The organism is Fibrobacter sp. UWT2 (assembly GCF_900142545.1).
GTDB lineage: Bacteria > Fibrobacterota > Fibrobacteria > Fibrobacterales > Fibrobacteraceae > Fibrobacter.
Genome location: NZ_FRBF01000011.1, coordinates 1 through 57,671, shown reverse-complemented (window position 1 = coordinate 57,671; position 57,671 = coordinate 1). Strand labels below are relative to the sequence as shown.

At 50.1% G+C, this 57,671-nt stretch carries 43 protein-coding genes, 1 rRNA gene and 1 pseudogene (1 of these 45 running past the window's edge); 22 read left to right on the top strand and 23 right to left on the bottom strand.

Annotated features, from left to right (window positions below; all coding sequences use genetic code 11):
* From glgA to BUA40_RS09045, 9 genes are all read right to left on the bottom strand, one after another.
* Nucleotides 1-1,166: the 5' portion of a glycogen synthase gene (gene glgA / locus BUA40_RS09085; protein WP_072800329.1), read on the bottom strand. Its footprint begins 64 nt before the window's first position; 1,166 of the gene's 1,230 nt are visible here — the first part of the coding sequence; its start codon is at nt 1,164-1,166; its stop codon lies off the left edge, out of view.
* Nucleotides 1,167-1,318: 152 nt separating this feature from the next.
* A complete protein-coding gene (locus BUA40_RS09080; protein WP_072800328.1) occupies nt 1,319-2,698 on the bottom strand; it encodes a poly(ethylene terephthalate) hydrolase family protein in 1,380 nt (459 codons plus the stop codon).
* 311 nt (nt 2,699-3,009) lie between these two features.
* The gene (gene folE / locus BUA40_RS09075; RefSeq protein WP_072800327.1) at nt 3,010-3,579 is read right to left on the bottom strand and encodes a GTP cyclohydrolase I FolE; all 570 of its coding nucleotides are present in this window, start codon (nt 3,577-3,579) and stop codon (nt 3,010-3,012) included.
* A 19-nt stretch (nt 3,580-3,598) separates the two neighbouring features.
* Nucleotides 3,599-5,710: an InlB B-repeat-containing protein gene (locus tag BUA40_RS09070; RefSeq protein ID WP_255369265.1), complete on the bottom strand. Its 2,112-nt coding sequence runs from the start codon at nt 5,708-5,710 to the stop codon at nt 3,599-3,601.
* A 140-nt stretch (nt 5,711-5,850) separates the two neighbouring features.
* Complete coding sequence (locus tag BUA40_RS09065) at nt 5,851-8,325, bottom strand: InlB B-repeat-containing protein (protein WP_072800325.1); 2,475 nt, start codon at nt 8,323-8,325, stop codon at nt 5,851-5,853.
* A gap of 105 nt (nt 8,326-8,430) precedes the next feature.
* Nucleotides 8,431-9,021 carry a nitroreductase family protein gene (locus BUA40_RS09060; RefSeq protein WP_072800368.1) on the bottom strand — a complete coding sequence of 197 codons (591 nt, stop codon included), beginning with the start codon at nt 9,019-9,021 and terminating at the stop codon, nt 8,431-8,433.
* Between the two features lie 27 nt (nt 9,022-9,048).
* On the bottom strand, nt 9,049-11,838 hold the full coding sequence (locus BUA40_RS09055) for a hypothetical protein (RefSeq protein ID WP_072800324.1): 2,790 nt from the start codon (nt 11,836-11,838) through the stop codon (nt 9,049-9,051).
* 133 nt (nt 11,839-11,971) lie between these two features.
* The gene (argA, locus tag BUA40_RS09050; RefSeq protein WP_072800323.1) at nt 11,972-13,330 is read right to left on the bottom strand and encodes an amino-acid N-acetyltransferase; all 1,359 of its coding nucleotides are present in this window, start codon (nt 13,328-13,330) and stop codon (nt 11,972-11,974) included.
* 98 nt (nt 13,331-13,428) lie between these two features.
* Nucleotides 13,429-13,821 (bottom strand): NADH-quinone oxidoreductase subunit A, encoded by a 393-nt coding sequence (locus BUA40_RS09045; RefSeq protein ID WP_072800367.1) that lies wholly within the window; start codon nt 13,819-13,821, stop codon nt 13,429-13,431.
* A gap of 68 nt (nt 13,822-13,889) precedes the next feature.
* Here BUA40_RS09045 and BUA40_RS09040 point away from each other — a divergent pair, with 68 nt between their 5' ends.
* Complete coding sequence (locus tag BUA40_RS09040) at nt 13,890-14,825, top strand: FISUMP domain-containing protein (RefSeq protein WP_083585348.1); 936 nt, start codon at nt 13,890-13,892, stop codon at nt 14,823-14,825.
* Nucleotides 14,826-14,897: 72 nt separating this feature from the next.
* Here BUA40_RS09040 and BUA40_RS09035 read toward each other — a convergent pair whose 3' ends face one another.
* Nucleotides 14,898-15,212, bottom strand: a complete 315-nt coding sequence (locus BUA40_RS09035) for a hypothetical protein (protein WP_072800321.1) — start codon at nt 15,210-15,212, stop codon at nt 14,898-14,900.
* Nucleotides 15,213-15,255: 43 nt separating this feature from the next.
* Nucleotides 15,256-16,152 carry a hypothetical protein gene (locus tag BUA40_RS09030; RefSeq protein ID WP_143149751.1) on the bottom strand — a complete coding sequence of 299 codons (897 nt, stop codon included), beginning with the start codon at nt 16,150-16,152 and terminating at the stop codon, nt 15,256-15,258.
* Between the two features lie 70 nt (nt 16,153-16,222).
* On the opposite strand from BUA40_RS09030, the gene uvrC reads away from it, so the two are divergent.
* The gene (gene uvrC, locus BUA40_RS09025) at nt 16,223-18,082 is read left to right on the top strand and encodes an excinuclease ABC subunit UvrC (protein WP_072800319.1); all 1,860 of its coding nucleotides are present in this window, start codon (nt 16,223-16,225) and stop codon (nt 18,080-18,082) included.
* Nucleotides 18,083-18,411: 329 nt separating this feature from the next.
* On the opposite strand, the gene BUA40_RS09020 is transcribed toward uvrC, so the two are convergent.
* Both BUA40_RS09020 and BUA40_RS09015 read right to left on the bottom strand, forming a co-directional pair.
* The gene (locus tag BUA40_RS09020; protein WP_072800318.1) at nt 18,412-19,176 is read right to left on the bottom strand and encodes a hypothetical protein; all 765 of its coding nucleotides are present in this window, start codon (nt 19,174-19,176) and stop codon (nt 18,412-18,414) included.
* Nucleotides 19,177-19,268: 92 nt separating this feature from the next.
* Nucleotides 19,269-21,188: a glycoside hydrolase family 30 protein gene (locus BUA40_RS09015; RefSeq protein WP_255369263.1), complete on the bottom strand. Its 1,920-nt coding sequence runs from the start codon at nt 21,186-21,188 to the stop codon at nt 19,269-19,271.
* A gap of 129 nt (nt 21,189-21,317) precedes the next feature.
* Here BUA40_RS09015 and BUA40_RS09010 point away from each other — a divergent pair, with 129 nt between their 5' ends.
* Both BUA40_RS09010 and BUA40_RS09005 read left to right on the top strand, forming a co-directional pair.
* The gene (locus BUA40_RS09010; RefSeq protein WP_072800317.1) at nt 21,318-21,785 is read left to right on the top strand and encodes a hypothetical protein; all 468 of its coding nucleotides are present in this window, start codon (nt 21,318-21,320) and stop codon (nt 21,783-21,785) included.
* On the top strand, nt 21,763-22,185 hold the full coding sequence (locus tag BUA40_RS09005; RefSeq protein WP_072800316.1) for a TaqI-like C-terminal specificity domain-containing protein: 423 nt from the start codon (nt 21,763-21,765) through the stop codon (nt 22,183-22,185). Before BUA40_RS09010 ends, BUA40_RS09005 begins: the two co-directional genes overlap by 23 nt.
* 192 nt (nt 22,186-22,377) lie before the next feature.
* Here the strand turns inward: BUA40_RS09005 and BUA40_RS09000 are convergent, their stop codons facing one another.
* From BUA40_RS09000 to BUA40_RS08985, 4 genes are all read right to left on the bottom strand, one after another.
* Entirely contained in the window at nt 22,378-23,037 is a 660-nt protein-coding gene (locus BUA40_RS09000) for a hypothetical protein (protein WP_072800315.1), read from the bottom strand.
* A 16-nt stretch (nt 23,038-23,053) separates the two neighbouring features.
* Nucleotides 23,054-23,725 (bottom strand): hypothetical protein, encoded by a 672-nt coding sequence (locus BUA40_RS08995; protein ID WP_072800314.1) that lies wholly within the window; start codon nt 23,723-23,725, stop codon nt 23,054-23,056.
* Nucleotides 23,726-23,851: 126 nt separating this feature from the next.
* Nucleotides 23,852-24,634: a DNA alkylation repair protein gene (locus tag BUA40_RS08990; protein WP_072800313.1), complete on the bottom strand. Its 783-nt coding sequence runs from the start codon at nt 24,632-24,634 to the stop codon at nt 23,852-23,854.
* Nucleotides 24,635-24,889: 255 nt separating this feature from the next.
* Entirely contained in the window at nt 24,890-26,530 is a 1,641-nt protein-coding gene (locus BUA40_RS08985) for an acetolactate synthase large subunit (protein ID WP_072800312.1), read from the bottom strand.
* A 197-nt stretch (nt 26,531-26,727) separates the two neighbouring features.
* On the opposite strand from BUA40_RS08985, the gene BUA40_RS08980 reads away from it, so the two are divergent.
* Genes BUA40_RS08980 through BUA40_RS08965 form a run of 4 tightly spaced genes read left to right on the top strand, consistent with a single transcriptional unit; the run spans nt 26,728 to nt 32,490 of the window.
* Nucleotides 26,728-29,130 (top strand): circularly permuted type 2 ATP-grasp protein, encoded by a 2,403-nt coding sequence (locus tag BUA40_RS08980; RefSeq protein WP_072800311.1) that lies wholly within the window; start codon nt 26,728-26,730, stop codon nt 29,128-29,130.
* A gap of 1 nt (nt 29,131) precedes the next feature.
* Nucleotides 29,132-30,013 carry a transglutaminase family protein gene (locus BUA40_RS08975; RefSeq protein WP_072800310.1) on the top strand — a complete coding sequence of 294 codons (882 nt, stop codon included), beginning with the start codon at nt 29,132-29,134 and terminating at the stop codon, nt 30,011-30,013.
* A 32-nt stretch (nt 30,014-30,045) separates the two neighbouring features.
* Complete coding sequence (locus tag BUA40_RS08970) at nt 30,046-31,536, top strand: circularly permuted type 2 ATP-grasp protein (RefSeq protein ID WP_072800309.1); 1,491 nt, start codon at nt 30,046-30,048, stop codon at nt 31,534-31,536.
* Between the two features lie 24 nt (nt 31,537-31,560).
* Nucleotides 31,561-32,490 (top strand): alpha-E domain-containing protein, encoded by a 930-nt coding sequence (locus tag BUA40_RS08965; RefSeq protein WP_072800308.1) that lies wholly within the window; start codon nt 31,561-31,563, stop codon nt 32,488-32,490.
* 19 nt (nt 32,491-32,509) lie between these two features.
* Here BUA40_RS08965 and atzF read toward each other — a convergent pair whose 3' ends face one another.
* A complete protein-coding gene (gene atzF / locus BUA40_RS08960) occupies nt 32,510-34,276 on the bottom strand; it encodes an allophanate hydrolase (protein WP_072800307.1) in 1,767 nt (588 codons plus the stop codon).
* An 11-nt stretch (nt 34,277-34,287) separates the two neighbouring features.
* Nucleotides 34,288-35,286, bottom strand: coding sequence for an ROK family transcriptional regulator (locus BUA40_RS08955; protein ID WP_072800306.1), 999 nt, complete (start codon nt 35,284-35,286; stop codon nt 34,288-34,290).
* A gap of 285 nt (nt 35,287-35,571) precedes the next feature.
* Between BUA40_RS08955 and BUA40_RS08950 the strand changes: the two genes are divergently transcribed.
* The 8 genes and pseudogenes from BUA40_RS08950 (at nt 35,572) to uca (ending at nt 44,967) form a co-directional block, all read left to right on the top strand.
* The gene (locus BUA40_RS08950; protein ID WP_072800305.1) at nt 35,572-36,555 is read left to right on the top strand and encodes an ABC transporter substrate-binding protein; all 984 of its coding nucleotides are present in this window, start codon (nt 35,572-35,574) and stop codon (nt 36,553-36,555) included.
* Between the two features lie 21 nt (nt 36,556-36,576).
* A pseudogene (locus tag BUA40_RS08945) lies at nt 36,577-37,521 on the top strand (ABC transporter permease subunit); the annotation flags it as partial.
* A gap of 106 nt (nt 37,522-37,627) precedes the next feature.
* Entirely contained in the window at nt 37,628-38,476 is an 849-nt protein-coding gene (locus BUA40_RS08940; protein WP_072800303.1) for an ABC transporter ATP-binding protein, read from the top strand.
* Nucleotides 38,477-38,491: 15 nt separating this feature from the next.
* Nucleotides 38,492-39,208 (top strand): urea amidolyase associated protein UAAP1, encoded by a 717-nt coding sequence (locus tag BUA40_RS08935; RefSeq protein ID WP_072800302.1) that lies wholly within the window; start codon nt 38,492-38,494, stop codon nt 39,206-39,208.
* Between the two features lie 10 nt (nt 39,209-39,218).
* A complete protein-coding gene (locus BUA40_RS08930; RefSeq protein WP_072800301.1) occupies nt 39,219-39,872 on the top strand; it encodes an urea amidolyase associated protein UAAP2 in 654 nt (217 codons plus the stop codon).
* A complete protein-coding gene (locus BUA40_RS08925) occupies nt 39,869-40,510 on the top strand; it encodes a DUF1989 domain-containing protein (RefSeq protein WP_072800300.1) in 642 nt (213 codons plus the stop codon). The genes BUA40_RS08930 and BUA40_RS08925 overlap by 4 nt, the downstream gene beginning before the upstream one ends.
* Nucleotides 40,511-40,528: 18 nt before the next feature.
* Nucleotides 40,529-41,362, top strand: a complete 834-nt coding sequence (locus BUA40_RS08920) for an alpha/beta hydrolase (RefSeq protein ID WP_072800299.1) — start codon at nt 40,529-40,531, stop codon at nt 41,360-41,362.
* 11 nt (nt 41,363-41,373) lie between these two features.
* Entirely contained in the window at nt 41,374-44,967 is a 3,594-nt protein-coding gene (gene uca, locus BUA40_RS08915; protein ID WP_072800298.1) for an urea carboxylase, read from the top strand.
* Here the strand turns inward: uca and BUA40_RS08910 are convergent.
* Entirely contained in the window at nt 44,964-45,881 is a 918-nt protein-coding gene (locus BUA40_RS08910) for a bile acid:sodium symporter family protein (RefSeq protein ID WP_143149750.1), read from the bottom strand. The genes uca and BUA40_RS08910 overlap by 4 nt on opposite strands.
* Before the next feature lie 67 nt (nt 45,882-45,948).
* Here BUA40_RS08910 and BUA40_RS08905 point away from each other — a divergent pair, with 67 nt between their 5' ends.
* The 3 genes from BUA40_RS08905 to BUA40_RS08895 are packed head-to-tail and all read left to right on the top strand — an operon-like array spanning nt 45,949 to nt 48,658.
* On the top strand, nt 45,949-47,337 hold the full coding sequence (locus BUA40_RS08905) for a TrkH family potassium uptake protein (protein ID WP_072800296.1): 1,389 nt from the start codon (nt 45,949-45,951) through the stop codon (nt 47,335-47,337).
* Between the two features lie 9 nt (nt 47,338-47,346).
* Nucleotides 47,347-47,988, top strand: a complete 642-nt coding sequence (locus BUA40_RS08900) for an FISUMP domain-containing protein (RefSeq protein WP_072800295.1) — start codon at nt 47,347-47,349, stop codon at nt 47,986-47,988.
* 13 nt (nt 47,989-48,001) lie between these two features.
* Nucleotides 48,002-48,658 carry a potassium channel family protein gene (locus BUA40_RS08895; protein ID WP_072800294.1) on the top strand — a complete coding sequence of 219 codons (657 nt, stop codon included), beginning with the start codon at nt 48,002-48,004 and terminating at the stop codon, nt 48,656-48,658.
* Between the two features lie 75 nt (nt 48,659-48,733).
* On the opposite strand, the gene BUA40_RS08890 is transcribed toward BUA40_RS08895, so the two are convergent.
* Nucleotides 48,734-49,321 (bottom strand): hypothetical protein, encoded by a 588-nt coding sequence (locus tag BUA40_RS08890; protein WP_072800293.1) that lies wholly within the window; start codon nt 49,319-49,321, stop codon nt 48,734-48,736.
* A gap of 104 nt (nt 49,322-49,425) precedes the next feature.
* Between BUA40_RS08890 and aroC the strand changes: the two genes are divergently transcribed.
* The 3 genes from aroC to BUA40_RS08875 all read left to right on the top strand — a co-directional run bounded on the left by aroC (nt 49,426) and on the right by BUA40_RS08875 (nt 52,995).
* Nucleotides 49,426-50,508 (top strand): chorismate synthase, encoded by a 1,083-nt coding sequence (gene aroC, locus BUA40_RS08885; protein WP_072800292.1) that lies wholly within the window; start codon nt 49,426-49,428, stop codon nt 50,506-50,508.
* Between the two features lie 56 nt (nt 50,509-50,564).
* Nucleotides 50,565-51,464 carry a tetraacyldisaccharide 4'-kinase gene (locus BUA40_RS08880; RefSeq protein WP_072800291.1) on the top strand — a complete coding sequence of 300 codons (900 nt, stop codon included), beginning with the start codon at nt 50,565-50,567 and terminating at the stop codon, nt 51,462-51,464.
* 64 nt (nt 51,465-51,528) lie between these two features.
* Nucleotides 51,529-52,995, top strand: coding sequence for a hypothetical protein (locus BUA40_RS08875; RefSeq protein WP_072800290.1), 1,467 nt, complete (start codon nt 51,529-51,531; stop codon nt 52,993-52,995).
* A gap of 28 nt (nt 52,996-53,023) precedes the next feature.
* Here the strand turns inward: BUA40_RS08875 and BUA40_RS08870 are convergent, their stop codons facing one another.
* Both BUA40_RS08870 and rrf read right to left on the bottom strand, forming a co-directional pair.
* Entirely contained in the window at nt 53,024-57,298 is a 4,275-nt protein-coding gene (locus BUA40_RS08870) for a fibro-slime domain-containing protein (RefSeq protein ID WP_072800289.1), read from the bottom strand.
* A gap of 283 nt (nt 57,299-57,581) precedes the next feature.
* A 5S ribosomal RNA gene (gene rrf, locus BUA40_RS08865) occupies nt 57,582-57,671 on the bottom strand; the annotation flags it as partial.

Genomic DNA, 57,671 nt, shown 5'->3' with positions numbered 1-57,671 from the left:
GCAATAGACTTCCAGCTGAACACGTCAATCGCGCGCTTGCGGCTGACTTCGCCCATCTTCTTTGCCAGTTCCGGGTTTTCAAGAATCTTGTTGAGCTTGTTCGCGAAATCGGTCTGGAATGCCTTCGGGTCAGCCGGTTCAAAATCCGTTTCGGATACATGTTTCAACGGAACCAGGAATCCGGTTTCGCCGTCCACGATGATTTCGGGAATGCCACCCACCGCAGAGCCCACCACCGGAGTACCGCAGCTCATAGCTTCAAGGTTGATGATACCGAACGGTTCATAGAGCGAGGGCGTTGCAAATACGGTCGCATGGCTGTAAAGCACGCGGAGTTCTTCGTGCGGAACCGCTTCCTGAATCCAGACCACACCGTCGCGCGTCTTCTGTACCTCTTCGATGAGAGCCTTGCATTCGTCGGCAAGTTCAATGGTATCGGGTGCGCCCGCGCAGAGCACCACCTGGGCACCCTTGTCGATTTGCGGAATCGCCTGGATCAGCTGGCTAATGCCCTTCTGGCGCGTAATGCGACCCACGAACAGCACAAACGGACGTTTCGGGTCGACGCCCCACTTAACGAGGATTTTTTCGTCGAAAGTCGGCGCATAAAAGTCCGGATCGATACCGTTGTAAATCACCTTCACGCGATCTTCGGGAACTCCGTAGAGTTTCATCACGTCGCGCTTCATGCCCTGGCTCACGGCAATCACGCCGTCGGCAGCTTCGTAAGCGGTACGTTCAATCCAGCAGCTCATGGCATAGCCACCATCACCCAACTGTTCGGCCTTCCACGGACGGTGCGGTTCGAGCGAATGCGTCGTAAGAATCAACGGGCACTGCAAAAGGCGGCTAGCGAGAACGCCGCCAAAGTGGCTGTACCACGTATGACAGTGAATGACATCGATATTGTCGAGCGCGGCCGCCCACTGGAGGTTAATGTCGAGCGGCTTGAAAATCTTTTGGAAACGATCATCGTGCGGGTTCAAACCTAACTTGCGAGAAAAACCCAAAGCACGGATATTATCCTTGTCTTCGTCTTGCACGCCAAAGCAACGTGCTTCCACATGGCAAAGCTTTGCAAGTTCCTGCGTAAGGAACTTTACGTGAATACCTGCACCGCCATAAATTTCCGGCGGGAACTCATTCGTCAAAATTGCTGCGTTCATAATCTAGTAGACGGTAGGAAGTTAGAAGTAGACAGTGGTTAGTAGTTCGTTTTCACCAATAATTATAAAAAAAGCCAAGGCAATAGCAAGGTGTTTCTATAAAAAACACCCCGCCCATTCGGACGGGATGTAAGGAGTGAGTGTGGAGTTTCTTAGAAGTTCTTGCACTGGCCTTTCCACTTGCCCGGCTGGCCAAGGATAGCGCCATTAATGTACTTGCCAGAAGAACCCACAAAATCATCTTTGCGGAATGTTTCGCCACCGAGGTGCCAACGCATCCAAGCAACGGTCGCTGCCATGCCGCCCCACGGACCGGAACCATGGCCCCAGCCGCATTCGCCGTTCTGGCATTCATTGCCCTGACCACCAGTCATCTTGAGGAGGCAAGCCGGAATCCTGACGTTATTGTTGTTGTAGTCACCTTCGGCGTTCGGGCGTTCCATACCGCCTTCACCGTAGACGATTGCAGCAGTCTTTCCGGCAGGGACATTCGCTAGTTCAGCATGGTTGAATGCACCGCTGTTGTTGAGGACAGCCGTAATCACGCGCTTGTCGTTGATAAGCATCTTTTCGGACTGGAGACCGCCCATGGAGTGGCCGCTTGCGCCCACCTTCGTCATATCGAGTTTGCCGTACAGCACATCGCCCTGGGTGGTATTCTTCTTGGCGAGCCAGTCGAGTGCGGGGATACCGCGGTTCGTACCATCCGGAGATTCGCTGGTAGCCACCACCACGAAACCGTGAGAGGCGAGACGGCGAATGATACCTTCGTAATCGTTGGGGCTAGAGCCGCCACCCGGGCCCCACAAGATAACACCATGCTTCTTGGTATTGGAAAGCTGCTTCGGGTAGCAAAGGACGCCACCGCCGTTGTCGGCCGTATTCTTGATATATTCGACTTCCAGGTAGTTCTTTTCTTCTTCCTTGCCATCAACGAGGAAGATGCCGTCATCGGCCTTCTCTTCGCTAGAAGAAGACACAACCTGTTCGCTAGAAGAACTGGCGGGCTTTACGGCTTCGCTGGAGCTGGACTTGGGGGAATCCACGGCAGAGCTAGAAGTCGGAACGGGATCGGAACCAGCGGCAGAGCTGCTAGAGATTGCAGGAGGATTCGTTGCCGTCGTATCGACAGGCTGCTGTTCACCGCCAGGTCCAACCACAGGTTCGGTAACCTGGGCAGTCGTGTCTGCGGGCTGAACAGTCTGCGAAGGATCTGCAGGCTGAGTGGGGTCAGTCACGCCCTGACTCGGATCTGTCGGAGTCGCATTCGGGTCTGCCGGATCCACAGGAGTAACGGTCCCCTGCTGTGCAGGGTCAGTCACCGTCTGTGAGGGATCGGTCGGAAAGGTAGGATCTGTGGGATTTGCCGGATTGTCCGGATTTGCAGGATTCTGCTGTTCCTGGTACTGTTGCTGGGCTTCAGCAACGGCGTTATTGACTTGATCCGCAGCATCGCCGCAGTTGACCAAAGCAAAGGCAGCGCCTGCAACCACCAGGCCCTTTGCCAAATTCTTGAAATATCTCGATTTCATTGTGACTCCTTTTATACCTTTCCCTTAACACCATTCTAAAGATACCTTGAAAAACAAGCGAAAAAAACAGTCCGAAACGAGTTTCCATGGACAATAAGTCCATAGTCAAAAGGAGCCAAAAATGGCGAAATTAGCTCAAAAAGCAAGATTTTTGCATTCTAATTTGTATGTAATTTATCCATAATGGATAAGGTTATTCTTACACATGCCGGGCTGCCCCATTTAGCTTATTTTGAAAAAAAATAAAAGCCCCCGACCGGAGCGGGGGACTAAAACCAGAAAAATATTAACACGTTTTTTTTAAAGAACGTTTACCTAGGAGCGTAAATCCTGGACATGAATTCGGCGCGGGTCTTTTCGTCCGTCTTGAATCGGCCCAAAAGCTGCGTGGTCACCATAGTGGCACCCGGTTTCTTGACGCCGCGCATCGTCATGCACATGTGAGACGCTTCCAAAACGACCGCGACTCCCTTCGGGTTCAGCTCATTCTGGATGAGTTCCGCAATCTGGCGCGTCATGCGTTCCTGAATCTGCGGGAAACGAGCGTAGAATTCCACCACGCGCGGAATCTTGGAGAGACCAACGACGCAATCGCCCGGAATGTAGGCCACGTGAGCCTTGCCCGTGAACGGCAGAAAATGGTGTTCGCACATACTGGCAAATTCGATATCCGGCACAATGATCATTTCATCGTACTTCTCGTGAAAGCGAGTCTTGAGGATATCTTCGGCGCGGGTTTCGCCCGAAAGGCCCGTCATGAGTTCAGCATACATCTTGGCGACACGCTTGGGCGTATCGATAAGACCTTCGCGGTTCGGGTTTTCGTCCATACCTTCCAGAATCATCCGGAAGCCGTCTTCCATTTTCTTAAAATCCATCATGGGGCCAAAGATAGCAAAATTAGCGAATCGTGACTGCGCGGGTTTCGTTTCCATAACGGATTAGGAAGCGTCCCGCATCCATAAAGTCCATCAACATCATGGATTCCGTTCTTTCGCGACGCAACAGGCGCCCCTGTAGGTCATACACGAAAAGCATCTTGCCCGGAGCGAGTCCAAACAGGCTAACGCTCTTTCCACCTACCACGGCGCGCCATTCACCCTTGACAGCACCAGGCTGAACAGGCATGGTATCGCCGGTAATGGCGAAGTTATCTATATAGCCGTATTCCTGCACATAAGACTTGTTGACCTTGACATTCACGATGTTCTTGTAGTTGCTTACATTGCAGAACATTCCTGCGAACATGTGTTCGTCGCCGCAGCTGCTATTCGCAAGAAGACCCGTAACGGAATGACCATTTCCCGAGAAATTGCCTTCGTAATCCCAGATGGCATCCCACACGAAATAAGTCGTCGAATCGTTTAGATTCAGCACGGAATCCGTCAGCACATTTTCATTGATAACGATGTCGGTATCAAGCGAGGCGCATGCCTTCGCATCGCGATCGACACTGTCCAACGTACCATTGACAAGGCCTGCGAACCAGTAGAGTTCTTCCTTATTTTTCAGGTGATAGCACCCTGCCGTATCCTGTTCGGGCTTTTGCGGAGCCGGAGTCCATTCCGCAAACAATTCGATGCTGTTCTTTTCAGTCAGCTGCAGCACCGAATAATAGCCTAGCCTACTCGATGTCCAGCGATTGAATTTTGCACCTTCGCGAACAGGTTCCTTAAATTCAAATCCCACTGCGGCAGCGTTGAAAGCAGTCATATTTTCCAGATTGTTTTCGCCACCATTCATATGGTAGGTAATCGTATATTCCGTCGTATTCCACTTGGCATACACCGTCAAGTCTTCGGTGTTGCCGGCAGGGATTTCCGTAATTTCTTCTTCCAAAAGGGAGTCCGCATACCAACCCGCAAATTCAAAGCCGGACCAGTAAGCTTTTCCTAACTCATACGCAGAAGAATCTGCAGACCACTTGACCACATGGGGCTTGTAGTAACTCACGCCGTTATAGAATTGGCCTCCGTTCATTTCGACATCGACAACAAAGTAGCTCTTCCATTTTGCGTAGAGAGTCCAGTCGCCATAATGTTCCGTCTTGATCGTGTCAATCTTTTGCGTAAAGTCTTCATCCAGGTACCAGCCCTCAAATTCGTCATTTTCTTTTTGAGGGTCTGCAAGCACAATAGCGGAATCTCCCTTGACGTATCCCGACGGGTTCAATTCGCTATTTTCGCCGCCGTTCAGCACATAATGAATTTCGAACTGAACGCTATCGGCAGCAGGAGCCGTATTTGCGACTGTAGAACGCAAACCTTGAACAGAGACATCGGCATAGACATTCGTCATCTGGACAAGGCCAACGACTTTGCCCACGATTCCGCCGGCATCACCGCCCGAAAAATAGGAATCCGTAACGCCCAAGTTTCTAACGACCGTGACGTTCTTTCCCCACACATCGTTTTCGTCACCAAGCGTTACAAACAAGCCGTCGTTGCCGCGCAAGCCAGAAATCTTGAAACCGTTACCTTCAAAAGTTCCCTTGAACTTCAAGGGAATCCACCACACATAATCTTCTCTAGACAAATTACCGGTAGAATCCAGAAGATTTTCGTTCACCACGATATCGTTCTGGAGCGAGATGCAGCCTTCGAATTTATAATCGTCTTTCTTGGAGAACGCCGTAGAATCCGCAACAGAAACGGTAGCGATACCGTAAAGTTCTTCGGCGGTATAAATCAGGTAGCAGCCGCGTTCATCTTGTTGCGGCGTCTGCGGCACAAGGCCCCAGCGTGCATACACGCTAAAACTGCCCAAGTAGTTTGCAAGCACGAACATGGAGTAATCTTGATACTCGCCATAATACATGTTGGGCGGAACGTCCACCCCTTCAGCAAATTCAATATACCAGCCTAAAAAGGAATACCCTTCGCGCGTCGGTTCTTTTAAATCGAAACGGCCCGCCGCCTCGTCGTAGCTTTCGGGATTTTCAGGATGGTTCACGCCGCCATTCAGATTATAATTAATCGTGTAGGCGTTAGCCGACACCGCGGCTAACAGCATTAAGTACCCTAACACTGCGTAAACTGAGCGAAACATTTTTTCTCTTCATCACTCAAAGTGACAAACTGAATATATATCAAAAAAATCCAGATTCTCACGGAACCTGGATTTTCCTTGGACATTAAACGTAATTTTACAAATTAGCGGACCGATATTGTTTTCATTTGTTTACCATAGCGAATCAAGTACCGCCCCGCCATAGGAATATCGATTTCCATCGAAGACTGCGTTGTCATACGGCAGATAACACGGCCCTGCACATCCATTACAAGAAGCGTACGCCCAGGCATGAGTCCAGACAAAGTAACGCTATTGCCGCGAACAGAGGCTTGCCAATCGCTTTTTGCCTCAACATTCGAAAGGACCATACGGTTTCCTGTAATGGAAAATGACTTTATAAAACCAACGTCACGAAGGTACGAATCCTTAATCAAAATATCAACAACCTGATTATAAGACCTTACGAAATAGAACATTCCGCCATACGTTTCAAAATCAGAATAACGATTGTGCATCAGCAATCCTGAAATAGAATGCCCGTTCCCGTTAAAACTGCCATCAAAATATTCAATGGGTTGCCACACAAAATAATCCTTTCCGGCAAGGTCCAGAACATCATCCTTCGCTATACTGTCATTGACGACAATGTCTGCTTCTAGTGATGCACACGCTTCTGCATTGCGTTCAGCACCTTCTAGCCGCCCATTGACCATTTCAGCAAACCAGTACAATTCTTCCCTTGTGCCAATGAGATAACAGCCTTTCGAATTCTGTTTGGGCTTCTGCGGCTTAGGGAACCATTCCGCATACAAATCAATATTTTGCATCCTGGAAATTTTTTCTGCTACACCGCCCAGTTCACCATAAGTCCAACGGTAAAAATCTGCACCCTCACGGGTCGGCGCCTTGAACTTAAAACCGTCATCTTCTCCTGTAAAAGTACTCGGATTGTCCGGATGATTTGTACCGCCATTCAAGTGATACGTTATCGTATATGTCTTCGGGCTCCATTTGGCGTACACCGTAACATCCTCGGTATTCCCGGCAGGAATTTCCGTAATCTTTTTCGTGAAAAGCGAATCCGCATACCAGCCGTCAAATTCAAATCCGGATTCCCGACTAGCCGTACCTAGCACAAATGCAGCAGAATCTGCCGACCACCTGAATTCCAAAGGTAAATAGAAGGAGCGCCCGTTGTAAGTTTGGCCTTTATTCATTTCGAAATGAATGACAAAGAAGCTTTTCCACTTTGCATAAAGTTTCCAATCGCCATAATATTGCGTCTTTATGGTATCGATTTTTTGGACAAAGTTGCTATCCAGGAACCAACCCTCGAACACATCGTTTTCTTTTTGCGGGGCACTCAACACAATGGCAGAATCGCCCTTGATATAACTAGCCGGATTTTGCTCACTGTTTACACCGCCATACAAGACATAATCAATCGAGAACGCGTTTTCTTTAAAGACAGGGTACGCCGCCGTGTCACCATTATCGATACACTTGGAGTTTTCCACCTCAAATATGATACTGCTTGTAGAGCAGGCATTGCCCTTTTTTGCCACAATGCAGTCTGTAGAAGTCCCTTTCACTTGGCCCGCGAAAGAGACATTCCTTAAAACGGCGACATCCATTTCGCCAACAATGCCGCCCGCATAAGCGCCTTCAACAAGCCCTAAACTGTAGGAATTTTCAATGAAAGCGGCACGCGAATAATCAGCGGCACTTTTACCGGCGTACTGTGGGGCATTCAAGGCCGGCCTCATAGCCGTCACACATTCATCTGGAGCCAAGAATACACTACCGATCAGGCCACCGGCATAATCTTCCGCATGGACCGACACGTCCGTATATACATTATTCATTTGAACCGGCCCGCCAATTGTCGCCGCGATACCGCCGACAACTTTACCAGAAAAGTAGGAATCCGTAACGCCCAAATTCTTGACCAAAGTAGGCGTTATGTATCCACCATAAACATTTCCGAGTTCCATAAAAAGGCCGTAGTTTCCGCGCAGGCCCGAAATTTTGAAACCGTTGCCTTCGAACGTCCCCTTGAAAAGAACCGGAATCCAGTACACAAATTCTTCCAAAGACAGATTCTTGTCTTTATCAAGCAAGTTCTTGTTAACGACAATATCATTCATGAGAGAAATACAACCTTCAAATCGATACTCGGGACTGTATTCATAATCCTGTTTAGAAACCGAAGCAATACCATACAATTCCCTGGCGGTTCGAATCAAGTAACAGCCACGTTCATCTTGCTGCGGAATTTCAGGAACAAGACCCCACCTTGCTTCTACCGTAAAATTTTCAATATCACTCGCGAGCCAGCTTCTTGAGAGATTCCTGAAGCGAGCAAAATTGTCCCCCTTATAATAGCTGGAGTCCCTGCCGCTTGCAGACACAAGATACCACCCTAAGAAGGCATAGCCTTCCTTTGAAGGTGCTTTCAGAATAAGCTTTGTCGTATCACGTTCGTAACTCGCCGGATTGTCCGGATGGTTAACGCCACCCATCAAGTTGTACGTGATTGTGTAGGCCTGTGCCGAAATTGCGGCGACAAGCACAAACGCCAAAAGGCTAAAACCCCTGAAAAATGAGTATAACATATCTCCTCCTTATATCTCATACAAAATATATATCCAAAAAAAGCCGGACGTTACAGGACATCCGGTTTTTCCGTTGACAAAATGTCACAATCTACGCAGAAAGCGCTATAAAAACTCCACCAGGTTCCCGGTGCGCGGAGATTCCTTGCGGTTCGGGAGGCCCGATTCGGTGTCGGCATAGCCGATGGCTACCGAGGCGTACACACGTTCGCTTTCTTTAAGGCCGAGCGAGCGCAGGTATTCGAGCAGGGTCGGGTCTTCGTTCAGCCACTTGAGCTGATTGATATAGCAACTGCCAAGATCGAGTTCATTTGCAGCAAGCATCATGTTTTCGACGGCACAAGCGACATCGGCCATGTTGTTGCCGTATTCCTTTTGGCTCGCCACCACAATCAACGCTGGCGCATTGTAGTTGAACACGTAATTGCCCTTCTGCGACAGGCGAATGGAATTCTGCAGGCTCTTGTACAGATCTTCGCGGAGTTCCATCGCAGCAAAAGCGGATTGCACCAATTCCACAAGTTTCTTGAGTACATCCGGATTGCTAATCACGAAGAAATGATTGCTCTGACAGTTACCACCCGTAGGGGCATAACGGCCCGCCTCGACGATTTTTTCAAGTTTTTCACGTTCCACGGATTTTGCCAGGAACTTGCGGGTACTGCGTCTAGTCAAAATAGCTTCGAGAGTATTCATCATCAAACCTCGTTTCAAAAATACAAATCATTCATCCATGACACACATCACCTGCGCCATCGGGTACAAATCCTTGGGGCATTCTACAATGCGACGGGACATTTCGTTCATCGTCACGGTCCTCATCGACGATTCGTAGCAGTATTGGGTGTCGGAATTTTTCTCGGTGCTGGTCCAGAACAAATCAGAGTGGATTATATTAGACGCACTGCAGCCAACCACCCTATCGGTCCTAAAATACCAGCTTAAGGGAGAGTCGTTACGGAAACTCGTCGAAGTCGTTGGGAATTTGAACTTCTGCATAAACTCCGTCGAATCGGGAATATGGAAACCTGTGGGGCAGAACGTCTTGGCCTTATCGTAATCCATGAAAGTATTTTCGTCGTAGAAAATCACGGAAAGGCTATCCTCATGGACTTTTAAGTTAATGTCGCCACATTTACAATCCTTGGTGATTCGCGTTTTCCAGTCAACATAAAAATCATCGAAGGAAGCACTCTTGTTTTCAATGGATTTCAACAACAGCGAATCCGTTCCACGTTCACTATGCAAATAGATTTTCCCATTGTACGAATAGGCGCCATACCCTTTACCATCAAATTCCATATGGCTCAGAATCAAGTTGTAGTAATTTGTCAAGTACGATTTCTTGACAATATTGAATCGGTATTCAACACCATCTGCCGTCACCGTATAAATAGAATCCGTTAGACTACTGCCCGCAAGCTTTTTCCTGTCCAAAGAAGGCGGCAAAGTGTACGGGCTCGTTCCCACATTAATGACATCCCATTCATAAATGCTGTCCCTAGTCGTGCAGCCCACAAAAGATCTTGAATACTCGTCCCAATGAAGAACCTTATTGGATATGGAATCGCAGCGGCCCAAACTATCGCGATACTGGAGAGGCAATTTTTCCTGAGGTTGCATCATGTGCCAGACGCGATTGGTATCGCATCTATAGTAATCATAGCCGTAATGCTTAATGACGCCGAACAACGAATCACCACAAAGCAAGCCGTCTTTTTCAGGGGGCGCAAGTGTATCCTTTTTGACCTCTCGCCATTTACCCCTGCTGCATTCATAATAAGCGCCATCGTAAATAACTTTCTTGTTCTTGATTGCACTCGTGCACCATTCCAAATCAGCTACCGGCGGAATAATTTCTTCTTCCTTCATCTTGCGCCAAGTACCGGTCAATCCGCATTCCTGCACTGCAAAACCATCCATACCCTTGCATTCTTTCGGCGCTTCACAAACAAAATAGTCTTCACCAAATTTCAGGACCTGATTGTCATTTTCGGAAACACAAGTGGAATCATAATAAACCGGCGCCAAAATTTCTACCCAATCATTGCCCCAGAAATCTCCATCCTTGCTACAGGCATAATAAACACCCAAATGCTCACCCTTTTCTTTGTTATGGCACTCACCCAAATAATAAACCAGGGAATCGACTTCAGTCCAATTATAGAGCCTACACTGGACATATACATCTCCCAATTTTTGCACACTGCCATCAGAGACATAATCGTCGCACTTGCCGAATTTAGACGTTGCCTTGGCATCAAGAACCTTTGCATACATCGTATCGTTTTTCAGGAACACCCTTTTTACATACTTGTCGCTCCAGGAGCAAACACCATCGCTTTCACATTCGCATACGAACAAGGAATCATTGACATAAAGAGGCTGCCCCACGTTTTTGTATCTAGAGCACTCGCCGTATTGATGGTTGAACAGGGAATCATGTTCAGTAATGACCTCCCATATGTGGGAATTGTTTCTACAAACATAAAGAGTGTCATTGCGCTGTATCATTCGATCTGCATAATGCCCGCACAGACCAAGGGCATCCTCCCGGTTCGACAGCAATCGCCACAAAAGCATACTGGAGCGGCCATCCCCAATCCATTCCCTATAAAGGGACCTTCCATAAAAGGAACTCGATTTCGTTTGAATCGTTACAGTAGAATCCTTTACCAATAAGTCGTACGCCTTCCCGATAAAGGCGCTATCTATAGACGCAAATCCAAGGGAAGAATCCCTCGACACTCCTTGAGCAAGATAATACGTCGAATCCACAAGAATTTCAAATGTCGAAAGCAGCGCATCGGCTGCCTTCACAATCATCGAAGAATCAACGCGACCCTTCTGGGCAAAGGTTTCGCGGAACTTTTTGAAATCACTGTAGAAAACGCTATCCGAAACTTCATGACGGCAATAGACGTAGGGAGTCACATCCCCAAAATAATTGGCGTATCCCCCCAACCGATTGTTGAATTCGCGCCAGTTAACATCGCTTAAATCCATACCAAAAACTTTCCCCAGCTCTTCCAACGCCGTTTTTTGCGCCTTGTCAAAATCGTAATCCTCTTCGTCCATCAGAGTCTTAATACGGTCTGCTGCCAATGCAAGATACAAGTTCTGTATAAAACCACTATTGGATTCGGCCAAGCGCCCATACTGTCCGAATTCCATTTTCTTGTCACCTTGGGCAGGAAACACCGTCACGATTTTCACATAAGGCGATTCATAGTCGGTGGAAGCGGCCGAGAATTCATAGCCGTACCAGGAAGAATTCACCGGAACCTCAAAGGAATCTATAGGAGACAAGTCGTATCTCAGCCTGACAATACGAACTTTCTCCGCCGTCATGGAAGGCAAGTATTGAATAGAGCCTTTTAACGCCGCAGGCGAATAGGTATAACCGGTTTCATCAATACGGCGAACCACTTCCTCACTGCTTACATCGTCAGAACAAGCCGCAAGCCACAGCAACACAAAAAACAACACTACTATTTTACGAAAAAGAAGCATAAGCTCTCCATTCCTAAGCAATGGCTAGAATTTACATAAATTAACGAAAAAAAGAACTATTTAGCAGCAAATCACTGACAAATCGCCAAATTCGCTAGACAACCGACAAAGCCCCGCAGGTTTTTGCCTGCGGTTACTTGTCAAGCGGAAGCATCAAGATACGGGAATGCCGTTTCTTGTTGTAATGATCACGCTTGGTAGGCGGCAATTCGTCCACCGTGCCATCGACAAATCCAAAATGGTAGAACCAGTCGAGAGCCTGCGTAGTCAACAAGAACAGAGTCTTGTAACCCTTCATGCGGCCCACCGAAATCAAGTGACGTACAATGGCATCGCCAATGCCCGACTTGCGGTAGTTCGCGGCCACCGCAATGCCTGCCACTTCGGCCATTCCGTTTTCGAATTCGTGCAAGGCGCCACAACCGTGAATGCTGTTATCGATGCTATAGACAACATAATCACGCAGTTTTTCGGAAATGCTTTCCTGCGTACGCGGGACCAGGTAACCCTTGTCGATGTAGTCCTGCATAATCCGCAGGATATCCGGGATGTCTTCCACGTTGGCGGGCCTGATACTGGAGTACTGGTTGGCGTACACCATGGTACCGTCACCGCGGGCGCTGAACACTTCTTGCAACACGCTACCCTGGAATTCACCGCTCAAGAGGTGAACACGGTTCGCGCCCGCCTCGCAAGCGTGAATGGCGTTCATCAGGTAATCCATCTGCGCAAAGTCGAGCTGGTCGGAATTGAGTTCCAACAGTTCCTTCGCCTGGTCCACGTCCATAGCCGAAATCACGCCCGATTCCGTAGGTTCCAGGTACTTGGTGTTCTTGCCTGTTACCAGGCCTTCGAGCTTGATACCGTTCTGGTTACCGATAAAGAACAGCTTGCCCACCTTCATGTACTTGCAAAGTTCGGTTGCCAATTCGGTAGAACTGATATTGTAGGCGTGCCCGAGCTTGTTCCAGCCAATCGGCGGAATAATCGGCACGAACTTTTCATCCAAAAGCTGTTCCAGAATGTCGCGCTGGATACGTTCGATACGGCCGGTGCGCATGTAGTCCACACCGTCGATCACACCCATGCTCCGGGCGAGCACCCAGTTGCCCTGAATACCCCTAAGACCGCTTGCCGTCAAATGGCTCATAATATGCTGGGCAACACCCAGAGAAGCCTGCTCAATGTGGGGCAGGGCTTCTTCGCTAGTCAAGCGCACGCCGGCATGGAACGTAGATTCCAGTTCCCACGCCTTGAGCTGAGCATCGATACTGTTGCGCGTACCCGGCACAATGATAATGCGGATACCCGACTTGTGCAAAATGGCGATATCGCGCATCAGCACCGGGAACAAGGGGTGACTCATCAGGTCATCCTCGATTTTCAGCACAAACAGCTGGCCCTTGAAGCGTTCCATATAGCCGAACACTTCGCGAATAAAACCGGCAACTTCAAAATGTTGCGAATTAAAGTCAGGCGTAGGGTTGTTCATATTCAATAAAGTAGAAAAATGTTTTGTTCCACAAAAACAAACGCGATCCCTAGGGACCGCGTTCGTTTAGTTGAGATAGAATATTCTTTTCCCGAATCCTAGTCTTGGATTCGAGTCCAGTTGAGGATTCCCTTCTTGACCAGGTAGATATAGCCTGCTTCAAGAATCACGAGGAATCCAAGCAACACGAACAGCAAGTCCCAGCCCCCCTTGAGGAACTGAACGGTCCAGGGGTAGAGGAACGCCACTTCCAGGTCAAAGACCAGGAACAACATGGCAACCATGTAATACTTTACAGGATATCGCTCGCCCGATGTACCGGAAACGTGTGCGACACCGCATTCATAAGACGTACCTTTGATAGACGTTCCCTTGATCTTACCCGGATGCAGGAACCAGTTCGCCACCAGAAGTGCGGTAGGAACAACGAGTGCAAGGACCACGAGAATGGTCATGGCAAAAGTGGTATCAAAGATTTCAACGTTCGTCATAGTGACACCAAACATAGTAAATTTCTTTTTTCTAGTTAAGTCGAAAAATGTAAACTATATTTAGAGGCATGAAAAAGATCACTACATTTTTGGGATGTGTGGGTGTGGTGTGCTTATTCTGGGGGTGTTCCTCTGACAGTGACTTGCTGTCTCCGGGGGCTACGCTTGCAGATGAACCCGCAATTACTCCGGCAAATGATACCCCGGCAACTCTTTCTTCTTCCTCTGTACAGACCCCAACTAGTTCTGATGCTGGAACTGTCGCTCCCGACGGAACCAATCCTAATCCGGGAAAGCCTGCCGAGGTCAAGCACGATACAGTGACCAAGACAGTCGTTATCCAGCAAGATCCTAATCTTGGAGATATCCCTACTCCGAACTATCGCCAAGATGAAGTGTTCTGCTGGACCGATGAATGCAGGGCCAAGTATGCAGGAATGACCTCTAACCCAGAAATCCAGTCCTCTTCGTCGATCAGCATTGATATTAGTATGTCGCAAGAAGCCCAGGTTCCGCCCACCAAGAGCGGCAACACCTTGACCGACAACCGCGACAACAACACCTATCCGCTAGAAACGATTGACGGCACCACGTGGATGTCTGAGAACCTCCGGTACAGGACCGAGGTCGGCAGCTACTGTCAAAACTCCGAAGGTGACGACGTATGCACCAAGAACAAAAGCGTGTATTACACCTACGCCGTTGCACAGAGAGTCTGCCCCATGGGCTGGCGTCTGCCGACCCAGGCTGAAGTTGAAGCGGCCGCCACAAGCAAGCCCGACAGCTGGTGGACCATCGGCGGTAGATTCAAGATCAGCGACGACGGCGGCGAAGTGACATTCGGCCTCGATGACGGACAGGGCTACATCTGGATTATCCAAAGCGGAAACTACACTTCTTGGAGAATCAAGTCCTATTCTGGCGACAGTGTCGAAAAGGATTTCCAGTCTAGTGAAGGTCCTCGCGCCTACAACGTACGCTGCGTCGAAGGCACACTCGAATAAAACGAAACCTTTAACAAACGAAAAACCCGGGCGAAAAGCTCGGGTTTTCTTTTGTTCGTAAACTTTGGATTTTTAAAGCTGACCGACACTGTCCATTCCTTCGTCTAGCAAGAGCGTAAGGTTCTGGACTTCCTTTTCCATCTGATCGTAATATATTTTCGCGCGCCCCAGCTGCTTGCGGAGTTCCATGATTTCGGAAGTAAGCTCCACGGCAAGCAAGGCCATGCGCTTACGGTTATCCATCTGGAACTTCGCCGAGCGTTCAAATCGCTGGTTAATGCTTTCCACGATTTCATTCAATTCCGCATCCGGCAAGTCGGTGCGAATCTGAATGGATTCCTGGGCAACGGAAATAGTTACCGATTTCAAAGGTTCGATACTAGCCATTATTTTATCCCTACGCCGAATGGATCATCGTCCATCAGCATCCTTATCCGAAAAAATTTGTCTGCGAGCCCTCCTGCTTGCTCGCGAACAGATCATTGTCGTTTTCGTCGGCCCCATGAACTTCAACCGTCGGAACATCGTCTTCGGACTCCTGTTCCTGAGAAACAGATTCGTCCATCTGAGGTTCAGCGGCTTCTGCATTTTCTGCAGTGACATCTTCAAATACGAGATCTTCGTCAGAACTAGCCGGTTCTGCAGCTTCTTCAGCCACTTCTTCCGTTTCAGCCGTTTCTGTTTCAGCGTCTTCGGAACCTTCTACAACCGGTTCGATGGAGGGAGAATCGTTCAGTTCAATGTCGGTTCCCAGTTCGTTTTCAATAGTTGCTACCAGCTGGTTGAACTTTTCCTGTGCTTCGGCGATTTCTTCGTTCTGAGCCTGCAACTGTTCGTTCAAGCTTTCGACCAAGGCGTTCTTTTCGGAAAGTTGATCCATAAGCTTTGCAATCGTCGCATCCTTTTCGGCCACCTGGGCATTGAGGGCGCTCACAGTTTCAGCTCTTTCGTTGATTTGGCCACTCAGCAATTCCTGATTGCTTGTAAGTTCGCGAACCTTGGATTCCAGGCTTTCGATGCAGCCATCTTTTTCGACCAGCTGCTGACCAAGAACCACCGTCTTTTCGTTCAGGGCCTCCATTTGAGTGGTCTGTCGGTTCAGCATATCCTGCTGAGCATCCGCCTGGTTGGCGCGGGCATCGAGGGCCGCCTTGCAGTCGGCAAGGTCATGCTTGGCAGATTCGAGCAACAGGGTCTTGTCCTGTACCATTGCCTGGGCCTGCGACAGTTCGCGCTTGATTTTAGCATTTTCTTCTTTGAGGGTACGGACCATTCCCAATACACCCTCAATTTTCTGAGATAAAACACTCATTTTTTCTAAATTCATTTTTGCTCCGTCTAATGAGTTTTAGAACTTTAACAATATTAAGATAACTAAATTTTTTCATAAAAGCCAAATGATTTCTGTAAATGAACATATACAGCGGCGACTGACGGAATTGCCGGACCGGCCGGGCGTTTACATCATGAAGAACGCCCAGGGGAAAATCATTTACATCGGAAAGGCTAAAGTCCTAAAGAACCGCGTGCGCAGCTACTTCGACGGCTCCGAGCACAACGGGCACCGCGCGGCAACGCTCATGCTCCCCTACATTCGCGACATCGAATGGATCATTACCGAGAGCGAGCAAGAGGCTCTCATCCTAGAGGCTAACCTGATTCGCAAGCACACGCCCAAGTACAACGTGCTCCTGAAAGACGACAAGCACTTTCCGTACCTGGCGTTCTCGGTCAAGGAACCTTTCCCGAGGCTTTCGCTTTCGCGTTCCGTCAAGAAGGACGGCCGCCAGTATTACGGCCCATACATGAGCTCGCGCTACATCGACAAGCTAATCGACATTTCGGCGAGGCTGTTCAAGATTCGCGAATGCTCCATGGAACTGCCCGCCAAGCACCCCGTGCGCCCCTGCCTCAACTACCACATCGGGCGCTGCAGTGCGCCGTGTGCGGGGCTCATTACGCAAGAGGAATACGCCAAGGATGTCGCTAATGCAAGACTTATGCTCGAAGGCAAGCGCGACGACCTGATTGACCTTTGGCAGCGCGAAATGGAAGAAGCGAGCGAGAGACTCGATTTTGAAACCGCCATGAAAAAGCGCGACGCCATTCAAGCGTTGCAAGCCTCCGGCACGCACCAGAAGACCGATACCAGCGACCCGAACTTGTCGCTGGACGTGGTGACGCTCCGTCGTAACGGCGACATGGCCGCGGCCGTGATTTTGGAATACCGCAAAGGCGTGCTCATGGGGCGCAGACATTACCGGCTCGAATGCAAACTCGAAGACGACGAGACGGAAATTTTCAGGCAGATGGTGCTCCCGTGGTACATGGAGGCACCCCTGATCCCTGCCGAAATCGCAACCGACATTGTGCTCCCGGAAGACCGCAAGGAACTCGAAGCAGCGCTCAGCAAACAGGCAGGGAGAAAGGTCACTTTCAGCACGCCCCAGCGCGGCGAAAAACTCGGATTCTTGAAACTTGCAGGCGCCAACGCCGACATGATACTTGTGGAAATGCGCGCCGAAGTGCAGAAGTACAGCGAAATCGACCAGAGCGTATTCGAACTGCAGAAAGTCCTCGGGCTTAAAAAGACGCCGTTCCGCATCGAATGCGTGGATATATCCCACCTTTCGGGCACAAACACGGTGGCAAGCCTTGTGGCCTTCAAGAACGGGCGCCCCGATAAAGCCAACTACCGCAAGTTTATCATCAAGACGGTCGAAGGCGTCGATGACTTCGCCAGTATGCGCGAAGTGATGACTCGCCGCATTCGCAGGCTTGAAAACGAAGGCGTTCCCATGCCCGACTTGTGGGTATGCGACGGCGGTAAAGGCCAAGTAGACGCCACGATGCAGATTCTGAAAGAGCTCGGCCACGACCAGGATTTACCACTCATCGGCCTCGCCAAGCGCCTCGAAGAAATCGTGTTCCCCGACGACCGCAAGAGCATCGTGCTGCACCGTACCAGCCCCGCGCTAAAGCTTTTGCAGAACGCCCGCGACGAGGCGCACCGATTCGCCATCACCTACCAGCGCAGCAAGCGTAAAAAGGACTTGGAAGTCGAATGGCTCAAGATGCCAGGTGTCGGCCACGAAACCCGCGTCAAGATTTTGAGCAAGTACAGGAGCGCCGAAGCATTCATGGCAGCCCCCATCGAAGACATCGAAATCCTGCTAGGCAAGGTCCGCGGCAACAACTTACGCGACCAAGTCGCTAAATACTGTGCAGAATTTATCACTCCCGATACTGAAGGCTGAATATTCCAAAATGGAGTAGGGCTCGTTTGTATAAAAACGACCTTTATGAACTAATTTCGCCAAGCAAGGATAAGAATTATTTACTTATCGTTTATTTTAAAAGGACAAAAAAATATTTTTCGTTTTTCCACTTGCTTTTGATGCTCAAGTTGGGTATATTATGGCTAAGGCATCCCACGGATTAACGCCCGATCTAACAGTATTTTTAAAGCTCGTCGCTCTTGGTGTTCAGTTTAGGCGCGCATCGACGCGAAAAACAAAGCCCCGAGGCACTGCTATCATTTTTAGATGAGTAGCTTCGAGTGTTCCACCGTGAGGAATGCCTTTTTTTATGCTTTCGGCTTGACGCAGGCGCGAATCAGCATGAGCTGTGCCGGCACATACAACCACCAAATGATATTGTTTGCAATTTCGGCAACCGACTGCAAAGCACTGTGGTCATCACCCGTGACCATCGAAAGTCCGACACACACATCGCCAAAGAAGAAGGCAATCATGCCCCAACGGATCAGTTTTGCATTCATAGTCGGGAAATAACCTTTGCGTGGCGCCAGAATACCGACGACCACCGAGGTAATGACAAACACGCCATAAACCACGACAACGGCCACGGTGAGGCTCAAGGTGCCCGTAGCAATCAGGGCGATGCCTGCGATAACAGCCACGGCCAACAACCAGTAAATCTTGGGGAGGCTCTTGTCTGCTTCGGACTTGCGGGAATGTCTGTAAATCAAGATGGTCTGGAACACCATGAAGAAGGTGATACCGAGAACGGTGCTGAGGGTTCCCGCATCGGCAACGGTTGCCTTGAGCAGACTGAAGCTGTAGTCAGCCAATAGCGAGAGCACGAACGCCGCACGCAGCAGCTTGCCATCTCGGCTAGAGAAGGCGCTCGGTGCCGCCACAAAGGCAAGCACCGTGAGCATGGTCGTCATGACCGACTTGGTGTAGAGCTGCAGGGTGCCCGCATCAGAGAGGCACTGGCTTACGGCGCCGCAGGAATAAAAGTCAAACCAATCCTTGCCTGTGGTAATGAGGAGGAACAGGGCGAGGACAGAAAAAGCGATTTTTTGAGCTGTTGTTTGTAAAAGCATAAATAAAGGATAGCAAAATTTACGCTTTTTATAAGAAAGCTCTTCGTTTTTTGCAAAATAATGACGTAATACCACTTGATAATGGCGTAATACTATTTGATTCGGACCTGCTGCAAGCGAAATCCCTGACGGACAAGGTACATTCCCGGAGCAAGTTTGAGCGATTTGCCCAAGAATCGTCCCTGCATGTCAAAGACCTGAATCGGTTCGTTCGGCCCAATTTCGAAGCTGGCAAGATTGCGGTTCCTGATTGCCGTCGTCGAATCTTCCTGAGTCGTATCCGGTTCTACGAACGGATTTTCCGGGTCATCGACCACCACCTTGATGGTTACGGAGGCTTCGCAGCCCGAAGCATTCGTGTGGACCGCCTTGTAGTAGCCGCTCGATTTTCCGTCAAGATTCTTGAAGCGGATTTCGCGATCAGTCGAAGCGAATCCGTTCGGGCCACTCCAAACCCAGCGGCCACCTTCCCACGGATGCGGGCCAATCACCAGCGAGTCGCCCTTATTCACTTGAACATCGGTCGTCTCGTTCCAGCCGCCGTCATGCACCTTCACGTACGGGATAATTGTATCCGGCTTACAGACGCCACCTTCGGCGCCGTCAATGACCATCGTCGTAATCGTCTGAGCAGGCGCCGTCATCGAAAGCGTCTTACCCGACACCGCGATATCGGACTGCGCCTTCAAACTGCCCGGCAATTCAAACCGCACCACCTTCGCACTTGCGCCGATTTTATCAAACCCGCGCAAGTCGAATTCATACTTCACGTCGCTCGTGCCGCTGTTGCGAACCACGAGCACCAAGGCGCCATCTTCGCGCAGCGCCGCGAGCGTGTTGCCGTTATCGCTGTCGATAATACGCGAACCCGGGCGGATGTAGCGGCTGAAAGCCGCATGCATATAGTAGCGCGCGTTCGGGCTGAAAGTCTGCTTGCTGTGGTTCAGCGCGAGACTACGCCAGTTTTCCGCCGGATCGCCAATCTGCCAATCCACCCAGGCGCTTGCCTTCATGTCGCGCAGGTCCGCAAGAATCACGCCCGCCATCCAGAGCGCAATATTCTCGTCGCCGCTCTTGTGAAGCGGGCCCGTTTCGGATTGCCACACGCGTTTGTTCTTGGCGAACGCCGCATTAAACAGCTTCGCGCGATTCTCGCCGCCAGAATAGCTGTGCGTATTCACCTGAAACATGTAAGAGAGCGCCTCGCTGCTGTAACCGTTGAACTGGTTCAGGGCATCACCGATGTTCGTCTCGTCGGCAGCACTCACCGAGGTTTCGGGGAACAGGCCCTTCGCAACGAGCGCCTTGCCGAGTTCCACAATCATCTTCGACTGATTACTCTTGAAGCCGCAACCTTCCTGGTCACCGTTCGCCTTCCACCAGCCGGCACTCGGCTCGTTAAATGGTTCCACCGTGCGGAACGTGATTCCCCATTCCTTTTTAAAGTGGAGCGCCACTTCGGAAAGGTAGTCGGCAAAATCGTCGAAGTAGTCTTCTTTCAAGTTGTCGGCGCCATTGTTGCCGCCCGAAACGCAGCCGCTCTTGGTCATCCACCACGGCGGCGAATTGCTGAACGCCTCGAAAATCGGGTCCTTCACGCGCTTCGCAAGTTCAAACGCAATGTTACGCTGGTACGGGTCCGCCGTCCAGTCAAAATCGCCACCTTCGGTAGTCTTGTAACCGGGCACCGCCGCGGCGCCATCACCCTTCGTGAGGTGATTATGCCCCGGCTGGTCGCCGCCGCCAATATTGTAACGGAAAATCGTGTAGCCAAGACCCGTATCAGGATCCGCGATCGCACCAATCAACTTGCTACGATTCGCCTCGCTCCAGGCGCCCGCCTTCACGGCCCACCAACAAAGACTGGAACCCCAACCTTCGAAAACCTGGTAGCGCTTGCCCGGGTCTACAACGACCTTAGTTTGTGCATGTGCAGGGACAAATAAACCTGCTAAACAGAACGCGGCAAGGGCCACGCACGAGACTTTAAAATCTTTACCAATACCCATCATACCCCTAAATATACCCCCAAAATGACTAAATGTCAAATGTGGACTTTTCGGGGTGTTTTTCAAAAAATAGTCGTAAACGCGACATCTTTTGTCGCAGTAAGCATATATATTTAAACGTAGAGGTATTTTATGGCAGATATTACCCGCGCAGACCGTGTATTACAATTATTTGCGCTTCTGATTTCGAATCCGAGCAGGAGCTATTCCGTCAGTGACTTGATGGAGGCGCTGGAGATTCCCGAAAACGAGCGCCGCAACGTGCAGCGCGATATGCAAACGCTGACTTCTGCCAATGGGGGCGCCTATATCCGCGTATTAAGCGACCAACGCGCTTTCCGCTATCAATCAGCTGTTAAATCAGCAGACAATCTGTTGTTCCCGAATTTTGAAAACACGATGCTGCATTTCGTGTTCCTGCAGCGCATTGCGAACATGTACCCCGCCGCAAGCGAGACCGTCACGGATTTGCTCGAAAAAATCCAAAAGAGCCTGCCCGCAAACGAAAAGAAGGCCGTGGAACAGCTCGCACAAGATTTAAATTCACGAATCCTTTTTGCGGGAACCCCGCCTACTTTTGAAGAAGATTCTGACCTATGATACAGAAAATTTATATCATAATACTAAATGTTATACCATACTATTTGATGAAAAACATTGTGTAAACACAAAAGCATATTTAGCTTTATTGAATTCAAAGTTGCTTTGGTTTTTTCTTTCGCAAACGGGTTATGTTTTACGAGGAGGTTTTTTCTGCTTTAAAACAAAATACCTTCAACCATTTCCTATTGCAAAACTAGATGAATCAAAAGCCACAAAACTATCATCATTAGCTAATCAACAGCTTTCTACACATAAGCAATTATCAACCACAAAATCTGACGCAGACAAAAAACTTATTGAAAAGCGCATAGAAATTCTTGATTCGCAGATAAATGCGATTGTTTATGATTTATACGGATTGACAGAAGAAGAAATAAAAATTGTTGAAAGCTGTTAACCAAATCCGTAATCGCATTCTGCGTTAGGGACAGTTACCCGAAGGGACGAGACTTGCGTAAGCAAGGCTCGGTGAGTGCGCCGTTAGCGGCGTACGAGTATGGCCCGACCCGGCTAGATCCTTCGACTCCGTTGCACTCCGCTCAGGATGACACATCGATTTGGCCGGGGAACGCCCAAAGGCATTTTCTCACTACGGTTCCAATTTGTTGTAATTCGGGATGGGTAAATCGTAGGGCAGAATGCGGCCATCATCGTCACCTTGGACTTCGTTGTTGAACGCTCCGATGACGCTCATCCAGTTGTTCGTGCACTTGTCGCTAAAGATGCTCCTGCATTTTGTTTTCAGGAACTTCATGAGCATCTTTTTCTCGTTGTCGTCCAGGAACCAGACGGATTTGTTGTACGAGGAGCCCAGTTCGTATTTGGGTTCCAGAAAGGAGATGCGTGCGCACTTGGTCGCGAGTCCTCGTTTCCAATGGTTGTACAGCGTGAAATACGGCTTTTTGCCAGGGCCTATGTCGATGACGGCGCGAAGGTCTATATTCAGGCTCTTGCTCCAAGCGCCGTTACAGGACATCATGTTGAATTCCGAAAGCTGCAATTTGCCATCGGGCGAATAGACGTTGATTTGCCTATCGGATTCATAATCCAGATCGTTGTCGACGGGCAGGTACATGATGGAAAAGCTATAGACCGGGCAATAGAAATCTCCGCCCTTGACGTAATCCCGCAGAACTTTTTTGGCGGTGCGTAGCGACGTGAAAATTCCCAGGTCGTGATCGACAGTGTCGTAGCCTAACCCATTCGGCAGAATCGTTGCCGCCAGCTGATAAATGTATCGTCTTCTCATAGAACCTCGCTTTTGTTTAAAATCTCAATGTGTAGCACACTTCGAATTGTTCCGGTTTCATACGGACAATGTCGTGGAAGGTGTAGAGGCTTGATTCGCTGTCGTAGAGGAGCGAGTCGAGTTCCCAGGAGACGCCGTCTTTGACGAACTTGTCGACGAATTGCATTTGTTTCCAAGCGGGAACGAGGTAGACCTTGTGGCGTTCGGAATAGTGTTCGTTCGTGTTGGAGCAGGTATTGATGGAGCCCCAATTGGCATACCAAAAAAGCAAATCGCTGATGTATTCGTGTTCGCCAGGAATGTCCCAGTCGTTTGCAGGGCAGATTTCCGATTCAAGTTCGTATTCCCTATACCACTTGTGTTTTTGCGCGTTGAGTGCGGCAATGTCTTTCTTTGTCGCCTCGAAGGTGCGGGCAATACTTCGATGTAATTCCCTGAAACGCTGGTCGAGCGCAATGAACTTTTTCATATTCGCGTAGGTCCAGCGGAATTCCTTGTTCAGTTTTTCGTGGCGGTCATTCAGAAATTCAATGTGAATCTTGGTTTCGAAAAGATCGCGTTCAAGCCTGCTTTGGGGCACTTCCTTTTTCCACTTTTCAACACAGTCGCGCTTGCGGCCGTTATCGAAGTCGCGGTAGAAATTCTGGAGAATATCCCACCGCGGCGAGCGTGAAAGAATCCTAGTCATTATGGCTCTCGTTTGAAAATTTTAGTGAATTTCGTTATTCACTAAAAATACATAACGACTGCGACAAATAATGTCGTGTTTAAGAGCACAAAAATTCAGCTATTCCAAATTTTATTTATGGGATTTTTATTTCAACCCGCGAAGGATTTCTTTTTGCTCCTGCGTGATGCGGTAGCTTTCGCAGGCTTTTTGGATGGATTTTGCGTGAATCCAGGGCGAAAGTTTACGGCCTTTGATGTAGGGGAATGTTGCGTCCCATTGCTTGGCGAGGGCGGTCGCCATGTACCAAGCGATTACCATTTGCACGTAGTAGCGGTCAGTGGGGCGGGCGGCATTCACCGAAGTCTGCGCAGCCCCAGTCGAATCGTCGTCGAAAAGATTTTCATCGATAGCGGCAACGAGTTTCAAATGTTCTTTGCTGAAGCGTTCATCCAGGAAAAAGTTCATGAGCATGTTCACGCCGAATCGCACCGTGTAAGGTTTGCTTGACTTCAACCATTCGCAAATCTTGGCGTAAAAGCGAGCCTCATCCTTGAGCAAAACTTTGGGCGATTTGCCGTCGCATACAGCCCAGTTATCTATGTAGGGCAAGAACTGCTCGATACGGCGCATGCATTCGTCAAAGTCCTTGATGCGTTCCACCGCAAAAAGGTGCACCTGATTTTCTTCGAAATACTTGTGCGGGAGCTTGTCTAAAAAGTTCGCGACATCCTTCGGCATGATTTTTGAGCCCTTCGCTGCCCCCTTCACCGCCGAATCCACAAACTCCTTCGCAATTTTTCGCATTGTGGGCACGCGCACGCCGATAATCGATTTCTTGTCGATGTTCGGCAACAGCGACGCATGAAAGTCGCGGTACTTCAAATCCTGTTCAGCCAACAGGCGCTTGACAAGTTCGGCATGAGTCATACCCAATAAAATAATAAAAAGAACCGTCGGTATCGCTACCGGCGGTTCTTGTTTTTGAGGTGAGGAGGTTTACTATGAGTTCTTTTTCTGTGATTCACTCTCATCGACATTACTGCATGGTTTCAGATGGCGGTACACAGCAGGATGTCCCGAAACGCAGTCGACGGAAAGAGCACGAGAAGATTCGGATACGGTTACACCAAACAAATCCGATTGTCCCGTGAAAAGGCTATCAATGTATCCCATATCTTTCTCCTAGATTTTCAAATTTTTCAGATACTCAGAAAGTTCCATGTTCGCCGAATAGTCCACCGGACATTCGATAATGCAGGGAACATCCTGTGCAAAGGCCTCGCGCAAGGTTCCCGGCAAGTCTTCCGTGCGTTCGATGCGGTAGCCCTTCAGGTGCATGGATTCTGCATACTTGACATAATCCGGATTCGTGAATTCGACCGCATAGCTATCGCCGTAGCGTTCTTCCTGTTTCCACTTGATGAGGCCGTAACTGCCATCGGTAAAGATTAGCGTCACGAACGGAATGTGCTCTCGATAAGCAGTCTCCAATTCCTGACTGTTCATCATAAAGCCGCCGTCACCCGTGACCGCAAGGATTTTCTTGTCCGGATTCAAAAGCTTTGCCGCAAGGGCGCCCGGCACCGCAATCCCCATGGTTGCAAAACCATTCGAGATAATACAGGTATTCGGATGGTAGCAGTTGTACTGCCGCGCGATCCACATTTTGTGCGCCCCCACATCCGAGAGCAAGATATCATCTTCGCCCATAACCTGCCGAATGTCGTGGAGCACCTTCTGGGGTTTCGGCGGAAAACTGTTGTCCCAATCGTAGCGGGAATGGTCAGCCACCATCATCTCGCGAATGCGTAGCGCCCATTCCGGAGCCTTGGTGTTGGGGCAAAGCCCGCACAGTTCATTCAGCGATGCAGAAATATCGCCAATGACTTCTACATCAGGCTGATAAAACTTGTTCACATGGTTCGGCGATTCGTCGATATGAATAATTTTCTTGTCGCCTTCGGGGTTCCACTTTACGGGGGCGTATTCAACGACATCGTAACCTACTGCAATCACAAGATCCGCATGTTCCATCACATAGTTCTGGTAATCCTTCTGCGGGATACCGATACACCGCATCGAATACGGGTTGTCGCAAGGGATCACGCCTTTCGCCATCATGGTCGTCACCACGGGAATCTTCGCCGAAGACGCGAACGATGTCAACGCCTTTGATGCATTATTTCGCACGGCGGAATGCCCCGCCAATATCACGGGCCGCTCGGCATTCGCAAAAACCTTTGCAGCAGCCTGAATCGCGTCGCGGCTTGCGTATTCCGTATTTTCACGATGGTGCTTTAGCGGAGTCTGAGCAACTTCGCCAACCACATCCATCGCGGCAATATTGCACGGCAAGTCGATGAGGCATGCCCCCGGCTTTTCCATTTCAGCATACTTGAACGCGATGCGCACAATTTCGTTCACCGTATCCGGACGCACCACCTGTTTGCTGCGCTTGGTAATCGGCGTAAACATGTTCACTAAATCCAAATACTGGTGGCTTGTCAGGTGCATACGCTCCGTTCCCACCTGCCCCGTAATCGCAATCAGCGGAGCACCGTCGGAATTTGCATCGGCAACACCCGTAACAAGGTTCGTGGCCCCCGGCCCTAGCGTCGAAAGGCATACACCCGCCTTCCCCGTTAGACGCCCATAGACATCTGCCATAAACGCAGCGCCCTGCTCATGGCGGACCGCGATAAACTTAATGGACGATTTTTTGATAGCCTCCATCAGTTCCAGGGTTTCTTCGCCCGGGATTCCAAAAATGTACTTGACGCCCTCACTTTCGAGCGACTTAATCAAAACCTCAGCAGTATTCATAAACGATTTCTTTATCCATTCTCAATATTTATCCGCACAACATTTGCAATAATCATGCCAACAAGAAAAGAGTTGGTTTTACTAGAAAATCCCGCCTTATTTTGAACGAAATTTGAAATAATTACAAGTCTTGTAACAAAATTTGCCCGATTATAGTCAATAACAGTATTGGCACAGTTCTTGCACTTATTAGATGTATGAACTGCATAGAGACAGAAGACACTTTTATCAAATCCATTTCGGCATTTTCGAAAGAGGAGTTTGAGCACCGTTGCAGGCGTTTGCATAACGTTCTTGACGAAAACGATCTTTCGTCGAGCATGGGAGGCAACCACAAAGGAACAGACCCGATTCCCCTCGTGATTACGGCAGAAGAATGGAAAACGCTAGAAGCGGGCGTCGCGCAAAGGGCAAGACTATTCAACACACTCGCAAAAGATATTTATGGCGAACAACGTCTTTGGAAAAAAGGCAAATTGCCCGCCGCGCTGCTATTCGCGAACCCGGACTTTTTACAGGTTGTATGGAAAGTACACCCGGTTGACGATGTTTTCGTGAACCTGACGGCGACCGATGTGGCAAGGCTCAAAGACGGATCTTTCGTGGCAATGGCAGACCATTTGCAAGTGCCCGAAGGCTTGGGACGTGCGCTAGAAAACCGCATTGGCGTGAGTCGTGCTTTCCCGGAACTGTTCCGCAGCATGCAAACGGAACGGTTGGCAGGATTTTTCAAGAAGCTGATAGATGGCCTAGACGCCATGCACAAAAATATCGGAAGTGAAGGCGAAACCAGCAAGGTGGTTCTCTTGGCATCGAGCCCAGACAATCCGCGTCGCGCCGAAGACGCCGTGATTGCCCGTTACTTGGGAATTCCGCTTGTCGAAAACGACGACCTCGCAATCCGCAATATGCAAGTGTACATGAAGACGCTCATGGGACTCAAAAAGATTGGAACTATATTCCGCCGAGTAGAAGACGGCATGTGCGATCCGTTGGAGTTGCGAATTGACAGCGGCGAAGGTGCCGTGGGCTTAATCAGTTCTGTCCGCGCCGGAAATGTGGCCATCGCGAACTTCCTCGGGACAGGCGTTCTGGAAACGCCCCTGTTCAAGCCATTTTTGCCGAAGATTTGCCGCGAGCTTTTAGGCGAAGAACTGCTATTGCGCGATGTGAAAACACTTTGGCTCGGGAACGCGGCCGATGCGGAGCGTGTGTTGGCAGAGCCTGAAAAATGGATTTTCAAGAAAACCTTTCGCGATAGCGGAAGCTTCAAGGAGGCCGAATGCAAAACTTATGCAACAATGACAACAACGGCACAGCTCGCCCTATTGCAAGCAATCGAGAATGCGCCTGAACAATGGGTAGCCGAAAGATCCATGGAGGTTTCGACCGTTTACGCATACCATGGGGATTTCACTCCGGTGCCTTCGCTAATGCGGTTCTTTGCCGTCAACACGGCAAAGGAAACATCGGTGATGCCGGGCGGCCTCGGGATTTTGGACAATGGACTTGGTGAAAAAGACATCTGGGTGCTTTCGGAAAGGCCCGTAGCAAACTTTTCATTGCTCGCTCCTGCCGGCCAGTCAATCACGCCGTCGAGAGCTGGAGGCGACTTGCCTAGCCGTGCGGCCGAGAACTTGTTCCGGCTGGGGCGAGCATTGTCGGCATCGAACATGATGGCCCGTATTGCAAGAGGCATCGCGGTGAGGCTTTCGGACGAATCTTGGATGGACATGCCGGAATTGCCGTGGATACTGAAGGCAGGGCTTACAGACGAATCGCAGTCCAGGCTCGCGCAAGATCCCGAAAACGCACTCCGTTACTTTATCTTGCGCAAGGACAACAAGAACGGCATGCAATGTGTGCTGACGGAAATTCGAGAACTCGGCATGCAGTTGCGGGACCGAATTTCAGAGGATTTATGGCTTTATCTGAACGGATTTGGAATTGCAGAAATGCCGGCGGGAACAGGTGCGGCAGCGCTGTTGCCTTACCTAAAGGAAGTGCTTTCGGACAGCGCTGCGGTGGCCGGGCTTGCAGCGGATTCCATGACGCGCGGCCACGAATGGCGCTTCTTGGAACTCGGTCGTGAAATCGAATGCGCCATCCGCACCTTGCAACTGGTCAGTAGCCTGCTTTATACGGCTCCTACCGACGAGATGACGAACTTGCGCTTGCTGCAAGCGATTCTCGAAATCGGCGACGGGCTCATGACATACCACCGCCGCTATGGAGGACGATTGCAAGTTGTACCCGTCATCGACTTGCTTTTGTCAGACGAATCCAACCCGCGAAGCGTCGCCTACCAGGTGGCAAAACTGCGGAAAGCCGCGAAGCACTTGCCCGGCAACGACCAGAGCGAAGCGACATTCTCGCCGCTGGACCGCGAACTGATGCGTGTACTCGCCGAACTTCGCCTCGCGAACATTGAACAACTTGCAGAAACCGTTGATAACAAAAGGGAGAACCTCATAAGACTTGTAGAAACTCAGATAAAATCCATTGAACGGATTGCCGAAATCGTAAACAGGCTCTACTTAAGCCACGCCCCACGCGCAGGCGTTTTCCACGCCACAACCACAGACGTGTCGGAGGTTTAAGATGCCCATTTACCAAGTTGATCACGAAACTGTCTACGACTACCGCCTTCCCGTTCTTTACAGCAACCACCTCGCCCACATGCTCCCGCGAACCGTCAGCCGACAGAACTGGATTAGTCACAGCATCGAAGTGGATCCGAATCCAACGATACAGCAGGAACGCCTCGACATTTTCGGGAACAAGGTGTTGGCTTTCAGTATCGAGCAGGAACACACGCACTTTAGATTCAAAACGACTGGCATCGTAGACGTTCAGGAAGAAGAACCGCCAAAACAAGGTGAAACAATGAAATGGGAAGATGTCGCAAAACTTTTGGAACGCCCGATAAGCGACGAAACGCTAGACGCCGCGATGTACGCCTACGCCTCCCCTTTCGCCAAGTTTGACGAATCGGTCCGCAATTACGCACTCGAAAGTTTTCAGCAGGGCCGTCCCATTTTTGACGCCGCCTTTGAACTGATGACGAGAATCTACACGGACTGCAAGTACACACCAGGGGCAACAAGAATCGGTGCGCAGCCACAGGAAATCTTGCGCGGTAGAAAAGGCGTCTGCCAAGACTTTGCGCACCTGATGATCGGCTGCATGCGTTCGCTGCATTTGCCCTGCCGTTACGTGAGCGGTTACCTCCGCACTCACCCCTGCGAAGGGCAACCAAAACTTGTCGGAGCCGACGCGACCCACGCCTGGGTCAGCACCTACATTCCCGGCCACGGCTGGGTAGAACTAGACCCCACCAACAATGTGCTTGGAGGTTGCGAGCACATTATACTCGCCTGGGGTAGAGACTTCGGAGATGTAAGTCCGTTAAAGGGTGTCATCACCGGAGGTGGCGAGCATACCTTGAAAGTGTCCGTAAACGTGGACCTTAGGGATGAATGAGAAGAAAACCTAAAAGCATAAGGAAATAAAACATGCGATTTGGAAACTACGACACCGAAGGCTTTTACGATGAGCTTTGCTTACCTGACGGGACTCCCCGCCCGGCAGCAGAGCCGTTGTTTACGAAAATCAATGAGCTTCCCGAAGGAGAACTGCAACGCCGTCAAACCATTGCAGAATCTGCGTTTTACGATAACGGAATTACATTCGCGGTTTACGGCAACAAGGACGGCAAAGACAAAATCATCCCCTTTGACGTTATCCCGCGTATTGTAAGCGCCGACGACTGGAAACACCTCGAAGCAGGCCTCAAACAGCGTACAGAAGCGCTGAACTGCTTCTTGACGGACATCTACAACGACCGCAAAATTTTGCGCGATAAGATTGTGCCCGAAAGCCTCATCAACACCTGCACCGCATACAGAGCGCAGATGGAAGGTTTTGTGCCGCCCAAGGGAATCTGGGCTCACATTACCGGTACCGACCTCGTGCGCGATACCGACGGCACATTCTATGTACTCGAAGACAACATGCGATGCCCGAGTGGTGTCTCGTACGTGTTGCAGAACCGTCAGATTCTAAAGCGTACGTTCCCGCAGGTATTTTCCAACTGTTCCATTCGACCCGTAGACGAATACTGCACCCGTCTGCGCCATGCGTTGGAATACTTGGCCGATTCTACAGCATCGCCCAAGGTCGTTGTGTTAACGCCCGGCATCTACAATTCGGCTTACTACGAGCATTCTTTTCTGGCACAGCAGATGGGCGTGGACCTCGTGACAGGTGACGACCTCGTAGTGCAAAACAAGAAAGTCTACGCCCGCACAACGCGCGGCCTCAAGCAGGTTCACGTGATTTATCGCCGTGTCGATGACGAATTCCTGGATCCGAAGGTTTTCCGCCCGGATTCCTGTCTCGGCGTGCCCGGACTGATTGAAGCCTACAAGGCCGGAAACGTAGCTCTTGCAAACGCGCCCGGCTGCGGCGTTGCCGACGACAAGGCGATTTACACCTATGTGCCGCAGATTATCAAGTACTACCTCGGTGAAGAGGCGATCATCCCGAACGTGCCGACATTTGTATGCGAAAACCCGAAGCACATGCAACATGTGTTAGACCACATCGAAAACATGGTCGTCAAGGCCGCCAGCGAATCCGGTGGCTACGGCATGCTCGTCGGTCCAAAATCGACGAAGGAGGAATGTGAGGCGTTCAAGAGCAAGATTATTGCGAACCCGCGTAACTACATTGCGCAGCCCATGATTTCGCTCAGCCGCGTGCCTTGCATTGTCGATGGCGGTTTCGAAGGTCGCCATGTGGACTTGCGCCCCTACATTGTACAAGGGCGAGAGACTTACATTCTCCCCGGTGGCCTCACCCGCGTGGCGCTCCGCAAGGGTTCTATCGTGGTGAACAGTTCGCAGGGCGGCGGATGCAAGGACACTTGGGTCATCGCCGAAAACGAGAAAGCCCCCGAACTTGGCCAAGCTAAACTTTGGATGGAACAGCAGCAACAACAATAGGAATTTAGAAGTAGGAAGTAGAATATGTTAAGTAGAGTCGCAAATTCCATTTATTGGCTTGCCCGCTATATTGAACGTGCCGAAAACGTCGCGCGAAGCATCGACGTGAACCTCCAGCTCCAACTGGACTTACCCGGCGAAGAACGCCCCTGGGAACCGGTAATCCAGATTGCCGGCAACGCAGACGCATTCTTCAAAAAATACGCCCACGTTTCCATCGAAAACGCGCTCATGTTCTTGACGTTCGACAAGGAAAATCCGAATAGTATCATTTCGTGCGTCGGGGCGGCCCGTGAAAACGCCCGCTGCGTCCGCGAAAGGATTTCTTCGGAACTGTGGATTGCCATCAACCAGTTCTATCTGAAACTGAACGACCCCGAAATGCCTAAAGAAGCGTTGGCAGGTCCACACGCCTTTTACAATAGCGTCAAGGAATTCAGCCAGCTCACCGCGGGCATTATTCAGGGCACAATGAATCACGATGTCGCCTGGAACTTCACGCACCTCGGCACCCTGCTCGAACGCGCCGATCAGACTTCGCGTATTCTAGATGTCAAGTATTACATCTTGCTCCCAGACGTGAGCATGGTGGGCATGGCGCTCGATACCGTGCAGTGGAACGCCGTTCTCAAGAGCGTCGGCGCGTACGAAATGTTCCATCGCCGCAATTCGAACGTGACGCCGCATAACGTCGCGGAATTTCTCCTGCTCTCCGAAGATTTTCCGCGTTCCTTGCGCTACTGCCTAGAAAAAGCGGAGCTGTGCCTCAAGAATATTGCCTATCCTGTCAAAGGCAAGGCGGAATCTATCCGCCTCTTGGGAAAGTTGCGTTCCGACATTGCATTCACCACCATCGAAGAAATCATCGACCAGGGGCTTCATGAGCATATCGAAAAAGTCCAAATCCGCTTAAGCGAACTTGGAACTCAAATCTGGAAGGATTTTTTCTGCTAGAGCAGCCTTGTATTCGCGGTTACTTCTTTGTAGCCGCGATATACTTTCTCCAGTCACCGTACTCCGAGATATCGACAGCCTTCTTGTCGTAAATCCACTCACCCATAGAGGTGTCGGAAAGAAATCCCGAAACAAGTGTCCCGTCGATTGTCTTGATTTTGCCGATGCAAAGCGGTTTCGGAATGCGGCTTACAAAATTGCCGAAGTCCTCTGCAGTGAGCCCGTAGATTTCGATGTAGAAACTGTGCCCTTCTCCTTTAGGGCAGGAGACGAGTGCGGGCTTTTGAATACCGTGATCGTTGAAAGTAAACATCCTGTATTCGGGAGCTGTTCTAGTGCCTTTCAGGAAGGTTGCGCGCGAAAGTTCCCAATAGAGCCGGCATCCTCTGAGGTGGGCGCCACAGACGGCAAGCGGTATTCTTTTTTCAAGGAAGGGCTTAGCCGCTTCGGCGGCATCGAGCAGCTTGTAATCGTCGAAAGCCTTGCCCACGAGAGTCACGCCGAACGGAAGGCTCGGTGCATTTTCATCTTTGCTCGTGGCATCTTCGGCAGGGACGGCGAGTGCCGAGTAATCCAGCAGGTTCATATAGTTGGTGTAGTAACCCAGATTGGAATTCAACGCGATGGGATTGCTTTCGACTTCGTCCGTCTTGTAGATGGTCCCTGCGGTCGGTGTAAGCAGAAAATCGACCGACGATATTATTTTATCTGTAATTTTCTTATATGCTTGCAACTTATGGAAGCCTTCGAAGACTTCTGACGGATGCGGAATTTGTTTAGGCGATATGATTGCCTTGGTTACCGGATGAATTTCGTCCGAATGTTCCTCGATGAATTTTCCGACGGCATTGTAGCGTTCGAAAACCCACGGACCTTCGTAGAGAAGCCACGCCGCTTTCAGGAAGGGTTCAAACGGGACGACAACCTTTGTACCGCCAGCCCTTTCGAATGCGCAAACTGCTTTTTCGAATGCTTCTCGGTAGCCCTCGTTGCCGAAAAACTCTAACGTGTCGGGCACGCCGAAGGTCCATTTTTCGGTGAGTCTCGCACGCAGTTCCGCATTGGCGTTCCATGGAGCTTCCCTGGAATACGGGTCTTCGGGATCTTCTCCTTGTGCGACGTTCAGGACAGTTTTCGCATCTTCAATATCCAGCGCAAAAATGCTGACGCAGTCGAGGCTTCGGCAAGCGGGAATGACCCCGTTTGTACTGAGCAGACCGCGCGTCGGCTTGATGCCTACCAGCTTGTTGAATGCCGCGGGAACGCGCCCGGAGCCCGCCGTATCGGTGCCGAGGGCGAAGCTGCAGAGTTCATAGGCGAGCGATGCCGCCGAACCGCTGCTGCTTCCGCCTGAAATGTATTCTGGAGCATACCTGTTGGGAATGGCTCCGTAGGGGCTGCGTGTTCCGACGAGTCCCGTGGCGAACTGGTCCATGTTCGTCTTTCCGACCGGAATGGCGCCTGCTTCGACCAGGCGGTTTACGACAAACGAATCTTTTGCTGCCGTATAGGCGTAGGCGGGGCATGCCGAGGTGCTTTTGAACCCTTCTACGTCGATGTTGTCCTTGATGGCGAACGGGATTCCGAAAAGTGGCATGTTCTCGGGGATGCAGGAAAACTTTTCGAGAGGTTCTAGGTATTTTTCCAGGGCCTCCTTCGAAAGGCGGCTAATCCAGATTTGTGCGGGAGCCTTTTCCATTTCGTCAAGGACGTATTCGATGACGGCGCGTGGAGTTGTCGCTCCGCTGCGGTATGCGTTTAAGAGGGATGAAATTCTGAGGTCCATAAATCCTCCTGTTATAATTCCAAAAGATGTTCCATGGCAAGGTTGTAGAGCCCTGCGAAATATTCGCTTTCGGTGTTGGGCTTGATGATGATTCGTGGCAGCTGCAAACGGTCCAGATGCCTGCGCAAGTGCTGGACGATGGCCTGTTCGTTCATTTCGGATGCAAGCCCGCCGGTAAGCACGATCTGTGCGGGATCGAGGAAGACGACTGCCGCGGTGACAAGCTGGTTCACGATAGGCATCGCGTACTCTATGTCGCTGAAGGCCGCCGTCTGGCTGCTCTTGTTGAAATTGAAGGGGTAGTACGAAAGTTCGCCGGCCAGGTTGGATGTGCCGCGAAGGATTTTTCCGTCAACGATGAATCCGCCCGCAGGTGTATTCCTTTTCGGGAAAAAGAGTAGCGCCACGTTTTTCTCGTTGCTGTTTGATTTTGAATAACCTAACGCAATGGTATTCATGTCGTTCTCGACAACGGTCGGAATTTTTAGCGCGTGTTCAATTCTTTCTGCCAGATTTGTTCCACGGAGTTCCTCGATGTCTGAAAACTCGATGATGCCGTTATTGACGCAACCCTGTACGCCGATAACGATGATTTTGATGTCGGTTTCCTTTTTCAGGATTTTGCGGATATTGGAGATGATGACTTCGGGAGAAATGAGTCTTTCCCTGAAGGTCCCGTTTTGCTTGATGTTGCCGCAGATATCCTGGACGCGGAAATGCAGAAGCTTTTCTTCGTTGTCGGAGTAGGCGTATATGCAGAGTGACTTGCCCCATTCGTGATTGTACTGGTAGGCTATGGCGGGGCGCCCGCCGCTAGAAATGCGCTGGGATTCTTCGGTGATTTCGCCTGCAGCGGTTAATTCGTTCAAAATGGTGCCGCAGGTGACGACGCTGAGTCCTGTTGTCTGCGAAAGCTCCGCCTTCGTGGCTGCACCGAGTGAAAGCAGTGCTGTCTTGACGGCACGTGTGTTATGTTTTTTTAATTCCGCTGTTGTGTTCGTTTGTTTCATGCCTTAAAATATAGTGACGCGGCTTCACTTTTGTAAAGAGGTTACAAAAGTTTTTTTGAAAAGATTTTTTCGAGTTTATCCGAAATTCGTTAATTTACACAAATTACAGGATTTACATTTTTTGAAATGCGGGTGGACTTTTTAAAAGTGTTTTACAAATTGCGGAACTATAAAAATGTTGCAAAGTTCTTATGTCGCTTGAAAATGCGTTTTTTTTCAAAATTTGGCCCATTTTGAAAATTGGCATACCTTTTGCTACATCCTTGGCAAACAAGTGAGGATATTATGAATTTGACAAAAATACTTCTGGTATGTGTTACTGCGGCCGTTGCTGCCGTATATGCTCAAAAGCCCCTGCTGAAAATTGCCTACAGTGATTGGCCGGGATGGACCGCGTGGGAAATTGCCGATAAGAAGGGCTTCTTCAAAAAGCATGATGTCAATGTCAAGCTGGAATGGTTTGATTATGGCCCTTCTATGGATGCCTTTGCCGCAAAGCAGGTGGATGCCGTGGGAGTGGCGAATGGCGATGCCATGATGCTTAACGCGACGGGCGCCCGCAACTCTATCATCTTGATCAACGACTACAGTAACGGTAACGACAAGATTGTCGGTGCTCCTGGAATCAACTCCATCAAGGATCTCAAGGGCAAGAAGGTGGGTGTCGAGATCGGATGCCTTTCGCATGCGCTGCTGATTAACGCCCTTACAAAAAACGGCTTGAAAGAATCCGACGTGACGCTGGTGAATATGCCGACGCATCAAGCGGTGCAGACCCTTGAAAGTGGCGAAGTCGCCGCAGTGGTCGCATGGGTTCCGCATTCTGTGAATGCGCTCGAGGTGGTCAAGGGAGCCAAGGAACTCTACACCAGCGCGAACGAACCCGGAATCATCTACGATGTTCTCGCAGTCTCGCAGGAGTCGCTGATGAAAAACAAGGCCGAATGGGAAAAGGTTGTAGCCGCCTGGTATGATGTCATCGATTTCCTGAACGATCCGAAAAACAAGGATGAGGCCGTCAAGATTCTTGCCGCCCGCGTGGGCATTTCCGAAAAGAAATATGCCACGTTTATGGGAGGAACCCGCTTCCTGACTGCTGAAGAGGCGGCTGCCCGATTCAAGAAGGGCGAAGGCTATGGCTCCGTTTACGGGTCCAGCAAGAATGTCGATGCGTTCTTCGTGAAGAACAAGGTTTATGAAAAGAATGTGGATGTGAACCGTTACATTATCCCTTCGTTCACGGAAGCATTCGTCAAGGCGAAAAAGTAAAACACTGAATTTGGAAATGTTATGATTAACCCGATTGGAATTCAAAAGCATGTTGGAAAGAAGTGGACGGTGGTGCTTGCGGTGCTTTCGTTCATTATCCCCCTTGCAGCTTGGAGCGTGGTAAGCTATGTACCGTTTGTATATCACCCGCTTGTCAAGGTGGTCGATGCAGGTGGCAGCATGTTTTGCCAGCCGGGCGACGAAATCGAACGAGCCAACTTCGAAGAAGAAAATAAAACCCTCCTGGCCGCCGGCGAGAAAATGATGACGGGAGTACGCATCAACCCCGCCTATCTCCCGGCTCCGCACAAAGTCGCGAAGGCTCTCGTGACTGCATTCTTGACGGAACCGAAGCGCGATGGCGATGTCTGGTTTTACGAAAGTATACTCCACTCTGTAAAAATCGTATTCCTGGCCTTTTTGCTGTCGAGTCTCGTCGGCGTGCCGCTGGGCATTATTTGCGGCGCAGTCCCGTTCTTTGAAAAATTGACTGGCCCCTTCATTGAGTTTTTCCGGTATTTCCCGGCACCGGTATTCGGTGCATTGGCCGTCGCTATTCTCGGTATCAATGACGCGCCCAAGATCGCGATTATTATCATCGGTACATTTTTCCAGCAGGTCCCTATGCTGTGCGCCACCACGCGCCGTGTCGATTCGACCTTGATCGAAGCCGCTCGCACGTTGGGAGCCTCTTCTCGACGCATCATGTTCAAGGTCATCCTGCCCGAGATTGCTCCCAAGATGTACAAGGATATGCGCATTTTGCTGGGTTGGGCGTGGACCTACCTGATTGTGGCTGAAGTGGTCGGCACGAGTTCCGGCATCACCTGGTTCATCAATCAGCAGGCGAAGTACCGTAATTTCGACAATGTTTATGCGGCGATTATCATCCTCGGAATTATCGGGCTGGGTTGCGATCTTGTGCTCAATTTCCTCAGTCGTGATTTCTTTGCCTGGGAAGGTGGCCATGTCGGAGTGACGTCCAAGATCAAGAAGGAAATTTTTGCGCCGAAGGATACCGTATTTTCGTTCCGCCTGACTCCCGAAGAAAAGGCGCTCAAGGAGAAATACCATGGAAGGTTCTAAAGAAGTTTTCAATGATTGCATTCTGGAAGCGCGCCATATCGTAAAGGATTTTGAGAATTCTTCCGGCAAGGGAATGCACCGTGTTTTGGATGATATCTCGTTCAGCGTGCGCCGTCGCGAATTCCTCTCGGTCATCGGCCCTTCCGGTTGCGGAAAGTCAACTCTCATCCGTATTGCGGCGGGCCTCGAAACGGCGACCAGCGGCGAATTCCTACTCGACGGAAAGGTGGTTCGCGGAACTGGAGCCGAAAGGGGAATGGTGTTCCAGAAGTATTCCCTTTTCCCGTGGCTCTCGGTCAAGCAGAATGTAATGTTTGGCCTCGAGTCGACGGGGCGCGGTGGCGACGAGGCCGAAGAGGTTGCCGAGCAGTGGCTTGAAATTGTAGGTCTCGAAAAGTACGGTGAATTTTTCCCGAAGCAGCTTTCGGGTGGCATGCAGCAGCGCGTCGCCATCGCGAGGGCGCTGGCGCCTCAGCCGCGTGTACTGCTGATGGACGAACCGTTCGGTGCGCTCGATGCGCAGACAAGGACGCAGATGCAGAGGTATCTGCTTGAAGTCTGGAAGAACATCGACATCACGATCATTTTCGTGACGCATGATTTGGACGAAGCAGTGTTCCTTTCGGATCGCATTTTGACTTTACAGGCGAATCCCGGAAAGATAAAGGAGTTGGTTGATGTGCCGATACCGCGCCCGCGTAATAAGGAAAGCCTAAGTCTGCGCGAATTTAACGAAACGCGAAAACATATCGAAGAACTGATTCGCCCGCCTAAGGTGAACGAGGTCGTTGAAGAGGATTTTAAAATCGTCAACATGGTTGGAATGCAACCATAAAAAACAGGAGTTATTATGTCTGAATCTAAAGTACTTTGCGAACAGATCATTGCGGGTGGCTGGAACTACTCGCGCATTGTCAAACGTGGTCAGAAAATTCGCCTCACGGATTTGGAAGGCGGCGCGAACGCCTCGCTCATGTGCTATAATGCACACAACTTTACCGAGCGCTTCAACTTGGGCGACACCTTGAAAATTCAGCATATCTGCCGCATCGCGAAGAACTGCTGTCTTTACGGTGATATGGGACGCATCTTGTTGAGTGTCGTCGAAGATTCCGTGGGCTGGCACGACCCTCTGTGTGGATGCACCCATGCGGCTTTGATCAAGGAACGTTTTGGCGAGAAGGATTACCAGAGCGCACACAACGATTTTTACCGTAACGGCTACGATTCCCTGCTGGTGGAAATCGGCAAGCACGGCATGACCAAGAGGGATTTTACGGAACTGGTCAATTTCTTTAGCAAGGTTGTGGTGACTTCCGACGGTAAGATGACTTTTGTCGAAAATAATTCCAAGCCGGGCGACTATGTGGAACTGCGTGCCGAAATGGATACCCTGGTGGTCATCGATACGGGTATGCACCCGCTGAACCCGAGCAAGGAATATCTACGCAAGCCCGTGAAAGTGGAACTTATGACTTGCGATATCGCCGGCGCCGAAGACCCGTGCTTTACCTGGTGCCCCGAAAACGGCCGCGGTTACATCAACACGGCAAACTACAACTTGTAAGAGGTCTATCATGTTTACGAAGTATTTGGAAAGTTCGCTCAAGGAAGAAGATGCCTGCTATGTCGAGGATGTTGCCGCCGGGAAGGGCTGGCTGCATTTGATCAAGAAAGGTCAGATTTTCCGCATTTTGGACCTTAAAGGAAACCAGGCTGTTGATACACTGTTCATCAATGCGAACGATCCGTCGGAACGCTACAGCGTTCAGCAGACGGTGCAAAGACAGGCGAATTGCCTTGTTGGTGTAGGGACGAAGCTTTATTCCAACGATGATAACGTGATGCTTACGGTGATTGCCGATACTTGTGGTGACCACGATACGCTCGGAAGTGCTTGCTCCTGCGAAAGCAACACCTGTCGCTATGCGTTTGAGAAACGTTACATGCATGCCTGCCGTGAATCGTTCTTGAAGGTGCTGCTTGAAACCCCGAATCTGGACAAGCGCGACCAGGTGAACAACCTGAATTTCTTCATGTACGTTCCTTTTGATGAACAGGGAAACCTTAACTTTGCTGACGGGATTTCTTCGCCGGGAAAGTACGTGGAAATGCGTGCCGAGATGGATGTGCTCGCGGTCGTGAGTAATTGTCCGCAGCTGAACAATCCCTGTAATGCTTACGATCCGACCCCGGTCAGGATGATTGTGTGGGACAAGGAGTCTGTATGAACTCAAAACTTCTTGAAAGTTCCCATGACTTGAAGGACGCCGTCTTCGATGTGACGGTGCTTGCGGGCGACGGCTACATGCTTCCCCTAAAGAAGGGACAGGTGCTCCGCATGGTCGATGTAGAAGGGAATCAGTCCGGCGATGTGCAGATTTACAATGCGAACGATCCGACGGAACGTTATAATGCGAACAATACGATTACGGCACAGGCGAATACGATGATTGAACTCGGCACGGTCATTCGCAGCAATTGTGGAAATGCAATGCTTACGGTGATTGCGGATACTTGCGGAGAACACGATACGCTTGGAAGCGGATGCTCCGCTGAAGGAAACGTGGTGCGCTATACGGACAAGACTCGCTATATGCACAGCTGCCGTGACACGTTCGTGCGTACGCTTGAAAATTATGGGATGAGCAAGCGCGATCAGACTTGTAACCTGAATTTTTTCACAAAGGTTATTCTAGATGACAAGGGGCACCTGGAATTTGCCGATGGAATTTCGGGACCGGGCAAGTACATAGAACTGCGTGCCGATATGGATGTGATGTTCCTGCTTTCGGATTGTTCTCAGTTGAACAATCCCTGCAATGACTACAATCCGACTCCGATTCGCTTGCTGGTTTTTGAAAAATAATTTATTTGGAATGGACTTATGGAAAACGGCTACGTATATCGAAATTTCACCAAGGAATTGCTTGATCAGGCTTACGATAATACTCGTGCTGTAGAAAATAGCCGCGAATTGCTTGAAAATTTCAGTACAAAAAGTGCCGAAATTTCGATGGAGTATCCCAATGGCTTGAATATACGTTATGGAAGACATCCAAGAGAGTGCTTGGATTATTTCAGTTGTGGAAAAACGGGGGCTCCTCTGTTTGTGTTTATTCATGGTGGATATTGGCAAATGCGGAGTAAAGAGCAGTTTCGTTTTATTGCAAGAGGTCCTCTTGCGCATGGTTTTGATGTTGCAAATATTGGGTACCCGCTTGCTCCCGATGTGAATATGCGTGAAATTGTAAGAAGTATTCGCAGTGCGCTTGGTTATTTACGCATTCATAGCGGAGATTTGGGCTTTGACAATTCGCGTGTATATGTATCGGGTTGGTCGGCTGGTGCGCATCTTGCTGTAAGTGTACTTGATGAAGTTGGTGTATGTGGGGCGCTTGCTATTAGTGGTATCTATGACTTGAAACCGATTTCGCAATGTTTTTTGAATGATAAGCTTCAACTTACTGAAAACGAGATTCTTTTGTATAGTCCTCTCCGTAGGTCGTTCGTAAAAAAGCCGATAGCCGTAGTTGTTGGAGCGGATGAACTTTCGGAACTCCGTAGGCAAAGTGCTGAATTCGCGATGCACCGCACCGAAGAAGATATTCCTGGCTCGTTCAATTTGCTTACGAACCATAACCATTTTACGATCCTTGGAGAACTTGAAAATCCAGAAGGATCCCTAACACAACTTCTTGTACAATTGATTAAATACTAAAGGAGATAGCCATGTTCAACAAAGTACTTGTAGCAAATCGTGGCGAAATCGCTTGTCGCATTATTCGAACCCTGAAAGAGATGGGTGTAAAATCTGTTGCCGTTTATTCTGATCCGGATGAAACTGCAGCTCATGTATTGATGGCGGATGAAGCTGTTCGTATTGGTCCTGCACCGGCCAAGGATAGCTATCTGAATGTTCCTGCCATTTTGGAAGCAATTAAGTCGACTGGAGCCGAGGCTGTTCATCCCGGTTACGGTTTCTTGAGTGAAAACGCTGATTTTGCAAAGACTCTAGAAGATAATGGAATTGCTTTTATCGGCCCGACTCCAAAACACCTCATTGAATTTGGTCTGAAACACCGTAGTAAGGAACTTGCACAGGAATTTGATGTCCCGCTAGTTCCTGGTTCCGGACTTTTGGAAAACTTGGATGATGCGATTGCACATTCCAAAGAAATTGGCTACCCGGTGATGCTTAAGAGCACTGCAGGCGGTGGCGGCATTGGTATGAGTATTTGCCACAACGAAACAGAACTTGTTGAAAGTTTTGAGCGAATTAAGAGGCTGAGTGAAAACAACTTTAAGAATGCGGGTCTCTTTGTCGAAAAATACGTGGAACGTGGTCGACATGTTGAAGTGCAGGTTTTTGGTGATGGCGAAGGAAATGCTGTCGTGCTCGGTGAACGAGACTGTTCTGTGCAACGTCGAAACCAAAAGGTGATTGAAGAAACTCCTGCGCCTTGCTTGCCCGAAAAGACTCGTGAAGCACTGCATGATGCGGCTCTGCGACTTGTGCAGGGGGTTTCTTACCGTTCTGCAGGAACGGTGGAGTTTATTTACGACGCTCCGAGTGATCGATTCTATTTCCTTGAAGTCAATACGCGCTTGCAGGTTGAACATGGCGTTACTGAAACAGTTTATGATGTTGATTTAGTGCGTTGGATGGTTGAACTTGCTGCTGGAAAGCGCCCCTTTGAAATTGGAGCAAAGTTTGTGCCGCATGGGCACGCTATGGAATTTCGCGTTTATGCCGAAGATCCCGGCAAAAATTTCCGCCCGAGTAGTGGCCTTTTAACAGAAGTGATTTTCCCAGAAGGAATCCGTGTCGATACGTGGGTTTCCCGTGGCACGGAAGTTAGTGCCTTTTATGACCCGCTTTTGGCGAAAATCATTGTCGCTGGTAAGGACCGCGAAGATAATATTGAAAAGGCAAAGAAGGCTCTGGCCGATGTCAAACTATGCGGCTTTGAGACAAATATCAAACTTCTGCGCGATGTGCTTGAAATGCCTAATTTTGTTTCGGGCAAAGTTTCGACTTGGATTTTGAACGATTATAAATACCATGACCGAATTTTTGAGGTTCTCGCTCCGGGTTTGCAGACTACAATTCAGGATTATCCGGGACGCTTAAAGTATTGGGACGTTGGCATTCCTCCTAGCGGGCCTATGGATAATTACAGTTTTAGGCTTGCAAATAAAATTGTTGGTAATGCCGAGAATGCTGCCGGAATCGAAATGACCCATTCGGGATGTACGCTTGTATTCCATACAAACGCATTGATTGCTTTTACGGGTGGTGATTTCCCGGCGACGATAAACAATTTACCATGTTTCAAGAATACTCCTGTCGAAATTCATGATGGGGATGTCCTCAAATTCGGCGTTACGAAGGCTGGGCAACGTTGTTATTTAGCAATCCGCGGTGGCGTTGACGTTCCCGAATACCTAGGCAGCAAATCAACTTTCACGCTTGGCGGCTTTGGCGGTCACGGTGGTCGCGCCTTGACGGCAGGGGATATCTTGCATATTGGAAACGATATTGCGGGTGAATCGGTAATTCCCTCGAATATCGCTATTCCTTCTATCAGTTCCGAATGGGAAATTGGCGTGATGTATGGCCCCCACGGTGCTCCCGATTATTTGACTCAGGAAGATATTGATGAATTTTTCGCTGCGACATGGGAAGTTCATTATAATTCTTCGAGAACGGGCATTCGCCTAATTGGACCTCAACCCAAGTGGGCGAGACCCGATGGTGGCGAGGCGGGGCTCCATCCGTCTAATTTGCACGACAACGCTTATGCCGTAGGTACCGTTGACTTTACTGGGGATATGCCCATTATCCTTGGTGTCGACGGGCCGAGTTTAGGTGGTTTCGCTTGTCCTGTGACGATTGTTTCGGCGGAACTTTGGAAAATGGGACAGCTCCGCAGTGGTGATAAGGTCCGTTTTGTGCCGCTTTCGGCGGAAGATGCTGAAAAAATCCGTCTCGCTCGAGAAGAAACGCTCGAAGCACCCGAAAAAGCTTCGAAGGCGATGCCGTTGTTGACTCCCTCTCCGGTGACTTCGCCCATCATTTCAGAATTCAATAAGGATTCTGAAATGGAACATGTCGTTGTGCGTGCCGATGGAGATGATAACGTGCTTGTCGAATTTGGCCCGGCGATAATCGATTTGCGTCTCCGCTTTACAGCACATGCCTGGATGCTCGCTGTCAAGGAACGTTTTGCTGATGTACTTATCGATGTCACGCCAGGTATTCGTTCCATACAGATTCACTATGACATCAGGAAGATTCGTCAGAAGGATGTTTTGGAACGCCTTTGGGACTTGGCAGAACACTTGCGGAAGAATAAGCTCACAAAGGTTCCGACGCGTACGATTTACCTGCCGCTTTCGTGGGACGACCCTCAGACAAGAATCGCAATCGAAAAGTATGTGACGACAGTCAGGCCGGATGCTCCGTGGTGTTGCCCCAACAATATCGAATTCATTCGCCGAGTTAACGGCCTCGAATCTATCGATGATGTGAAACAAATCGTGTTTGCTGCAGATTATCTTGTGATGGGACTCGGAGACGTGTACCTGGGCGCGCCTGTCGCGACGCCGCTAGACCCGAGGCACCGTCTTGTCACAACCAAGTACAACCCGGCTCGTACATGGACCCCCGAAAACGCCGTGGGCATCGGTGGTGCATACATGTGCGTTTACGGGATGGAAGGCCCCGGTGGTTACCAATTTGTAGGCCGTACTGTGCAGATGTGGAATCGCTTTAAGAAAACAAGCGATTTCCCGCTACCGTACCTGCTACGCTTTTTCGACCAGATTCGCTTCTACGAAGTGAGCGCCGATAAACTCTTGCAAATGCGTAAGGATTTTGCCGCCGGCAAATTCCATGTTGTTGTGGAAAATAGCTCCTTTGACATCGAAGAATACGAACGTTTCCTTGCTGTCAATGCGGAATCCATTTCGGCCTTCGAAGAAAAGCGAACCAAAGCCTTCGAAGAAGAAAAGGAACGCTGGATTGCGAATGGCCAATTCACTTTCGAAAGTCATAGTGCACAGACTACTCCGATTGCAGAAATCACGCTTGCAGATGGTGAAGACGGTGTTTACAGCCCTGTCGCAGGTTCCCTCTGGAAACTAATCGCAAAGCCGGAAGAAACAGTGAAGGCGGGTGATACCCTCGCTATCATTGAAAGCATGAAAACGGAAATTCCGGTGATTGCTGCGAGTGGCGGGATTGTATCGCAGGTCTTTGTGAAGGAGTCTTCCGAGGTCAAGGCAGGACAATGCCTCTTGGCCGTAAAAAAATTGTCCTAGCCATCCGTTTTTGCAGGTTCCTTCGGCTTAATCCTCGCGCTCAGATAGCTGAGCACCAGATTCTGCCACACCACATAGCAAGTGGGGGCGAGTGCCACCACGGGGCCCGCATACAAAGTCGCAATCCAGATGACGAGCGTCGTATTCTTCTGGCCCATGCTCTGCGCACTTTCAATCGGGCGACGGTTCCTTTCGACATACCAGCCGAGGGCGTAAAGGAGAATGCAAAGAATCAGCGAAATTCCCGCCATCATGGGGAGTTTACCGCTATTCCAAAGTTCCGTGAATCCCATTTCGCGAATGTCGTAGCTCGCCTTCGCCAAAATTACGAACACCGAGAACGTCCACACGAACATGGTGTACTTCTGGTATTTCGCGGCGCGGTCAGCAAGTTCCGGGTAAAAAGCTCGCAGACCCAGCGCAAACGCCAGCGGGATGCTAATAATCGGCTGAATCGTATTGAAAATCTTCATCGCGATTTCGCTCAGACCAGCATCAGTTCCTGTCAGGTAACCGAACACAATCGGGATCGAAAAACACGCAATCAGGTTTCCACTCAAGAAAATCTTCAAGGCAAGCGAGGCCGAACCGCCAAGCATTTTCGCCATAGCAGGGGCCGCATTTGCAGGCGGGCAAAGCGCAATAATCGCACCACCCAAAAGTACCTCGCGCGGAAGGTCAAAGAGTTTTACAATGCCCGCAATGGCAGCCACCAGAATCAAGCTCACAATCAGTGCACGAATTTCAATTTTAAACGTGTAACCATGCGTTTGCGGCGGAATTTTAGTCACAAACGTCAAAAACATCATGGTACCGATCAAAAACGGCATTAACGGCGAAAGCACGTGTGCCTGCGGGAGCAAAATCCCGAGTAAAATCGCAATCGGCATCAAAATGGCACGCAAATTCTTCATACGGGCCCAAATGTAGAAAACCGCCAAAACCTAGGCAAGATAGGGATTAATTTCTATATTTACGCCCATGTTACGTTCTAGGTACGAAGCGTTTGACTTCGTGGAAAAGAAGGCCGAAGTCAAGAAAAAGTCGGGCAACCCGATTTTGATGATCGTGTCCGGCTACCTCGCGCTGGTTTCTTTGGGGGCACTCCTGTTGTCGCTCCCGTTTGCGCAGCGTGAACCGGTAGGCGTACTCGACGCGTTCTTTACAGCTATGTCTGCCGTATGCGTTACCGGCCTTACCACTATCGATATTAGCGCAAGCTTTACCACCTTTGGCAACTGGGTGCTCGTGGTCCTGATGCAGGCGGGCGGTCTTGGAATCATGACGATTTCTACCGTGATTATCTTGCTTGCCGGTATGCACCCGGGATTTAACCACCAGTCGGCCCTCCTCGCGAACTACACGCAGGAAGGTAACGTCGACGCTGGCCGAATCCTGAAAGCAGTGCTCCCCTTTACCTTCTTACTCGAAGCCATTGGCGCTGTGGTGTACTTTACGCAGTTTAGCGACATGGAACTCTACGACCGCCTTTTCTGCAGTCTGTTCCAGGCGGTAAGCTCGTTCTGCAACGTAGGCTTTACCCTGTTCCCGGATTCACTTGAACGGTTCCAGCTGAACCCGCTCATGAACATTACCACCTGCGTGCTCGCGCTGGCCGGCGGTTTCGGCTTCTTGGCCATTACCGAAATCCGCTACCTGTTCGACTTTAAGAAGCGCGCTATCCGCAAGGTATCGCTCCATACCCACATTGCCACAGGCTTTACCCTGATTATCGTTCTCGTGAGCATTCTCTTCTTTATGTTCAGCGAATGGAGCAACACCTTCGAGGGCCTGAACTTCGGCCAAAAGCTGGAAACCAGCGCTTTCATGGCATTCACCAGCCGTACCGCAGGCCTGAACTCCGTAAACGTGCCCGGCCTGAGCGTGGGCTCGCTGTTCTTCTTTGTGATTATCATGCTGATCGGTGCAAACCCGGGTAGCTGCGGTGGCGGTATCAAGACGACAACCACCGCCGTGATCTTCCTGCTCGGATTCAACCGCCTGCTCGGCCGCAACAAGACCCAGATTCTTGGCCGTACCATTCCCGAAACCACGGTCGATAAGGCTGTGCGAATCTTCGTGGTGGCTATCGTGGTTGTGGTGGTGGCAACCCTCGTGTTGCTCGAAACCGAGGCCGCCGGCAACTCCATCGAGCAAGTTTCGTTCCTCAAGGTATTCTTCGAAGTGGCAAGCGCCTACAGCACCTGCGGTCTTTCCATGGGTCTCACCCCGGACCTTTCGATTCCTGGCCGTATCGTGGTTTGCCTTGTCATGTTTGTCGGCCGTATGGGTCCGCTGTTCTTGATTTCTGCCGTAAAAAAGCAGGAGCAGGGCATGTGGTACGCCGAAGAAGACATCATGGTAGGCTAGGAGGGCCTTATGAATTCGAGACATGTCGTTGCAACCGCACTTCTTGTCGCCGCAACAGTAGCAAGCGCCACCTCGGTCTGGGAACGCTCCCCCTGGGACAAATCCCCTGCCACGCAGGAAACCGCACAGCCGGCCACAGCCCAGGCGAACTCGGCAAAGGCAGACCCAAACACCTTTATCGATTCCCGCGACCACCAGCCTTACAAGACCATTACGGTTGGCGGCATGACATGGTTGGCCGAGAACCTGAACTACGAAAATAGTGAAAGCACCTGCTACAACAAGAGACCCCATTGCAAAAAAGATGGCCGCCTTTACACTTGGCATTTCGCCCAAAGGGCCTGCCCTCCGGGAACAAGGCTCCCGACCATCAGAGACTGGGAAAGGGCTCTTGGCTCCAGCCAATTTGAAGAGACCCTCACCATGACCGGATTCCGCGCTTTTAACGGCGATTATTACGATTACGCCAACACCGGAGTCTATTGGACCGCCGAAGAAAAAGACGATTACGCCGATTACGCCTACTATTTCAAGTGGAAGAAATTCGGAGGCTGGCAAGAAGAGGCCTTTTATAAGGACCAGGCCGGCGCAGTTCGTTGCATTGTAGAAGATTCCAAGACTAGCGGCAGCCATACATGGGGCGACCAATAACTATCTTTTACTCATGGCTTCTAAACAATTTGTAGTGATAGGACTGGGTAACACGGGCTACTTTTTGGCCCGCCATTTGACCGCACTCGGACACGATGTGATGGTCGTAGACCCGAGTCCCGAAAAAATCCAGGATATTTCGAACCAGGTGGCCCAGGCAGTCGTTGCCGACGGTACCCGTAAAAAACAGTTGCAATCGCTCCCGCTTTCCAAGGTGGACAGCGTCATCTGCTGTATCGGCGAAGACCTTCAGGCATCGCTCCTCACCGTTCTGAACCTCAAGGAACTGGGCGTCAAGCACATTATCGCCAAGTCCAGTAGCCCGGCCCACACGATTATCCTCGAAAAGCTCGGCGTGGCAGACATCTTCCACCCGGAACGCGACATGGCAATTTCCCTGGCGGAACGTCTGAACCGCCCGAACATGCTGGACTACCTGCCCTTCATGGAAGGTTTCTCCATCGTCGAAATCGCCTGCCCAGACGCCTTCCTCGGCAAGACCCTGAAGGACCTGTCCCTTACCCACAAGTACGGCATCCAGGTGATCGCCATCCGCGACCCGCTGGAACCCAAGCCCAAGATCGGTAACATCGCCGACTACGTGCTCAAGGAAAACGACGTGCTGTTCGTGATCGGCCCGAACGAGGCCTTGGACAAGCTCAAGACCTAACTTGGCCCACAAGCATAAAATTTTAAAGCCGGCGAAAATCGTCGGCTTTTTCAATTGAATTCGATTGCGAATAAACTAGAAAACAGGTTTGTTGGAAGTGGCCCGATCCGAGGAACGACTTGAACCTGTAGTCTTCTCGGTAGCGAGCTTGCGGTGCGTTACGGCACCCACCGCAAAGTAGCGGCCATCCTTCTGAACCAGTCCAGTGTAGATATTCAGCACCTTCTGGGAGAACCACTGCTGATAAAGGTTCAAAATGCTTTCTTTCAGGGCAGAAGTCTCGTCGATGGCGGGGTTACCCGAGGGCTTGCCATACTTGAGCGTAAACTGTTCGGACATATAGGCTACAGCTTCGAAAGACTTGTTCAAACGGGCGCGTTCCACACGGCCGGTACGAATTTCAAAGGAGTAGAACTTGTCATTCTTGTTAAAAATAAAGTCAACCTGGACCGGCAGTTCACCGAACATAAAAACGGGAATGACTACACGTTCACCTTCGCCACTCTGACCATACGGCTCGTAACCGAGCTTCATCACTTCTTCGATAACGGTCTCACGGGTGGCACCAAAGGGAATACCCGCAAAGTCATTATAACGCTGTGCGGCCGCTTCCAGAGAAAGCAGCAGGGTCAAAATCGTTATAATAAATCCAAAGTGTTTCACAGGATTCTCCTAGAGTCTTTGTAAAAGATAGTAAACTTTGTTAAGTTGGTAAGTCCTTATCTGATATTTTCTTAAAAAAACGCCGATTATCTATATTTTGACTCATGGCAAGCACTTTTGGCAAAATTTTTAGCGTTACTACTTGGGGCGAATCCCATGGCCCGGCCGTCGGCTCGGTCCTGGACGGCTGCCCTGCAGGCCTCGAAATCACCGAAGAAGAAATCCAGGCGGAACTGAACCGCCGTCGCCCCGGACAGGGCAAAATGACCACTGCCCGCGACGAAAAGGACCAGGTTAAGATCCTTTCGGGCGTTTTTGAAGGCAAAACCACCGGAACCCCGATTTCTTTCGCCGTCTTTAACGAAGACCAGCGCAGCCACGACTACGCCGAAATCCAGAAATGGTACCGCCCAGGTCATGCCGACCTGTGCTACGACCTCAAGTACGGGTTCAGGGACTACCGCGGCGGTGGACGCAGCTCTGCCCGCGAAACCATCGGACGCGTTGCCGCAGGTGCGGTCGCCAAGAAACTTTTGAAGCAAGTAAACGGCACCGAAATCATCGCCTGGGTGAATTCCATCGGCGAAGTCGATTGCGGTCCGCTTGACCTGAACCGTCTCACACTCGAACAGATTGAAAAGTCCCCCGTACGCTGCCCCGACCTGGATGCCAGCGCCAAGATGGAACAAGCCGTACTCGATGCACGCGCAAACGGCGACAGCATCGGCGGTACCGTATGCCTCCTGGTCAAGAATCCGCCGGTCGCCCTCGGCGAACCGGTATTCGACCGCCTAGACGCCCTGCTCGCCCAGGCAATGCTCAGCATTCCCGCTTGCAAGGGTTTCGAAATCGGAAGCGGCTTTGCCTCGGCTCGCATGCACGGCAGCAAGCACAACGATGAACTTTACTTTGACGGCCACGCCTACCACACCCGCACCAACAACGCGGGCGGCTCTTTAGGCGGCATCAGTAACGGCGAACCCATTTACTGCCGCATGGCTTTCAAGCCCACCGCCACCATTTCGCAGGAACAGAAGACTGCTGGTCGCGGCGGCGAAAACGGAACCTTGGCCGCCCGCGGTCGCCATGACCCCTGCGTCGCCGTGCGTGCTCCGGTGATTGTGGAAAGCATGGCCGCTCTCGTTTTGGCAGACTTGTTCTTGTTGCAAAAGAGAAACTGCTTGTAGGAGCGAGGTCGCGGCGTTGCCGCTTTGAGGTGTGAGGTTTGAGCAAGAAGAATGAAATGCTTCGTCTTTTTCTAGCCCTCTGCTACCGCGCAGCCTATTTGTTGCATCATGCGCTCTGCCTTAAGCCGGGCGCACCTCTACAGAATTCCAAGCTGATTGTCGTCGGCAGCTACCGCACTGGTGGTGCCGGAAAGACGCCTTTTTGCATCTGGCTCTGCAAGCACTACGCTGCACAAGACAAGAAGGTCGCACTCCTCGTTCACGAATACGCCTTCGACGAAACGGCGATGCTCCGCCAAATTTTTTCGGACAACGAAAATGTCAAAGTCTTTGCGACTCGCAACCGCTACCGCCTAGCACAGGAACTGGACGCTGCAGGCCAATTCGACTATATCGTCTGCGATGACGGTTTCGAAGACAGCCGTCTTACAGGAGCAGTCACCTTGCTACTGTCATGGGAAAGTACACCCACAAAGCTTTCGGAGCTTTGGCCTTGCGGTAAGATGCGCAGTCTAGAAAAAGACCACAAGGCAAATTCCTCGGCCACAATGGCGCTGAAATGCTACGGCGAAAATCCCGACATTCAGTTTGTTATAGACAAAGTATACCGCCTGAGTCCCCACTCGGCTACGGCTGAAAAACTTCACGACGAACTTTCTCGAGACTCTTCAGCAAGCATTGTATGCGGCCTCGGAGACCCCAAACGATTCTGCCAAGATATTCAGGCTTTCGGAATAAAGATCAAACTTCATTACTTCTTCAAAGACCATTGCAAGGACTTTTCTAGAAAATTTGAGCAGATCCTCCAAAAACACCCACAAGAAGCCTTTATCATCAGCGCAAAAGACGCCGCACGGCTCCCCGCTGAATTTATCCAAAAAAATGTAAAGGCGCAAATCTACATTGCGCACCAGTCCATCAAGGTCTCGCCCGGAGTAGTCCAAAAACTCCCCTAAATTCAAGTCACGGTTTCAAACTTCTTTTCCAGTTTTTATATTTCAGTAAAAGAAGGAAGAAATCATGACGCTCACCTCCCGTATCCAGAACTTGATGCAGGCCCTTTGCCAGGAATTCCCGGAAAGGCAAGACAGACTCCAGCTGGGGTTCCTCGCTGCTATCAACAACGAGTCCTTTTATCTGTACGGACGCTCCGGTTCGGGCAAGAACTTCATGATTGGCCGACTGCTTTCGGCATTCAAGAAAACGCGACCGCTCAAAGTTGGAACGCACCTGCAAGAACGTCTCGCAAACTTTGAAGACTACGACTTTATCTGGTTCAAGGACTTCAATCCCATTGACGATGTCACCAAAGACAACGTCCGTCACGCCCTTCAAGACAGAAAGAATTCGACTCTCATTCTCAGCAGTGATGTACGCCCCGAAAACGCCATGGGCCGCGCCGATATCGCCGACGATATCACCTTGACCATTTACATGCCCGACAATCTTTCTTCGGACGCCCTGTGTACTCTGCTCCAGAACTACAAGCTTTACGACAGCTTCAAGGTCCCCGAAGAATACACCATTTCGGAAGAAGAAAAGGCCGCCTGGGCCGAAGAAATCAAGAAGGTGACTCTCTCGCCCGACACCATGGCCATTATCGGAAAGCTTTCGGAACTCTGCATTCAGAACGCCATTTACGTACCTATCAGCAAATGGCTTTCGTTGGCAAACATCGCCCGCACCATTGCCTTCTTCAATGGTCGTAGCGAAACGAATTTCTCGGACACGCTATTCCTCGGCACCCCCATTTGGGGCCGATCCACATCGAACAACGCCATTATGGAAAGTTTCAACAACATTGTCAAATCCGTTATACTCAAGGATCTGGCAAACGTTGTGGAAAGCACCTACGATGCGCAGGCCCTTTACCGCAAAGTCAAAGGCCTCCTGAATAGTTCTAATAATTTGTACGAAACCAAGGAGTTCAACGGAGAACCCTGCATCAGCTACCGCATTACCATTGCGGGTGAACAAGTTCCCCTTTACGTGCCCCTGCACTATGTTGAATCCGACGAAGATTTCAACCCCTACAATGAACTCCGCCAAATCGAAAAGCACGTGCGTTGCAACTTCCACGGAACTTCCAGCTGCACCATTTCTATCGACTCTGCAGTCAAGGGCGTCGGTCTTCACAACAACAATTCCAGAAACAGCAACAACACTCCTGGCAAATTCGAAGACTTCGCGACGCTCCCCACGTACATTCTTCGCGAAAACGATCCTGAAGTCGCCAAGAAAAAACGCATCGAACTGGAAGCTAGCCAAAAAGAAGCCCAGACTCAAATGGAACAGCAGGCAAAGATTCTGCGTTCGCTTCGCGACCTTTACCAGTCCAATAAGACTTTCCGTAACGACCTGTTCTGCAATCTTGAAAACTTCGACAAGATCCAAGGTGACTTGAGCGAAATTTTCAACACCATCAACGGTGTCGCAACCAAGCTAAAAGAAACGCTCGAGCTGTACAATTCGGCAGCCCGAGCCTAATCGCTCCATTTTATTGAAAGCGTAGCAGCTACTTTCCGCGACGGATACCTATGGTATAGGTATCGTCGCTGCTACCCGCCTTTTCGCTGCCATTCATAATCTTCACCTTCATCTTGGTGATGTACGCACCGGTGCCTACCATGCGACCTTTTTCACTGCGGGCATTCCATTCAAAGAACAGGTTGCCCGGATTGTCGTAGCAGTTGGACTGTTCCGGATTTGCAGCATTATAGAATACGGCCTTGTCGTTACAGGCAATCACACCGCCTGCCTTGTTTACAAAATTTCCCAGGTGCGAGAAGTAGTAGGCATCCCACTTGATTCGAATCAAGGCGAGAGCGGAATCCTTATCGGCATCGCTCGGCAAATTCATAAGAGTCGAGGTTGCCAGTTCGCCGATATTGAAATTCAGCAACAGGCCCGGCAATCCAACGCTATCGATAATATCTTGCAAGGGCATATTCGACGGAACCACCATTGGGGCAACCGGATCCTTATGGGGCCAAGCTTCCGGATTACTTGAAATCGTTACTACACCCGGAGCCTTGATTTCGGTACGCTGTTCACCCACAATGCGAACCTTCGGGTTATTCACGTGTGCGACATTCCCGCTGCGGTCCTTGAATTCACCCGGCAACAGTCTTACATAATCGCCCACTTCCGGAAGCGTTGTTTGCGGAGTACGCTGGAAATACAGACGGACTACGTTGCCGTTCGGATTCGCATTGGCACTTGCAATATAAAGCGAATCCATGAAGCTATCAGGACCTCTGTAGAATACAAATGCTGTCTTCCGGTCAACCGTCTTGTCGTCGGAACCTTCACTCAAGCTGATCGTCACGACACTCATATCATCAGAAAGCGGCTCGATGACAGCACTCGTTACAATGGGAGCCACCTTGTCCTCAATCGAAGTGTTCATCGAAAGCTTGACTTCTTCACCGGAATCTTCATCGGTATAAGTGTAATGGTACAGCAAGGAACCCGAATAAATCTGGTCCGAAACACCCGTGAATACATCCTTACGAAGTCCTTCAGGATTAAACATGGTGATCACCGAATCCATCACCACCAGCGGCCAAACATTTTCCTGCCCTGCCGTGGTATGGAATTCCGTTCCGCCAAACGACCAGGAAAGCGTATCGGGCACCACCTTGTCAAAAGCCTTACTGAAGGGAATCACGAGACTGTCAGGGATGCCGTCTCCGTTCACATCGTACATTTTCGCCTTCTGTGCGAACGGCACCGGAGGTTCCTTAAAGTGAATGTTCTTCCAAGTCAATATGTTGTTTACGCCAGCACCACCAACGGTAAAGAAGGCGTCTACCATGGCAGAATCACCCACCACATAGAAACTTGCAAATCCCAAGGAGTCCGTCGAAATGGAAGTGACGCGCTGGTTGTCCTTATCCAAGAAACTCAAGGGGAATTTCGTGTTCAAGTTGATTTCCTGGACGCAATTTATATCGGCATCCACAGCCAATTCGCCGCAAGTTGCCGTTCCAAACAGAAGCGCAATCCTTATAGGTACCGTATCGGGATATGTCACATGAGCCAGAAGCGTATCGTTCTTGCCACCGTCAAGTCCCATTACATCGCCACGCAGCGTGTAGCCTGTCGGATCAAAATAAGCGGAATCCGTCACATGGAACACATCCACAAAGGCGATGTCCGGGAGCGGGTATTCAGGCACCGTAAACGTAATCACCTGATACTGGCTATAGTCGGTGGCCAAGAAGCAATACAGAGCATACTTACCCGGGCTCAGCTGACGGGAGTTCACGAATGCGGCGGTATCAATCTTAACGCCCGCCATGTCTTCGCTAATAATAATTCCACCACCATACAGCGATCCCGTCTCAAGCGTTACGCCGTCAGCCGGAAGATTGCCGCCCTTCAAAATGAACACGGATTGTGCCAACTGATCGCGAGCATTCTGTACACTCGCCACATCACAGCTGACAGACTTATCGACAAGCAACTGATGGAATTCGTATTCCACGGAACCGTCCGGATTTTCTTTTTGCTTCGAGAAATACGTTCTTTCAGTCTGCAAATTAATGGAGGTGCGCATCTTGAAATTGGAGCCATTCGAATTTCGTTCCGAGAAGAAAATATGGAACGGATATTCCACGCCCTCGGTGAGTCCCAAGGTATCCAAATTAACGGCACGTTCCGCCGGATTATGGCAACCGCCAATATCCACCACCAAACGGTTATTGATGAAAACCCACACGTCATCGTCGCCACGGAACTCGAAATACTGCCCCTTGACATACTTAAACTGGGCAGAAATCTTCATCGCAAAACTGTAATTATGTTGTTTTCCGTTGTTAGTCATCAAATCTGGTTTCCAGTCATATTTCGGATTCAATACCGTCCTTGCAGAATCAAGATACTGGAAATCATCAACAGGGAAAAAGCCGCCATCTTCATGGGCTTCCGAAATATCAGCCAGCCAGAAACCTTCTTCGTCCATGGTCAAGTCAATATCGCGGCATACGCCATTCGTATATTCCTTACCGTTTGCATCCGTTGCAACCACTTGCGGTATAAACCACTTTTCGATTTCATGCGCCGCAGAACATTCACTCCACGGATAATGTAGAGAATCCACTCGTGCAGGGTATCCATTGACAAGCGTATCCTGCACCATCCCTGTTACCACGCCATCAAATGTAGGAGAATTCTGCCCCTGGCAAGTATTATATTCCACACCATCGAACTCCACCGTTATATAGGTATTCTTGCCGTCATTATTGTAGATATGACCGAAATCAATATCGATACTGTCATGGAACGCTTCGCCAGCCCAGTCCACCACCAAAGCGGAAATCTTCATGGACGGGCACACGCCCAATCTTTTAGGATAAGAGGTCGTGACAAGGAACGGGATAGAAGTAATCCATGCCGTATCGGATTCTGCAAAAATGGAATCCAGGCTAATGAGTGTCCCAGGAATCGTATCTAGACCGCTCCTCGAAAAATATTCAAAGCCGAAAGCCTGCCTAAAGTACACTTCCCATGATTCGACATGCTTGTAAGAGACACCCTGATACCAGCCGCAAGTATCGCTATGGAACGGAGCCATCTTAACGGTATCGCCATCCACAAACATCGTAGGCGTCATATTATCCCATGGGCTCATCAGACGCACCACTTTTTCTTCAAGCGGTGAAAAAATCAATTCGATGTTTCCCGTAGTCGTCGTATAGACCCAGGTTTCGTAAACGCCCTTCGGGAAGAAGCTCGAAATCGCCGGACGGATCGTATCCGCCTCCCAGCTCTCAACATTCCAAAAACGCTTGCCTTGGTTCTGACTCGAATGGAAATTCACCCGTGCACCGGCACCATTCCAGTCGTACGGTTTGATTTCATCCAAATGGAAATCGTAATGCCACCAGAACTTGTATTCGTCCGTACCATCCATCGCTACAGGGTTGTTGATGATATTATTCCCCACCGAAATGTACAGCGCGCTGTCCTTATAAGTAGAATTCGTACGCCAGGGATTGTACACATGCAAGGTACGCGTTGAATCAAAGCACTGACCAAGCGTAGTAATCTTGGCACCTACCAATCCGCCAGCTGTGCCATCCACAAAGACCGTGTCCATGACCGCAAAATAGGCGTCAAGTTCAATCACACCTTCCGCAGGCACCGACATATAGGGCGTGTACAAGCGAATAAAGTGAGCCGTCTGTAACGGATTACGTGCAAGCATCTCGGGCGATACAGCACCATAGAACCAGCCGCACTTCGATTGGTCATCTTGCGCAAAGCGCATCATGATCGAATCAGTACCAAAAATCATCTGCGGCAAAGCGTGGTTGCCCCAAGGGCTCTTGAACCACACCACCTTTGAACCCGGAGGCACTACGCTAAACGTGTACGAAGTCTCCGTGGTATAAAGCCACACCTCGGTCTCGTCTGCAAACAGCGACTTGAAAGAAAAATCGCTCGATGGTTCCCAGGTATCGCAATGATTATTATAGGAACGCGAGACATCAGCCGTATCGGAACACACGTTAATCTTGAATCCGCCACCGTTCGGATAATCGGCAAGAGATTTGTCCCAAGTATAACTGAACCAATGATCTCCTTCAGAGGTCATTCTCGTATTCGAGGTTACCGCAAAATCAGCGTTCCAGCTAGTAACTTCACCTGTGATGTGGTAACCATATACAGCCTCGTTACCCATCACCGCATCGTTACGGTAAGGCGACTGAATATGCAACGTAAGCGTTGCATGAGCGAGCGCAACCCACACCAGACAAACAAAAACCATTAAAGTGTGCTTCATGGAACACAGCTCCTTTCATCACAAACAACTCCAACCTATAAATTATATTCCATATTAAAAATCGTAATAAGAAACAGCTTTTTAAAGGCAAAAACGTTGTGCTGCGCTCAATAAGCAAATGTTTTCAGAGGAGAAAAAGCAGACACAAGAAGCTGATGCTGACCTTCGTCAGCATGACGGTTGCAAGAGAAGCCGATGCTGAACCAAGTTCAGCATGACAATGGCGGGGGGATGCGGGTATAAAAAGAAGGGCCCCTCGAGCGTTCGCTCAAGGGGCCCGTGAATCCAGCAGCGACCTACTCTCCCGGGCCCGTGGGCCAGGTACCATCGGCGATGAGGGGCTTGACTTCCGTGTTCGGAAAGGGAACGGGTA

Coding starts and splice junctions, on each gene's coding strand:
- BUA40_RS09080 (WP_072800328.1), bottom strand. CDS start 2,698: ATGAAATCGAGATATTTCAAGAATTTGGCAAAGGGCCTGGTGGTTGCA.
- folE (WP_072800327.1), bottom strand. CDS start 3,579: ATGATGGATTTTAAGAAAATGGAAGACGGCTTCCGGATGATTCTGGAA.
- BUA40_RS09070 (WP_255369265.1), bottom strand. CDS start 5,710: ATGCTGTTAGCCGCGGTGTCGGCTAACGCCTACACGATTAATTATAAT.
- BUA40_RS09065 (WP_072800325.1), bottom strand. CDS start 8,325: ATGTTATACTCATTTTTCAGGGGTTTTAGCCTTTTGGCGTTTGTGCTT.
- BUA40_RS09060 (WP_072800368.1), bottom strand. CDS start 9,021: ATGAATACTCTCGAAGCTATTTTGACTAGACGCAGTACCCGCAAGTTC.
- BUA40_RS09055 (WP_072800324.1), bottom strand. CDS start 11,838: ATGCTTCTTTTTCGTAAAATAGTAGTGTTGTTTTTTGTGTTGCTGTGG.
- argA (WP_072800323.1), bottom strand. CDS start 13,330: ATGAACAACCCTACGCCTGACTTTAATTCGCAACATTTTGAAGTTGCC.
- BUA40_RS09045 (WP_072800367.1), bottom strand. CDS start 13,821: ATGACGAACGTTGAAATCTTTGATACCACTTTTGCCATGACCATTCTC.
- BUA40_RS09040 (WP_083585348.1), top strand. CDS start 13,890: ATGAAAAAGATCACTACATTTTTGGGATGTGTGGGTGTGGTGTGCTTA.
- BUA40_RS09035 (WP_072800321.1), bottom strand. CDS start 15,212: ATGGCTAGTATCGAACCTTTGAAATCGGTAACTATTTCCGTTGCCCAG.
- BUA40_RS09030 (WP_143149751.1), bottom strand. CDS start 16,152: ATGAATTTAGAAAAAATGAGTGTTTTATCTCAGAAAATTGAGGGTGTA.
- uvrC (WP_072800319.1), top strand. CDS start 16,223: ATGATTTCTGTAAATGAACATATACAGCGGCGACTGACGGAATTGCCG.
- BUA40_RS09020 (WP_072800318.1), bottom strand. CDS start 19,176: ATGCTTTTACAAACAACAGCTCAAAAAATCGCTTTTTCTGTCCTCGCC.
- BUA40_RS09015 (WP_255369263.1), bottom strand. CDS start 21,188: ATGATGGGTATTGGTAAAGATTTTAAAGTCTCGTGCGTGGCCCTTGCC.
- BUA40_RS09010 (WP_072800317.1), top strand. CDS start 21,318: ATGGCAGATATTACCCGCGCAGACCGTGTATTACAATTATTTGCGCTT.
- BUA40_RS09000 (WP_072800315.1), bottom strand. CDS start 23,037: ATGAGAAGACGATACATTTATCAGCTGGCGGCAACGATTCTGCCGAAT.
- BUA40_RS08995 (WP_072800314.1), bottom strand. CDS start 23,725: ATGACTAGGATTCTTTCACGCTCGCCGCGGTGGGATATTCTCCAGAAT.
- BUA40_RS08990 (WP_072800313.1), bottom strand. CDS start 24,634: ATGACTCATGCCGAACTTGTCAAGCGCCTGTTGGCTGAACAGGATTTG.
- BUA40_RS08985 (WP_072800312.1), bottom strand. CDS start 26,530: ATGAATACTGCTGAGGTTTTGATTAAGTCGCTCGAAAGTGAGGGCGTC.
- BUA40_RS08980 (WP_072800311.1), top strand. CDS start 26,728: ATGAACTGCATAGAGACAGAAGACACTTTTATCAAATCCATTTCGGCA.
- BUA40_RS08975 (WP_072800310.1), top strand. CDS start 29,132: ATGCCCATTTACCAAGTTGATCACGAAACTGTCTACGACTACCGCCTT.
- BUA40_RS08970 (WP_072800309.1), top strand. CDS start 30,046: ATGCGATTTGGAAACTACGACACCGAAGGCTTTTACGATGAGCTTTGC.
- BUA40_RS08965 (WP_072800308.1), top strand. CDS start 31,561: ATGTTAAGTAGAGTCGCAAATTCCATTTATTGGCTTGCCCGCTATATT.
- atzF (WP_072800307.1), bottom strand. CDS start 34,276: ATGGACCTCAGAATTTCATCCCTCTTAAACGCATACCGCAGCGGAGCG.
- BUA40_RS08955 (WP_072800306.1), bottom strand. CDS start 35,286: ATGAAACAAACGAACACAACAGCGGAATTAAAAAAACATAACACACGT.
- BUA40_RS08950 (WP_072800305.1), top strand. CDS start 35,572: ATGAATTTGACAAAAATACTTCTGGTATGTGTTACTGCGGCCGTTGCT.
- BUA40_RS08940 (WP_072800303.1), top strand. CDS start 37,628: ATGGAAGGTTCTAAAGAAGTTTTCAATGATTGCATTCTGGAAGCGCGC.
- BUA40_RS08935 (WP_072800302.1), top strand. CDS start 38,492: ATGTCTGAATCTAAAGTACTTTGCGAACAGATCATTGCGGGTGGCTGG.
- BUA40_RS08930 (WP_072800301.1), top strand. CDS start 39,219: ATGTTTACGAAGTATTTGGAAAGTTCGCTCAAGGAAGAAGATGCCTGC.
- BUA40_RS08925 (WP_072800300.1), top strand. CDS start 39,869: ATGAACTCAAAACTTCTTGAAAGTTCCCATGACTTGAAGGACGCCGTC.
- BUA40_RS08920 (WP_072800299.1), top strand. CDS start 40,529: ATGGAAAACGGCTACGTATATCGAAATTTCACCAAGGAATTGCTTGAT.
- uca (WP_072800298.1), top strand. CDS start 41,374: ATGTTCAACAAAGTACTTGTAGCAAATCGTGGCGAAATCGCTTGTCGC.
- BUA40_RS08910 (WP_143149750.1), bottom strand. CDS start 45,881: ATGAAGAATTTGCGTGCCATTTTGATGCCGATTGCGATTTTACTCGGG.
- BUA40_RS08905 (WP_072800296.1), top strand. CDS start 45,949: ATGTTACGTTCTAGGTACGAAGCGTTTGACTTCGTGGAAAAGAAGGCC.
- BUA40_RS08900 (WP_072800295.1), top strand. CDS start 47,347: ATGAATTCGAGACATGTCGTTGCAACCGCACTTCTTGTCGCCGCAACA.
- BUA40_RS08895 (WP_072800294.1), top strand. CDS start 48,002: ATGGCTTCTAAACAATTTGTAGTGATAGGACTGGGTAACACGGGCTAC.
- aroC (WP_072800292.1), top strand. CDS start 49,426: ATGGCAAGCACTTTTGGCAAAATTTTTAGCGTTACTACTTGGGGCGAA.
- BUA40_RS08880 (WP_072800291.1), top strand. CDS start 50,565: ATGCTTCGTCTTTTTCTAGCCCTCTGCTACCGCGCAGCCTATTTGTTG.
- BUA40_RS08875 (WP_072800290.1), top strand. CDS start 51,529: ATGACGCTCACCTCCCGTATCCAGAACTTGATGCAGGCCCTTTGCCAG.
- BUA40_RS08870 (WP_072800289.1), bottom strand. CDS start 57,298: ATGAAGCACACTTTAATGGTTTTTGTTTGTCTGGTGTGGGTTGCGCTC.